Source organism: Lihuaxuella thermophila (assembly GCF_900110165.1).
In the GTDB taxonomy this organism is placed as follows: Bacteria; Bacillota; Bacilli; order Thermoactinomycetales; family Thermoactinomycetaceae; genus Lihuaxuella; species Lihuaxuella thermophila.
Genome location: NZ_FOCQ01000005.1, coordinates 57,672 through 115,342, shown reverse-complemented (window position 1 = coordinate 115,342; position 57,671 = coordinate 57,672). Strand labels below are relative to the sequence as shown.

Here is a 57,671-nt window from a genome sequence, read left to right as displayed (position 1 = left end):
GATCATTTAAGATGATCAGCGCGCTGGCCCGTTCCAAACCGCGCCGTCTGGGATTGTCGTGTTTGCTCCCCACCCATTTGATGCCGGAGATGCCGGGGTGGCCGATATGTGCCGGCATGGCAATTATCCGGTCGGCAATATGCCCGTCCTTCCCTCGGGAACGCAAATAAGGTTTAAGGGGCTGAACAAAGTTTCCCTCCGCATGAAGCTCAAAAGCCCGATGAATCGCATTCACATACAGGTCAGAATGTCCCCCGCCCAACTCCAGGATATCTTTTTTGGACAGATAAAGAATTTCCGGTTTTTCCACATTGGTCAGCATGATTTCTCTCTCCTTTATTACGGTAATCGGTTCACCCATGCTTCGTCATAAACCATGTCAAGATACCGGTCCCCCCGGTCGGGAAAAATGGTGCAAATGCGGTACGGCCGGGGCAATGTCGGAATCAATTTTTGGATTGCGGCGATCACCGACCCCGATGATCCGCCGGCAAAGATTCCTTCATGATATAAAAGATCCCGGCAGCCTTGCACAGATTCCCGATCGTTCACATAGACCACTTCGTCGATTTCGTCTTTTGCCAATATTTCGGGAACACGGCTGGAACCAATTCCCGGCAGCTCCCTTCGCTGCGGTTTTGCTCCGAAAATAACCGAGCCTACGGCATCAACAGCAATCACTTTTAAGTTGGGAAACTTTTCTCTTAACCTTCTCGCACATCCTAAAATACTTCCGGTCGTGCTGACAGCTGCGACCAAACAATCCGGCGGCTCAGTGAGCTGTTCTGCCAGTTCTTTGCCTGTCCCGTGATAATGAGCCTGCCAGTTGCGGTCATTGGCATATTGGTTCATCCATACGGCATTGGGAATGGTATGTAACAATTCTTGCACACGCTTAATCCGTGTTTTTAAGTAGCCACCCTGATCATCGGCTTCGGTGACCATCTCAATATGTGCGCCTAACTGTTTGAGGATTCTAAGATTGGATGGAGCTGTTTTCGGATCAACGACACATGTAAACTTTAATCCATACACCCGCGCGACCATCGCCATGGCCACACCCAAATTGCCCGAGCTGCTTTCAATCAGATGTGAGTCCGCGGTAATCGTTCCCTCGCGCAATCCTTGCTCAATCATGTATCGGGCGGGCCGGTCTTTCATACTGCCACCCGGATTCATATACTCCAGTTTGGCAATGACTTCAATCCCTCTCTCCCGAAACAATCGCTGCAAGGAAACCACAGGAGTATTGCCCACACAATGAATGATTGATGACGGCAAGGCTTGTTTCTCCTGGTTTTGCTTTTCCACTGAGAGAGCCAAATGGTTCACCTTCTCCCAAATGATAATCATTTTCATTTGTGATTGTAAATGAAAATCATTATCATGTCAAACACAAATTTATGCTGCTGCATTTTTATTTTTACATGGTTGGCAATCGCCATCAGACTGCCCCGCCAATCCCGGAAAATAAGTAAACCCGGCTTCCTTGCCGGAAACCGGGTTCGGTATGTAAATAAAAAAGACGCCTTCAAGCGTCTGCGTCTGAATACACAAGCTTTTGCGGAAAGCAAACAATAAGCCGAGTTCTGTACTCCGAGTGGTACAAGCGACGGCTTGTTCGCCTCCCACCCATTGGAGTGGCAATCATCTGTCTAGGCCATGTATTGCTACATGGCTCAAGCGACCTACCCGAGATCACTGCGGGCCACAGTTGCACACCATATGCGTGCGGATCTCCTTTTAGGTCTTGCTCCGGGTGGGGTTTACCTAGCCAGCATGTCTCCATGCTGCTGGTGCGCTCTTACCGCACCGTTGCACCCTTGCCTGTGAGGCATGAGCCTCCATCGGCGGTCTACATTTCTGTGGCACTAGCCTTAGGGTCGCCCCCACCGGCCGTTAGCCGGCACCCTGCCCTATGGAGCTCGGACTTTCCTCCCGTGGGACCTTTCGGTACACCACCGGCGATTGCCTTGTTTACTTTCCTGCTCAACAGACATCATTTTATCAAATGAAGGAATAGAAATCAATAGGAAGATATTGGGAAGTGACCATTGTCCTTCATGCCGAATTCTATGGCTTTGCCCACTTCCATGCTCTGCAGAGATTCCCCGGAATTCCTTGAAGATGGGAGGGATGCGCTCATAGAAAACGGAAGGGATTAGTGTTGACTTTGGATGCCAAAATCGGAACGCGGTCGCCCAATTGTTGCTTCAGGACCTGACAGACGCGCTCCACGACCAGGTGTTCCACATGATGCCCGGGATCGATCAAACACAGCCCATACGCCAAGGCATCTTGGGCAACATGGTAGTCGATGTCTCCGGTGATGTATACATCCGCTCCCATGCGTTTGGCATCCAGGAAATAGCGTCCGCCGGAACCACCCAAAACGGCTGCGGTTTGCACGATTCGGTCGGGATCGCCGACGATGCGCAATCCCTCAACCTGATACACTTGTTTCACCAGCTGGGCAAATGTTTTGAACGGCATCGGCTGAGGCAGTTTTCCAATCCGTCCAAACCCGACGGGTTTTCCTTTCAGGTCCAGTGGATAGATGTCGTAAGCCACTTCTTCATACGGATGGGCAGCCAACATGGCATCGATGACGCGTTCCTGGATTCGTTCCGGGAGGATGGTTTCAAGCCGAATTTCCTTTACTTTCTCCAGTTGACCTTGCTTGCCGATATATGGATTGGTTCCTTCTTCGGGCAAAAAGGTCCCGGTTCCCTCGAGATTAAAGGTACAATGGCTGTAATTTCCGATCCAGCCCGCTCCTGCTCCGCCCAGGGCTTTCAACACCTGTTCGTGATGATCTTCGGGCACAAACACGACCAGTTTTTTCAGTTTTTCTTCCCCATACGTAATCAGCACCCGGGGATCTTGCAACTGCAATTTTTCCGCCAGGACATCATTTACTCCGTCATCGGCCGCGTCCAAATTGGTATGAGCGATATAGACGTTGAGATCGTGCCGGAGCATTTTCTGAAACAGCCTGCCGGCCGGCTGGTCGGTACGAAGTGCTTGGAGCGGCTGATAAATGACCGCATGGTGGGCAACGATCCAGTTTGCTCCTACGCGAATCGCTTCATCTACCACTTCTTCGTTCACATCCAGGGTGACGAGAATCCCCCGCACTTCAGACTTTGGATTTCCCACTTGCAAACCGATCCGGTCTTTCTCAACGGCCCAGGCAGGGGGGGCATATGTATCCATACAGCGAATCAATTCGGTTCCTTTCAGAGACATGCCATCACCTTCTCCCATTCTTTTATTTCTTTTTCCACTTCAAGTTTTCTTGACCGCGCTTCTTCAGATACCGCACGTTCCAGCTGCTTGAGGATTTTTTGCTTTCCTTTCCATTCTTCCAGGAGCTTTTTCTTTAAAAGAGGATGCTTTTTTTGCCACAAGACGGGCCCGATTTGTAAGAGCATCTTAATGTCCAGAGTCCCGTCGCGATAGGCAGAGTCCCCGTTTCCCGGTTCGGCCACGATGATTTCGTATAAGATCTCCGCGTCTTCGACAATGGTTTCATCGATGATTTGAAAGCGGTGATTCATGAGCCACTCCCGAACCCGGCTTGCGCCGATATTTGGCTGCAACACCAGCCGTTTTACCGATTCCAACCGATCTCTTCCTTCATCCAGGATGCGAGTAATGAGCGAACCGCCCATTCCGGCAATCACCACCACATCCACTTCATTCGGTTTGATCACGGATAAGCCGTTCCCCAACCGTACGTCAATCAGGGACGAAAAACCCATCTGCTTTACGCGGTCGCGCGCATTTTCATAAGGACCCCTGTTGACTTCTCCAACGATCCCCTTGTGCAAACGCCCCTGTTTGGCCACGTGTAGAAGTAAGAAGGCGTGATCTCCGCCAATGTCCGCCACCCGCATGTGATCGGGAATATAACCGGCAATCGTTTGTAATCGTTGTGAGATTTGCCACGTCTCCTGATGATTCATCCTGGTCGAATCGCCCTTTCATTATTCTGCGCTTTTTCATTATATCATCAACTCCGGCAACGATTGTATTTAAGTAAGTTTGTCCAGGAAAAGCCCTATCCTGATTTCAAATATTGAAGCGTTGAGAGTGAACCGCCCATCAATGCCGGAAATTCGGCCGATAATCAACCGGATATAGAAAAAGCCGGTCAAGTTTTATTTACCGGCTCTTCCGCTTTTTATTTTGGTTACTTAAAGTACAGCCATTCTTGAAAGAAAGGAGTCAAGTCCCTGCCGGCAACCTGGCTGGCCACCTGGATAAAATCCCGTGTAGTCGCTGTCCGGTATTGAAACTTCTCGTAATAGGCGCGCAGAATGGCAATCACTTTGTCTTTGCCGATTTGATCCATCAAGTTATACATCATCGCCGCCGGACGGATATAGACCATTAATCCGTAAACCGAATCGGGGTATTGATACAGCGAATCCGCCGAGGTCACTCCGGCTGCTTTGTGGATTTCGTTGCTTCGTATGGTTGCCCGCTGCAACAGATCTGTTTCATTTTCCTTCATTTTTTCCTGCATGTAAAGAAACTCGGAAAAAGTGGTCAATCCTTCATCCAACCACGGCTCCTTCACCTGGTTATTTCCAACGACCCCGTACCACCATTGGTGGGCCAGCTCATGCACGACGACATTGACGGCCGGGCTTTGTCCTTTCCTTGTCGGAATGCGGGGAATCGAGGTCACCAGTCCGGGATATTCCATGCCGGCGATGCCGTAGCCGGTTTCGCCGAGCACCACATCCACTTCTTTGTATGGATACTTTCCAAATTTTTCTCCGTAGAAGTTCATCCCCGAAACCGCCGCGCTGTGGAGTGCCGGAGCCACATCCTCCATCCCGGCCAGATACCAGAGATTAACTTCCGTCTCTCCTGCCTTGCCGCGAATAGCTTTGTAATCTTTGGTCAAGACAGCCGCGAAATCACGCACGTTTTCCTGTTTAATCGTAACCGGAGACCGGTATTCCTGCTCTCTGTCATCACCGGTAGTAATGACACGATATCCTCGCGGGATGCGAAAAGTGACTTCAAAGTCCGACATCTGAGTGTAAAAAGGATCGCCGATCGTCGTATAAGGCTCGATATGCCAGCCGTCTCGGTCCTTCACAGCCAACATCGGATACCATTGCGCGAGAAAGGCCGTGTTTTTATAAGTATTGAGCCTTGTCCCCCCCTGAGGCAGACGCAGGCGGTAATCCATCTCGATCCGTGCCGACTTGCCGATGGGAAGAGGAGCGGGCAAAGGAACTTTCATGATCGTTTCCCGAATGGTTTCCTTGACCGGAGTTCCGTTTACTTTTACATTGGAAATCTCAATAAACCCCGGCCGGGTTGGTTTTGACTCTTTTCCAAACTTCCAATCGCGAAAGACATTGGGATACAGATGAAAATAAACTTCTGTCTGCGGTTCGGTTCTCGTCTCCTGCAACGTGACAGCCATGTGCCCGGTCACTTCATTTTTATGATTGTCATAGGATGCATCGATTTGATATAACGGGCGGTCTGTCATCACCTGAGCGGGAGGCTCTTGCTGCGACCCGGGGGAACTTTTGCTCTTCTCTTCTGCAGAGAGATTGGAGAGAGTGCTTACCATCGCCATCGCTACGAGCACAAAACTGATGCTAAAAGAAAAAAAGCGACGCTTCATCTGCCGATTCACCCCTTAAGGCTGGAATCTGTTCTTACATAGGATGACCCAACCGGAGTGAAATTATGACAGAATCCACGTCTGTCCGATTCTTACAGGTTTCCGCGGCGTGCCTGTTCGCGTTCGATCGCTTCAAACAGCGCTTTAAAGTTTCCTTCGCCAAACCCTCTGGCACCTTTGCGCTGGATGATTTCAAAGAACAACGTGGGCCGGTCGACGATCGGTTTGGTGAAGATTTGGAGCAGATATCCTTCGTCATCACGGTCAACCAGAATGCTCAGGCGTTTCAAATCTTCCATGTGCTCTTCGATCTCGCCTACTCTTGCTGTCAACTCGTCATAGTACGTTTCCGGTGTATAGAGGAATTCGACACCATTTTTTCTTAATGATTCCACCGTTTTCACGATGTCTTCAGTGATCAGGGCGACGTGTTGAACCCCGGCGCCATGATAAAATTCAAGATACTCCTGGATTTGCGACTTTCTCTTTCCTTCGGCGGGTTCATTGATCGGGAATTTGATGCGCCCCGTTCCGTTCTGCATCACCTTGGACATCAAGGCAGAGTACTCGGTGCTGATGTCCTCGTCATCAAAATGGATCATTTGCTTAAATCCCATCACTTTTTCATAATAGGTTACCCATTCCTCCATCTTCTCCACATTGCCCACCACATGGTCAATTCCCACCAGGCCCGTGGACTCGACGGGAATCTCTATTTCGCATGGGACAAAACCCGGCGCGAACAGACCATGATAGTTTTTCCGTTCAATCAGGGTGTGAACCGTATCCCCGTAAGTGCCGATCACCGCTTTTTTAATCACACCATGATCATCTTTGATTTCATGGGGTTCTTTGATCACGATCGCGCCTCTTGAAAGCGCTTCCGAAAATGCTTTTTCAACATCCTCGACTCTGAGAGCGATATCTTTGACTCCGTCTCCATGCTTTTTCACAAATTCGGCAATTTCATGATCGGGAGAATATGCACCGCTGATGACAAACCGGACTTGCCCCTGCTCAACCAGATAGGAAACTTTTTCGCGGCTGCCCGTCTCCAAACCGCAGTAGGCAACGGGACGAAACCCGAACGTACGGCAAAAGAAATACATCGCTTGTTTTGCGTTGCCAGTATAAAATTCCAGATAATCGACATCCAAAATAGGCAAAAAATCTTCCTGAAGTCCTTCAGAGAGGAAAGATTCCTTAAGCATGCGATTTCCTCCTCAATTAAAATTGTTCCTTACTTTCAGATTAACGGTAAAAAAAGCAATGGCGCAAGCATTCACAGTACTGCGCCATCGCTTTGCTGTAATGAAAGGCTGCGGAATTCTTCGGGAATCATGGAATAAACACAAGTATTCTCCAACCGGTTATCCACTGCCAGGCAACTGTTGCGCAGCGTTCCTTCCAACCGGTATCCCAGGCGTTCCGCAACTTTCCTGCTTCTTACATTTCTCTGGTCACAACGGATTTCCACGCGATTCGCCTTTAAGATTTCAAAGGCAAACACGGTAAGCCCGCGCACGGATTCAGTTATGTAGCCTCTCCCCGTATAGCTTTTGCGGCACCAATAACCGATTTCAAACTTCGGAATCCTCCAGTCAATCCGGTGCAATCCGCTGCTGCCGATAAAAACTTTCTTCTCTTTCTCGAATAGATGGAAGCGCAAATCCGTTCTCTCCAGAAATTTGCAATGAGCTTGTCTTACACTCGCTTCCGTCTCTTCTCTGGTTGGCGGATGTTGTGCCCACGGCATCCACGGTTGCAAACTTTCCAATGATTCCATGATGGCTTCATACACTTGTTCTCCATCCCCAGGCAAAGGCAGGCGTATGAGCAACCGTTCCGTTTCAAAGGAATGAGGAAAATTGATCAAGATCGGTGGTACCGGATCCATCTTGCGATTCCCCACTTCTGTTAAAAATCGTTTCTATACCAGATTTTACTGGATCCCGGCAAAAAAACAAACCGAATCTGGACAAGATTCGGTTAAGAATAAATATTTTTTTGGAGGGATCGCCAAAATTTTCCGATTTATGCAACCCCGGCGATGTGGAATGTTGCCGGGCAAATCCTTTACCTGTCTGGTGAAAATTCCTTCACATATTGTTCCCTCAGTTTATATTTCTGAATTTTACCGCTGGCTGTCATCGGATACTCCTCAACAAAAATAACCTGAACAGGAATTTTATACTTGGCAATTTTCCCGACACAATAGTTAATCACATCTTCGGCGGACAGTTCCTCTCCTTCTTTTTTCCGGACAAAGGCAACCGGGATTTCTCCGTACTTTTCGTCGGGGACGCCAACAATCTGAACATCCAATACCTTGGGATGAGTATAGATAAATTCCTCAATCTCACGGGGATAAATGTTTTCTCCGCCCCGTATGATCATATCCTTCAGCCGCCCGGTAATGCGGAAATATCCCTGTTCGTCGCAAACGGCAAGGTCTCCGGTATGCAGCCACCCTTCCTCGTCGATCACTTCCCTGGTCGCTTCCGGCATCTTATAATACCCTTTCATGACATGGTAGCCGCGTGTACAAAGTTCCCCCTGCACTCCCGGCGGAACCGTTTCCCCCGTTTTGGGGTCAATGATTTTCACTTCCGTGTGAGGCAGCTTCCGGCCAACCGTGGATACCCGGATCTCTATCGGATCGTTCGTTCTCGTCTGAGTGATCACCGGCGAGGATTCCGTCTGGCCGTATGCGATCGTCAATTCCCGGATTCCCATCTGCTGGGTGACTTTCCGCATCACTTCAATCGGGCAATTGGATCCGGCCATAATGCCTGTACGGAGTGAACTGAAATCGGTATGGGCAAAGTCGGGGTGGTTCAGCTCGGAAATAAACATGGTCGGCACGCCGTGCAGTCCGGTGCATTTTTCCTGCTCTACCGCCTTGAGCACGGTACCGGCATCAAACATGGTGAGCGGGACCATCGTTGCACCCACACTCACACATGCCAACGTGCCCAGCACACATCCAAAGCAGTGAAAAAACGGAACGGGAATGCAGAGCCGATCCGCAGAGGTCAGTTTCATGCACTCGGCGATGTTGCGGGCATTATTGACGATGTTATGGTGAGTGAGCATCACGCCTTTGGGAAAGCCGGTTGTTCCCGAAGTGTACTGCATGTTGATCACATCATCCGGCGAAAGGGAGCCTTGCCGCTTCCGGAGTTCCTCATCCGAGACTTCTTGGCCCATCTCGATGATGTCTTTCCACAAAAACATTCCGGGATAGCGCCGCTCACCCAGCAGGATCACATTTTTCAAGCGGGGGAGCCGTTTTGAATTCAGATGCCCGGGGGAACAGGTTTCAAGCTCCGGGCAGATCTCCATCAGCATGTCAACGAAACTGACTCCACGTACCTGCTCCATCAGGATGAGCGTTTCCGTATCCGATTGGCGGAGTAAATATTCCAATTCGCGTGTCCGGTAATTGGTATTGACGGTGATGAGAACGGCCCCCATTTTCCCCGTTGCAAATTGAGTGATCAACCACTCGGGCTGATTGGTCGCCCAGATGGAGAGATGATGACCTTTTTTGAGGCCCAGCTTCATGAGACCTTTGGCCGCCTGGTTGCAAAGCGCCTGAAATTCCCGGTAAGTCCAGCGCAAGCCAAGCTCCGGATAAACAACCGCTTCTTCCTGTCCTACCTGTTCCGCTTGATGGTCCAACAGGTCTCCCACCGTCATACTGATCAGCTCTGCCACCCGTGATCACTCCTCTTCCTTGAAAATTAACACCCGATTTCTCTGGCAATAATATTTCTCTGAATCTCGGAGGTCCCTTCTCCGATTTCCGTCAGTTTTGCGTCACGGAAAAAGCGTTCCACTTTGTAATCATGCATATATCCCCAGCCGCCGTGTATCTGAACGGCTTGATTACATACATTCATCGCCACTTCAGAAGCATACAGTTTGCAAATCGATGCTTCCTTGGTGAATTTTCTGCCCTGATCCTTTAACCAGGCGGCTTTATAAACATAAGTTCTGGCCAGTTCAATTTGCATGTGCATATCGGCCAGCTTATGCTGAATCGCCTGAAATTTGGAAATGGATTGTCCAAACTGTACGCGCTCTTTGGCATATTTGAGCGCCAATTCATACGCTCCCTGGGCGATTCCCACTGCCATGGCTCCGATCCCGATCCGTCCGCCGTCCAGCGTGATCAGAAACTGTCTAAACCCTTTCCCGATCTCACCCAGAATTTCCTGATCGGTCACACGCACATTTTCCAAAATCAGTTCCGTGGTATTGGAGCTGTGCAGGCCCATTTTGACGTAATTATCGATGACCCGGAATCCCGGTGCATCCGTGGGTACGATAAAAGCGGTAATTTCCCTGACATTTCCCATGTTTCCGGTAGCCGCAGTCAAGGCGAGAAATTTTGCGTAACTGGCATTGGTGATAAAGCATTTGGAGCCGTTGATCACCCATCCGTCCCCATCTTTGACCGCCCTTGTTTTCGTCCCGCCCGCATCCGATCCGGCATTTGGTTCGGTCAGGCCAAACGAGCCAAGCGTTTTTCCTTCACATAAAGGAACTAAATATTTTTGCTTCTGTTCCTCTGTGCCAAACAGATATAAGGGGGCACAACCCAGGGAAATGTGGGCTGAATAGGTAATTCCCGTTGAAGCGCAAACGCGGCTGAGCTCTTCCACAGCGATCGCAAAGCTGATCGTATCGGCTCCGCCGCCCCCGTATTCTTCCGGAAAGGGAAGCCCCATCAAGTTTAATTCAGCCATCTTGTCGAAAATTTCTTTCGGAAACCGCTTGGTCCGGTCCCGTTCGTCGGCACCGGGTGCCACTTCTCCCTCGGCGAAATCGCGCATGAGTTTGCGGATCATGGTTTGTTCCTGTGTCAAGTCGAAATTCACCGGCCCCACTCCTTATCTATCTGTATTTTGGTAGCGCTTTCAATACCATTATAGGTGGAATCGCGCTTTTCCTTCAAGAATTTTTAGAAATCCCTATCATATTCGACATTACGGGCTTAAAGCTCATTTGCATTCGGCTGGGAAAAGGGATAAAATTGAATCAACAAAAGACAAAAAAATAAAAAAAGCACCTCAGATGAGGTGCCAAAAAGATAAAAGGGTTTATTCGAGAAAGTCTTTCAAGCGTTTGCTGCGACTGGGATGACGAAGCTTCCTGAGCGCTTTCGCCTCGATCTGGCGAATGCGTTCACGGGTGACGCCAAACACTTTACCTACTTCTTCCAAGGTCCGCGTACGTCCGTCATCTAATCCAAAGCGGAGGCGAAGAACATTTTCTTCACGCTCTGACAGGGTATCCAGCACATCTTTCAGTTGTTCCTTCAAGAGTTCATAAGCGGCTGCTTCGGCAGGTGCCTGTGCATCATCATCCGGAATGAAATCACCGAGATGCGAATCGTCCTCTTCTCCAATCGGGGTTTCAAGGGAGACCGGCTCTTGGGCGATCTTCATGATCTCCCGCACTTTTTCCGGGCTGAGACCCATCTCTTCGGCGATCTCTTCAGGAGACGGTTCGCGTCCCAATTCTTGCAGGAGCTGTCTGGATACGCGAATCAACTTGTTGATCGTTTCCACCATGTGCACAGGGATGCGGATCGTACGCGCCTGGTCAGCGATCGCGCGGGTGATCGCCTGCCGAATCCACCAGGTTGCATAGGTACTGAATTTGTACCCTTTCCGGTAGTCAAATTTCTCGACGGCCTTGATCAGACCCATGTTCCCCTCTTGAATCAGATCCAAAAACAGCATTCCGCGCCCTACATACCTTTTGGCGATGCTGACGACCAGCCGCAAGTTAGCTTCCGCCAGCCTGCGTTTGGCCTCTTCATCCCCCTGCTCGATCCTCTTTGCCAACTCCACTTCTTCTTCCGCGGACAAAAGCGGAACCCGGCCGATCTCTTTTAAGTACATGCGAACAGGGTCATTGATTTTGACGCCTGGCGGAACGGACAGGTCATCATCCAAGTACGGGTCTTCCATCTCCACATCCGGATCTTCCCGGTCGTTGAAATCGTCGTCCGAATCGTTGATGACTTCGATTCCTTGCTCGGTGAGCTGTTCAAAGAATTCATCCACCTGTTGCGGGTCCTGGTCAAAAGCGGCCATTTTTTCCATGATGGTCTTATATGTCAAGACACCCTGCTTTTTACCCAACTCCATTAATTGATCTTTGACTTGCTCCAAGGTGAGGTCCAACTCGGTATCAACATTTTGTTCGTTCGCCAACGTACTTCCTCCTTTCTGATGAACTCGTCAATTCATCCGCAATTGTAACTGTTTCCTCAGCTCAGTGATCTCGAGTGACAGCTGGGCGGCTTTTACGGGTTCATCAGCTCGCGATAATTGTTCAACCAATCTTTCCTTCTCCTCGATTTCCTTCAGGAGCGGATAATTGCGGATATGCCGGACATAATCGTTTAAAGCCTCCTGTGAAACTTCGTCCGGTAAGTCCAGCATGGCCAATTCACTGGCTTTCTGTATTAAGGCTTGATCCGGGAGATGACCGATAAAGCGGCCCACATCTTCCGGATTTCCTTGTTCGTAATAGGCATATAGGTAGGCAGCCAGAGCCGCATAAATCTCGGTATGAAAATCAGCGCCCAATACTCTTTTTACCCATTCCGTGATGCTTTTGTCACGCATCATGTGGGCGACTAAGAGCATTTCCGATCTTTCCGTGACGGAAAGAAGCCGTGATCCTCCGATCATTTGTTTGCCAGTCTCACGGTAGTACCCATTATTCCACTTGCTCTCTCCTTTATCCCTGCCCGCCTCTCTCTTCTTCAGCGCTTTCCGCTTCCGAAGCTCCTCTTTCAAGGAATCCAGAGACAGGTGGAACTCTTCGGCAAGCCGGCGCAAATAATGATCCTGTTCGATGGCGAGGGGCAGATCGGAAATCACGTCGACCGCTTTGGCCAGGTACTTGATTCGCTCATCCTCATCCCGCAAATTAAAGCTTTTTTTTAGACTTTCCAGTTTAAAAGAAGTTAATGACAATGAACCGGCAAGGATCTCTTCTTTAAATGCGTCTCCCCCATGTCGCCGGATGTAATCGTCCGGGTCCATTCCGACCGGCATTTGCGCCACTTTGACGGTGCAATCATGATTGCGCAAGATTTCAAGCCCGCGAAGCGCCGCTGACTGTCCTGCGCTGTCCGCATCGTAGCAAATAATGACGGTTTCTGCATTTCGTCTGATCACCCTCGCTTGATCATCAGTGAACGAAGTACCCAATGTGGCAATCCCGGTACGGATCCCAGCCTGCCATGCAGCAATCACGTCCATATAGCCTTCAAACAGAACGGCTTGCTGCTCTTTGCGAATATGGGAGCGTGCCCGATGAAGGTTAAATAAATGATTCCCTTTATGAAACAAAGGAGTTTCGGGGCTGTTTAAATATTTCGGGTGTCCATCTCCGATGATTCTCCCGCCAAAAGCAATAACCCCGCCTTGTGAATCGTGAATGGGGAACATAATTCTGTTTCGAAAACGGTCATAATATTTTTTTTGTGCGGGGGAGTCACGAGTAGCGATCAGACCAGCCTTTTCAAGTACTTCTTCTTTAAAGCCTCGTTGTTTGAGAAATGAGAGAAGAAACTGATTTGAAGGAGGAGCAAAGCCCAATTGAAATTCTTCGACGGTCTCCATCGAAACTTGACGCTGTTTCAGATATTCTCTGGCATGGCGTCCATATTCGGTATGAACCAAGAGATGGTGGTACAATTTAGAAGCCAGCTTCAGGGCCTCTCGCATCTGCCGGCGCTCTTCCTCTTCTCTGCCATCACTGACGGGCCCTGTCTCAGGAATGTGAATCCCGGCCTGCTCTGCCAGATGCCTGACGGCTTCGATAAATGTGTATTGCTCGATTTCCATCACGAATTTGATGATGTCGCCACCAGCTCCGCACCCGAAGCAGTGAAAGATCTGCTTTTCCGGGGAAACCGAAAAGGAGGGGGTTCTCTCTGAATGAAACGGGCACAAGCCGAAGTAATTTCTTCCGCTTTTCTTCAATTGAACATATTGTTGTACAACATCCAAGATATCAAAGTGTCTGCGTACGCGGTCGATGATTTCGTCAGGGATTCGTCCTCCCATGCAAACCACTGCTTTCTGTCCTGATACCCGTATCCTTGATCCCGAAAACTATTAACCGGAACAACTTTTATCTATTCGCCATGATTCATCAAAGTCCTTCAGATCATATATTTTTTTATACTGGAAATGATTTCATATGATCTGATAAACTTATTCCCTATCCTCCTATTCTACATAAAAAAATGTTCTCCTTCTGTTAACCTTTTTTTACAAAATTGGACCGGCCAGAATGTTTGTTCGAAAAAGGTTTGTGCAAGCGTGCAAGAAATGCTTGTCGGGGGCTTCACTCATTGGACTGGAGGTTGCAAATGAAGTTCTTCCTTTTAGGTGATCCCCGTCTGCCAACTGACATTCATTGCCGACACTTCCTCCTCTTGACAAATCCTTCATTTTCTATCTTAGAATCATTTTAATAAAAAAATACCCGACTTTTGTCGGGGAAATGATTTTAATTTTTTTATGACTATTTCTGCTCTTTCTATTTTTGCTCCTGTCTGCCCCTGATCACTGCCTGTGCCGCCGCCAGACGGGCCAGCGGGACTCTGAAAGGCGAGCAGCTGACATAATTGAGTCCTGCTTCATGGCAAAACTGGATCGAGCGTTTTTCTCCGCCGTGTTCGCCGCAGATTCCCGTTTTTAATCCCGGTTTGGTCATTCTGCCTTGTTCCACCCCGAGGCGGATCAACTGGCCGACCCCGTTGGGATCCAGGGTGATAAAGGGATTATCCGGCAAAATTTTGTGTTCCACATATGCGTGTAAAAACTTCCCTTCTGCATCATCACGGCTGTAGCCGAACGTGGTCTGGGTTAAGTCGTTGGTTCCGAAGGAGAAGAAATCCGCTTCTTCTGCAATTTCACGGGCAGTAAGCGCAGCGCGCGGAACCTCGATCATGGTGCCCACCGTATAGGAAACGGTTTTTCCTGTCCGGCGTTCAATCTCTTGGGCGACCCGGTCGACCAACTCCCGCATTTGTTTTAATTCATTCACATGGCCCACCAACGGGATCATGATCTCCGGCTCCACCCGGATTCCTTCCTCGATGCACTCCAGCGCGGCGAGGAAGATGGCTTCGACTTGCATCTCATAAATCTCCGGATAAGTTAAGCCCAAACGGCAACCGCGATGACCCAGCATCGGGTTAAACTCATGGAGAGCCCGGACCTTGCGGAGGAGTGCCTCTTTCTGGATCAATTCCGTCCGGTCTGTTTTTTCATCCATCTGCATTCTGGTCAGCTCCACCAAGAGAGCTTCCATATTGGGCAGAAACTCATGCAGCGGCGGGTCCAGAAGGCGGATCGTCACCGGCAATCCTGCCATCGCTTTAAAAATCCCGACAAAATCCTCTTTTTGCATCGGCAACAATTTGGCCAGGGCTTCTGCCCGTTCTTCCCTTGTTTCTGCCAGAATCATCTGCTGAACGATGGGAATACGGCTCGCTTCCATAAACATATGCTCGGTCCGGCAGAGCCCGATTCCTTCCGCTCCCAGCTCTCTGGCTTTGTTTGAATCTTCCGGGTTGTCAGCGTTTGCACGAACCTGCAAGGTACGTACTTCGTCCGCCCAAGAGAGAAGCTGCTTAAACTCCGGCGACAATTCAGGGTCGATCAGCGGGACTTCTCCCTGGATCACCTGCCCGGTGCTTCCGTCAATCGCGATCATGTCGCCCTCTTTTAGAATCAAATCCCCAACCGACATCTCTTTCTTGCGCAGATCAATTTTCAACTGTTCGCATCCGCAGATACAAGCTTTCCCCATTCCACGGGCCACCACGGCTGCATGGCTGGTCATTCCGCCACGGCTGGTCAAAACTCCCTGCGCGGCCAAAATGCCATGGATATCCTCTGGAGTCGTTTCCGGACGAACCAAAATCACACGGGCTCCTTCATTGGCCAGTTTTTCCGCATCGTCGGCATTAAAGACGATGTGCCCGGTAGCCGCACCCGGAGAAGCCGGCAAACCTTTCGCGATCACGTTCAACTTCGCATGCGGGTCCAAACGGCGGTGCAGCATTTGGCTTAACTGGTCGGGATCGACGCGCATCAAAGCTTCGTCCCTGGTGATAATCCCTTCTTCCACCATATTGACAGCGATCTTGACTGCCGCTCCTGCTGTCCTCTTGCCGGCCCGGGTTTGCAAAATGTACAATTTCCCGCGCTCCACCGTAAACTCAATGTCTTGCATATCTTTGTAATGCTGTTCCAGTTGGTTGGAGATAGAGGCAAATTGCTCATAAATTGCGGGCATCTGCTCTCTCAGTTCGCTAATCGGTCTGGGGGTGCGAACACCTGCCACCACATCTTCTCCTTGGGCGTTGATCAGGAATTCCCCATAGATTTCCTTATCTCCGGTAGACGGGTTTCTCGTGAAGGCTACCCCCGTGCCGGAATCTTCTCCCATATTGCCGAAAACCATGAGCTGCACATTCACCGCAGTGCCGAGGTTATCGGGGATCTTATGGATTTTGCGGTAAATTTTGGCGCGTTGGTTATTCCATGACTGGAACACGGCAATAATCGCCCGTTTGAGCTGTTCCTCGGGATCTTGGGGAAATTCGGCTTTCGTTTTTTCCCGGATGAGCGCTTGAAAATGTCCGATCACCCATTTCCAATCTTCTGCACCCATCTCGGTATCCTGTTTGACTCCGATCTCCTCTTTGCGCTGTTGGATGATGTGTTCAAAGCGGTAATGGTCCACACCCAATACCACATCACCAAACATCTGGATAAAGCGGCGGTAACAATCGTATGCAAACCGCGGATTGCCGGTCAGCTGAGACAGCCCTTCAACGGTTTCATCGTTCAACCCCAGATTGAGGATCGTGTCCATCATTCCCGGCATGGAAAAAACAGCACCGGAACGGACGGAAACCAAAAGGGGATTGCCCGGGTCACCCAGCCGTTTTCCCGTTTGGCTCTCCAACTGGCGCACAGCGTCCCGCACCTGATTCAACGTTTCATCTGTCAGGGTTTCATTTGCCGCAAAAAAAGCGGAACATGCTTCTGTCGTAATGGTAAATCCCGGCGGAACCGGAAGACCCGCCCGGGTCATTTCCGCCAGGTTGGCTCCTTTGCCGCCGAGCAGGTTTTTCATATCCGCGCTGCCTTCATGAAAAAGATAAACCAATTTGTTGGACACGTTTATTTTCCTCCTTTTTTCAGCATGTCCAGGATAATGTTCGCTGTTTCTTCGACTGCTTTATTGGAAACATCGATAAGGGGGCACCCCACTTTGCGGATCACTTTCTCCGCATATTCCAGCTCCTCCAAAATCCGTTCCATGTTGGCGTAGTTGGCTCCTGATGCCAGACCCAGCGACTTGAGCCGCTCCCGGCGGATATTGTTCAACTGATGGGGATCGATGGTGAGCCCGATACACCGGTTTGACGGAATCAAAAACAGCTCATCCGGGGGCTCTACTTCCGGAACCAACGGAACATTGGCCACTTTTAACCGCTTGTGAGCCAAATACATGGACAGCGGCGTTTTCGAAGTACGCGAAACCCCGATCAAAACAACATCCGCGCTTAAGAGTCCGCGCGGGTCTCTGCCGTCGTCATATTTCACGGCAAACTCGATCGCTTCCACTTTGCGGAAGTATTCATCATCCAACTTGTGGATCAAACCGGGTTCCCTGCGCGGCTGGCGCTGAAACAGTTTGGCAAGGCCGTCGATCATCGGACCCATAATATCGACGACAGGCACTTGTTTGCGGCCTGCTTCTTCAATCAACAGCTGGGTCAGCTCAGGCACTACCAGCGTAAAAGCGATCAAGGCATTCTCTTCTTTGGCGGCTTGAACCGTTTCCAGGATCGTCCCCCGGTCTGTGACGTACGGAACTCGCCGAATGTCGATACTATTGCTGCTAAACTGGCTGGAAGCCGCCCGAACGACAAATTCGGCCGTTTCTCCTACGGAATCAGAAACGACATAAACTACGGGTTGATGCTCTTTCGCGGATATAGGTCCTCTCCTCCTCTTATACCTTGATATGTTGTCCAAGTTCGACAAATGCTTTGACAATCGTTGTTTTGCTGATGCGGCCAATCACCTCGAAATCGTCGGGTCTGTCCGGGAAAGGCCTGACAACCGGCAGCGAATCGACTTGATGCCTCATCATCGAAAGAGCCGCATGATATAAGGTGTCTTCCGGGCGGCACATGACGATATTGGGCATCCGGGTCATAATCACCCCAACCGGAACGGCGGAGAGATCCTGTTTCCCCATCGCCGCCTGCAACAAATCTTTCCTTGAAATTACCCCGGACAGCTGGCCTTCTTTTTTGATCACATAAAGAGAACCAACATCTTCCAAAAACATGGTGCAGATGGCATCATACACGGATGTCTCTTCTTTCACCACGATCGGCAAAGATTTATAATCTTTCACGTATAGATTCCGAACATGCTCCCCCAATAGCTGATTCGCCGATTTTCCCGAGTAAAAATAACCTACCCGTGGGCGGGCGTCCAGAAATCCGGCCATGGTCAAGATGGCAAGATCCGGGCGCAGAGTTGCCCGTGTCAAATTCAGCTTTTCCGCGATTTGTTCGCCCGTGATCGGCCCCTCTGCTTTTACGATCTCAAGAATTTTTTCTTGACGCTTGGAAAGCTCGATGGTGCCGCACCTCCCAGAAATGTGCTATACTTTTATTCACATTGCCCTATTTAGTATATACTATATCGTTAACACTTTACCACGGCAACATTTTTTGTTAAAGTTTTTTGTGCCACCGGAACAGTTGGGAACTTCTGTGCAGACACCGTTTTCCGGCGGCCACGAGGCCAGAAGCCCAGCTGCCGCAACCATGTCTTCCCAGTATGGTTTGATCCTTTGCCATCCATGCTTTATTAAGCAAGAATGTTCGGGGGAAGACTGTTATTATAACGTCTTTTTCTATAAAATTAAAAGATAGACTGTATAATGGAGGAAATGTGATGCTATTTTCAAATCCCATTTCAGCGACTCTTTCCCTTGATCTCCACCGTCTGCATCAAGTGCGAGACACGGGGATTACACGCGTGGAGCTCCAACTGCCGGAAGATCATTACACTGCGGAAGAGATAAAAGAAATCATTGATCTTACAGGCATCACTCCCGTCGCTTTTCGGATGCCCAAGCGGTTGGGGATGGGTACGCCCTCTTTCTCGGTGGATGAGTGGAAATACTGGTTGGAGACGGTGGATTCCGTTCTTCTGTCCGACCAACGGCAGGTGGTTTGCCATGGGGCGACCGTCCCGTTGGGAGCCATTTTTGAATATCTGGATCAGCGACCGACTGACTTTAACGCCCTGCACGATTTTAAAACGCAGTATGTGGAACGGGTGATTTCACAAATCCAACAATTGGAGGGCACGCTAAAAGAACTGGGCATCCAGCTGTTGATTGAAAACTCTCCGATGGGCAGCGATTCCTATTTTGAACCGGGCCAATCCGCCATCTACCCGGCTCTCCGGACCCCTCGCCATCTGCTGCAGATCATCGAGGCAACGGATGCCAAACTCTGCTTGGATACTGCCCATGCGCGCATTACTTCCAATGTGTTGACTTACATGCACCGTTCTCGCAGCATGTTTGCCGGGGCCACCGAAAAGGAAATACTGAGCTCCACCAAATCCTGGATCGACTTCTATACTCAGGTGAAACCCCATGTTTCACTGATCCGCCTTTCATATGCCGTAAGCTGGGGAGATACCCCTGAGACGGCCCACATTCCATTCCCGGCCTCTGCTTATGGGGAACTCCTCACCTTTGCGGAGCAAGTGGACAATGAAGTCTGCATCACACTTGCCGCGGGACAGACTCACGAACAACTCACCCAGATGCTGAACACCCTTCGCGATTTAAAAAGAAGCTGAAAAAGAAAAGGAAGCTTGGGAATTAGAACCAGCTTCCTTTCTTTATACCACCCCATGATTTCTTATCTTTCTGAAAATGGAGGCGGACGGAAAAGTGAAAAATAAAGTGTTGGCAGCTTTTTCAATACTGGCCAAAGATTACGAGAAGAATGTGGATAATGAGAGTGGTTATAATGCCTATTACGAGCGTCCGGCCATGATGAAACTTTTGCCAAGCAATATGAGCGGATTGAATGTTCTGGATGCGGGGTGCGCCACAAGCTGGTATACGGAGCAATTCGTAAAGCTGGGTGCCAATGTTACAGCTGTTGATCTAAGCCCGGAAATGGTGCAAGCAGCCAAAAGAAGAGTCGGTGAGAAAGCAAGTATATTTGTTCAAGATTTAAGTGAACCGCTTCCATTTCGTGATGAGACGTTCCACCTGATTGTAAGCTCACTCACTCTGCACTACATGGATGACTGGTCATCTGCTTTCCGGGAGTTCCATCGTGTCATGAAACGCGGCGGGCAACTCGTATTCTCGGTACATCACCCATTTATGGACTATACCATGTTTCAAAGACCGGACTACTTCGCACAGGAATGGTTGGTGGATGAATGGAAAAAAAAGGAGTCCGGTTCTGTAAAGGTATCTTTCTATCGAAGACCTCTGCATGAAATCATTAACGCAACAACGGAACACTTCACACTTGACCGCATTGTTGAGCCCCAACCCGTTGGAGAATTCCTGGAAAAATTACCCATGAAATCCGAATCGTATGACTACTTGATGAAAAATCCGCATTTCTTGATCGTTCAAGCGCACAAATAGCTACTAGTATCATCAACGGCCTCTGGTTTGCGCTCGATTTTTAAAGAAAAGGAGGCGGCAATGAACAGCCTCCTTTTTTCATTTGTAACATCTACGTAACATCGTAACCTATTTGAAATAAAAATAAAATATTTTATTAAAATTGTGGATAACCTGTGTTTTATGTGGATAATCACTTTTGGAACAAAAATAATATACACCAAAACGATATAATTTTAGATTTTCATAGAGAAAAACCATTTATACAAAAAATTACACTCCGGCGATCATCAATGAACGCTAAACCTCCCCTGTTTCCTTCCGGCAGACAGAAAGCAGTTCCCGTTTAAAATCCTCATACATCAAAAACGCTTCTTCCAATATTTCTTTCAATTCATGGTAATTGCGGAATCCGGGTAACCTTACACTTTCGTCTCTGCCATCCAATAAGTTCTTTAACATCCCCCACGGATCACCGATCAGTAACTCCCCATCCTTCCATGTTCCCCATATGAACTCCAGAAAACCATGTTTGAGGGATATATTAAATTCAAATTTACATGGGGGTGATTCCTCCACAATATGAAAGAAGTTTTCCCTCTTGTCGAAACGAGCATGGTAACCCAATTCTTTAAATATGCGCAAGACCTCATGATTGTCAACATTCATAAAACTCTCATCAAGATCACAATAATACTTGGCAGATAAGCTTTTGTACCTGTGAATAAAATCAATCTTCTCTAATGCCGCCTTGGTTTCCGGTGGTAAATGCATTGATTATTCCTCCCTGAACCTGATTTCAATCCCATACTTATTTTTAGCCAAATCAATATAATCTTGTATTTCACTAAAGTTTCGATTCGATGCAGGGATTTCAAGTATTTGTTTTCCTTTCAGCTCTTGACCGTCAATTCTTCTGTATTTATTTGATCGGATCTTGGTGCCGGGTTTGTATTTATTTTTTAACTCTTTTAAGTATGCTTCAAATGTAGCCATGTCGATCATGTCCAGGTCTGTCGCTTTCCTCGACACAATTTCTCCTTTTATTGGATCATACGAATCCAAACGTTTACCATTACTGAGGTGAACTTCATTATAAGGATACCATCCTTCTATTTCAGCTTTTTTATTAAATCGATTCCCTCTGGCCATCGGGGAATCCTTCAACCAGTAATCCCTTGCCTCCTTCCATTCTAACCGGTCTCTTGGAGTTTTTCCTTCCTTCGCTTTACGTTCCAGATACTTCTGATAATAGGATTCTAATGTTGGGTCTTTAAACTTTCCATCGGAAGAAAGTAAACCATTGCCATCCTCATGCTTACCAACGGGACAAGAGTCATTTCCTTTCTTTTTCCCGCAAGCGGGCTTAATGAAGAGTTTCTTGCCGATCTCCAGCCCTTTGTCAACCAGTTTGACGGCTTTCGTATGCGGAATCGGAACAGCTTCGACTCCTCGGATCACACGTTCGAGGATGGACAACTCTTCCCCGGATTCAGGGTCAACACCATTCCAGAAAGCCTTCGCATCGTTGATACCGATAACATCTTCAAGTAGCTGCTGACCGGTGCCTAACGGATCATTCCAAACTCCCTTTATTTCATTCCAAGTTCGGTCCCAGGTATCTTTGAGATATTGAACTGGCTCAGAAGTCAATTGGTTCCAGGTATTTTTGATATCCTCCCATCCAAACACTTCTGACCAGTATTCCCCGGGGTTATCCCACATCTTGTTCCAATCATCTACAACTCTGTCCCATGCCTTGCCGGGGCCATTCCAGCCGCCAAAAACATAATCCAGTCCTTTTTCCCAAAGGTTCCTGTTATCTTTCTGATCATTAACAGGAACGGAATGGCCAGAATTTACGTTATGACTCGTATTTACATTTCGCTTTGCACTTCCATTCGGATGAAAACCCGGACTATTGTTTTCAGGCACATCCCCCGTTTGAGGGGAATGACCCCCTTCAGGGACTTTCCCTTCGATCGCGTTTCTTACTGAAGTTTCAAGCGATGTTTTTATCTCATCACTATTGATGGCCAGTATTAAAATAATAGCTAACAACACACCGGCTCCAATAATAAGGACATACTCAAGGGTAGATGATCCCCGCTTAGAAACAAGAAAATCCTTAAATGGATGCCACACAATATCTCTCCCTTTTTCTTTTTTCTACAATACGGTGGCGAGTATAAACAGAAACAACACCAGCAACAGAGGAATGAGAATAACCGAGAGAAAACCCTTCCATGCGGAAAAATCGTGTACTTCCGCAATGGCATTTGAAAAAACATAGATATACCAGAAAGTCATCGCAAAATCGAGGATACTGAGTAGAAGAAAGGAAACCATCAGGAACGGACTTGCATCCATGATGGGTGTTTCACTGGTGAACAGCTCTCCCCGAAACATGATGAGTTGGAAAAATAACACGATCCACTTGGAGATGTAGGGAAGCGTTGCCCATGTAGTTGCAATTCTTGTTTCTTCCCAGGTTCCGGTTCCGCCCAAGATTCGTGCGGTTCCGTAGCTAATCCCTGACAGGAATACCCAGGCAGTCATCCCGAAAAGAGGACCCAACAGGAGAGATAAGATGAAGATCGTAAAAGAAGAAAAGTCATCGCCTAAGTTTCGATTGGATGCTTGCTCAACAAATAACGTAATCCCGAACAAAATAACCAGCCAAATCGTGAATTTTCTGCTATGCTGATCTATTGCCTGCCGAATGGCGGATTTGGGGTGTCGCCACATAGATATAAAGATTTCTCTAATGCTCTCCATCATCCGATCCCACCTGCTTGATTTTTCCTTCGATCCAATCCATGCGAACCATACCAAAATCCCGGCTATCATAGCTTTGCGCCACGTCGTCTCCCAAAACAAAAATGTTTCCTGCTGGTACACGAACAGGCTTGTAATCCTTTATCTTCTGGTTTTTCTTAACATATGGCTCATTGACGGCTTGTTCATTGACAAACACGCGATTTTGCTTGATTTCAACGATGTCGTTGGGTAAACCGATTACTCTTTTGATAAAAGTGATCTGTTCATCCGGGTGGTAAAAAACCACGATGTCTCCTCGTTCAAGCGAATTCACATTCTTTTGAACGAGATAAATTTCATGCTCCTGTAGTGCCGGCGACATACTGTTTCCGTATACCTCATAAAATCCAAAAAACGATTGGAAAACAACATAAAGAATCATCAGCACTAAAACAGAGCAGACGATGATCAAAGGAATCTTTTTAGAAGTAGATCGGTTCATAAACGCCTCCTTTGCTAAAAAAACACATTCAACCAAATGGAATTATTTACTTATTGACAAGAACATTATATACTAATGAGCTATGAAACGGTGGAATTTTTCCAATTTAATTACAAAAAGAAGCCGAAGATTGAAGAATCAATGGTATATAATCGAAATATAAATTGTTGTATTTTTGTGTAATATCACAAAAAGTAAGTGAGATTCCGAGACCAAAATAACGGTCCGAACGGAACTGTAAACATGTAGAGAAGGGTGAAAAATCTTTATGAACATCGTGGATTACAATAGTAAAGCATGGGATCGAAATGTAGAGAAAAAAAACAGATGGACGATACCTGTTGATCGTGAGGCGATTCAAAAAGCGAAGAACGGTAAATGGGAGATTTATGTTACACCGACAAAACCCGTTCCGAAAGAGTGGTTTCCTCCATTAAAAGGCTTAAAAGTCCTTTGCTTAGCTTCAGGAGGAGGACAACAAGGACCTGTGTTAGCGGCTGCGGGAGCAGAAGTCACCGTTTTTGATAATTCAGTGGAACAGCTCAAGCAAGATCGTTTTGTCGCAGAAAGAGAAGGGCTTGTGATCCGGACGGTCAAAGGAGATATGAGAGATTTACGAATTTTCGATAATGAAACTTTTGATCTCATCATCCACCCTGTTTCCAATCTCTTTGTTGATGATGTTTTACCCGTATGGAAAGAATCTTCGCGCGTCTTAAAGAAAGGCGGATCCTTGATCAGTGGTTTCATGAATCCTGTCTTTTATCTTTTTGACTGGGAATTGGAGGAACAGGGGAAATTGGAAGTAAGATACCCGATTCCATATTCAGATTTGGCGCATCTAACCGAAAAGCAAATCGAGCATCAGCTGAATCATTGCATTCCCTTGGAATTTGGTCATAGCTTGGAGGATCAAATAAAAGGACAAATCGAATCAGGATTTGTGATTACCGGTTTTTATGAAGATGATTTCGGAGGAAAAAGGCTGTTGGACAAATACATTCATACATTCATCGCAACGAAAGCATTCAAGCCGTTTCACACAACATTTGCCGCACCCGGTGATTCACTTAAAAAGGAAGTCTGACCGCTCCGTGGCAGTCAAACTTCCTTTTCAAATAACCGGCTGACCGGGTTGCCCGCCTTATCTTTACCTGATTGATCCATCCGCCACAATGACTTTTGAGTCGTCGGATACCATAAAAAAGCATCATCAATCATGGTAGAAGCGGATCGCTGAAAATTTAATCATGGATGCTCCATTCAACTTACCGTCTGCTTGTTTCTCAGCTGCAACATAATGGCCTTCAATAAAAAAGCGTGTGGCCCAACAGGCACACACGCTTTTTAAGACGTTTCAGGAGGGAAAGACGATCAACTCAAAGGATGCATAATGTTTAACCAGACGGGTGATTTCCTTTAACAGGGCGAGACGGTTGTTGCGGACTTGCGGATCTTCCACCATCACCATCACTTGATCGAAGAAGGAATGAATGGCAGGAACCATATGGGCCAGCGCATGGTACATGGAAAGCGGATCCTCGTTGGCGCTGGCCCGGTCAAACAGGGCGGTTGCCTCTTGCAAAGCCTGAGCCAGGGAGCGTTCTGCCGGTTCTGTCAGCCGCTCTTTGTTGAGGACCGGATCGTCTGCTTTGGCGGCCAGGTTGGCTGCCCGGGTGAAGCCTTCCACTTCCTTCTTAAAGGATTCTCTCTCCAATTGATCCATCAGCACACGCGCTTTTTTCAAGAGGAAAGACGGATGGGCAATGCCGGAAGCGAGCACGGCATCGATCACGTCATAGCGGATCTCTTCTTCTTGCAGAACGGTTTTCAACCGCAAAGCAAAGAACTGCTCCAGGCCCTTTTCCACTTCGTCTCTCGGTACTTTTAACAGACCTGCTTCTTCCAGCTGATTGAGCGCCAGCTGCCACAAACCGGACAGTGAGACGTTCGACGACTCTTCCCGGAGTAAAATTTGCACAATCCCCGCGGCTCTGCGGCGAAGACCATACGGGTCCTGGGAACCGGTCGGCTGGATGCCGATCCCGAAGCTGGAAGCGATGGTGTCCATTTTATCCGCCAGGGAGAGAAGCGTGCCAATCGGGTTTTGCGGTACATCATCTCCGGCAAAACGAGGCAGGTGATGTTCATAGACCGCTTCGGCCACTTCGGCGGATTCCCCGGCATGGAGGGCATATTCCCGACCCATCGTTCCTTCCAGTTCGGGAAACTCCCCGACCATTTGCGTAGACAGGTCAAATTTGCAAATGGCCGCTGCTCTCTCGAGCTTTTTCATCATTTCTTCATCCAAGCCCAGTTGATGTCCCAGGGCCAGGGCGATCCTTTGAATCCGGCGCACCCGGTCACCCACGGAGCCCAACTCTTCTTGGTACACGATCTGGTCCAGTTTCTTGACCGCCGTTTCGATCGGCAGCTTTAGATCTTCCTCATAGAAGAAACGGGCATCCGCCAAACGGGCGCGCAGGACTTTTTCATTTCCCTTGGCTACATAGGCAAGCCCTTCCTCGTTTCCATTGCGGACGGTGACGAAGAACGGCAGCAATTTTCCGTCCTTGGACTCGACCGGGAAGTAACGCTGATGTTCCCGCATCGTGGTGATCAGCACCTCTTTGGGCAATGAGAGAAATTCCTCTTCAAAAGTACCGCTGAGCGCGGTCGGATATTCCACCAGATGGGTCACTTCGGCCAGCAAGCCCAGGTCTACCGGGATCACCCAGCCGTTTTTCTCCTCCAGTTGCCGCAGTTGGCTTGAAATGAGCTTCCGCCGCTCTTCAACATCCACGATCACATACTGTTCTTTGAGCTGTTTCACATAATGCGCAGGAGAAGAAATCACTGTTTCCGTTCCGAGAAAACGATGTCCCCGGGTCTTGTTGCCGGCCGTTACACCCGCCCATTCCACCGGCACAACCTCTTCGCCAAACAGGCAAACCAGCCAGCGAACCGGACGGATAAAACGGGTACGGCCGGACCCCCAGCGCATCGTTTTGGGAAAATGGAGCGCCTCCAACACTTCAGGCAGGCCTTTTCTCAGTTGATCGACGGTTTTTTCGCCCTGCTGGTGAATGCGGGCAAATACATATGTTTCCCCTTTAAACTCTTTTAACACCAGCTGTTCAACAGAAACTCCCTGTTTGCGGGCAAACCCCTCTGCCGCTTTGCTCCATCCGCCCTCCGGGGTTCGGGCGATGCGCGCCGCCGGCCCTTTCACTTCCTCGCTCAAATCTTCCTGTCGTTCGGCAACACCGCTCACCAGCACGGTTAAACGGCGCGGAGTGGCATAGAGTTGATACGATTGGAAAGAGATCCGGTGTGACGACAACCATTCAGCCAGCTTCCCGCCCAACTGGATCGCCGCACTGTCTACAAAACGGGCGGGAATCTCTTCACAGCCGATTTCCAGCAGCAGGTCTTTTCTATTCATCGTTGTCCCCTCCTTGCTTCAGCAACGGATGCCCCAGTTTTTCCCGCTCTTCCACATAAGCCTTGGCAATTTTCCGCGCCAGGCTGCGCACCCGTCCAATGTAGCCGGTCCGTTCGGTCACGCTGATCGCTCCTCTCGCATCGAGGAGGTTAAACGTGTGAGAACATTTCAAAGTATAATCATATGCCGGAAAAACCAGATTTTCTTTCAGAGCTCTTTCCGCTTCTCGTTCATAAGCATCAAACAAGCGGAACAGCAAGTCGACATCGGAGAGTTCGAAGGTATATTTGGAATGCTCGTATTCGGATTGCAAGAAAACATCTCCGTACTTCACATCATCCACCCAGATCAAGTCAAACACATTTTCCTTATCCTGAATATAGGAAGCGAGGCGCTCCAAACCGTAGGTGAGCTCCACGGATACCGGATCCACTTCCAGGCTCCCCACTTGTTGGAAATAGGTGAATTGGGTCACCTCCATCCCATCCAGCCAGACTTCCCAGCCCAATCCGGCTGCGCCAAACGTGGGGTTTTCCCAGTTGTCTTCCACAAAGCGGATATCGTGCTTCAGCGGATCAATGCCGAGAGCGCGCAGGCTGTCGAGGTAAATTTCCTGAATATTGTCAGGAGAGGGTTTTAAGATGACTTGGAATTGATGATGCTGGTACAATCGGTTCGGGTTTTCTCCATACCTGCCGTCAGCCGGCCGGCGGGAAGGCTCCACATAGGCGACTTTCCACGGCTCAGGACCCAGTGCCCTGAGAAATGTCATGGGGTTGAGGGTTCCGGCTCCTTTTTCCACATCATAAGGCTGGACTAAAATGCATCCCTGGTTGGACCAGAACTCCTGCAACTTCCAAATCATCTGTTGCAAATTCATGCAAGACGACACCTCCGGTCTATTTTTCTTAAGGGTTGAACCAAGCAAAAAACCTCCCATTCCTATGACAGAATACACTTCGGTCATAGGGACGAGAGGTCAGTTCCCGCGGTTCCACCCTATTTGGTCAACATCAAGTCGACCCTCTTCATTCTTCCGTGTTCAATTGTGGGCGCTCAAGAAAATGCCATTTCACCAAGAGCCGTGACCGGGCTTCCACCATCCCCGATTCGCTTGACACGGGATTTCTCGGCTACTCTTTTCTCTCATCACGCATTCCGATTGGATCGTAATAACACATATAGCAAAGAAAAAAACGTTTGTCAACTGCTTGATCCCCAACTTTGCCGGATTTGTTTCAGCAAGGTGAGTGATTTCAGTTTAAACGGAAAATATTCCTCCATAAACGCATGGACGATTCTCTCCAACTGTTCTTTGGTCTCCGGCTTCACCTTCACTTCCCCGAGCTGCTCCAAGGGGATCCGTTCCAGCAAGGGCAAGATGCGTGCCGTCGCTTCGGTGAGCGGAAGTGATTCGGGGTCTTGATTCTGGCAGTCCGCACATAAAAATCCGCCCTGACGAATGCTAAAGCGGACAGGACGGTGTTGTTGACGGCAGTTTGCACAGTGGTGGAGTACCGGTTGATACCCCGCGATCCGCATGATCCGAAGTTCCACCATCCTCGTTAAAATATCGGGATCGGTACCGCTTTCCAGCTTTTTTAAGGCCAGGGTCAAAAAACGGTACAAGCCGGGGCAGGGTTCTTTTTCCTCCGTACACTTGTCGATCAGGTCCAGCCAGTAAGCACCGTAAGCAGTCAGCAACAGATCCGAACGGATCAGGTGATGAGAATGAATCAGGTCTGCCTGAGAGAGGGTGGGCATTCCGCTGCCGCCGGTGAAATAGACAAAATGCGCCTCTGTAAAAGGTTCTGTCACGGCTCCGAAACGGCTCTTCGGTTTTTTGGAACCGCGGGCCATGACCGCGATTTTGCCTTGGTATTCGCTAAAGATCAGAATGACCTGGTGACTCTCCCCATAATCTCTCGCTCTCAGGACGATCCCTTCTACTTTCTGCAGCATAAGAGCGCCTTCCTTAACCGATTTCTTCCTCTTCCCCCTCTTGGTCCGGGCTCTCGCCTCTTCCCTGAATCGCCTCGAACTCTTTGTATAAGAGATAGGCATCGATACTGCCAGTTACCGTAAAGCAACTCCAGGCGAAATTGCGCAACCAGCATCATCCTTTCAGCTGAACGCTTTGTTCAAACTTAGGATGACCCGCCGACCAGAGGAGTATGAGATGGAAAAATTAACATCATTACCATGTTATGATTATCGGCATCATTCTTCGTTGCGGTAACCAAATTGCCTGAGCAGCATTTCTTCGTTCCGCCAGTCTTTCTTCACCTTCACCCACAAATCCAGAAAAATGCGGGTTCCGAGAAGCCGTTCCATCTCTTCACGGGCCCGTTGTCCCACTTCTTTTAACAGGGCCCCTTTTTTCCCGATCAAAATGCCTTTCTGGGAAGGCCTTTCTGTATAAATCGTGGCTCTGATATCGAGGAGATCCTGGCCTTCCCGCATTTTCATCTCCTCGATCACTACGGCCACTGAATGAGGTATTTCCTCTCTGGTCAACTGCAACACTTTTTCCCTGATCAACTCTCCGACGATAAAATGTTCCGGATGGTCAGTCACTTGATCCGGCGGATAGTATCTCGGCCCTTCAGGCAATTCCTTGATGATGAGTTGAATCAGTGTCGAGGTGTTGTTGCCCTGAAGCGCGGAGATGGGGACGACTTCCTTAAACGAATACAGTTTGCGATAATGGTCGATCAGCGGCAACAGATCGTCCGGATGAACCTGATCGATTTTGTTGACAACCAGAAAGACAGGTGTCTTCACACCTTTTAAATTTTCGATGATAAAGCGGTCACCCGGGCCGAAACCTTGCTCGGCATCCACTAAAAAGAGGATCAAGTCCACTTCATCGAGGGCATCCTTCGCCGTTTTCACCAGCCACTCTCCCAGTTTGGAATGGGGTTTGTGAATTCCGGGGGTATCCAGAAAAATGATCTGCCCGCGTTCATCCGTGTAGACGGCCCGGATTTTATTGCGGGTTGTCTGCGGCTTGTCCGAGATAATCGCTACCTTTTGCCCCACGATGTGATTCATCAAAGTCGATTTGCCCACATTGGGCCGTCCAATCAGCGCAACAAATCCTGAACGGTAATCACTCGGCATGTAAATCCCCCCTGTTGAAAGCCATCGGCAGCAATTCAGCTACCGTGGTTTCCGTTATGTCACCGTGCAAATTGGCTAACCAGACTTTCATCTCCGGAGGGCATAGTTCGGCGAGGACTTGTCGGCAGGCCCCGCAAGGGGAAACAGGGCCCGGGGTATCGGCAACGACCGCGATTCCTTGAAATCCTCCCAGAAGCCCGTCGGAAACCGCTTTAAACAAGGCAGTCCGTTCAGCGCAATTGCTTAATCCGTAGGAGGCATTTTCCACATTGCATCCTTGGATGATTTGTCCCTCCCGGGTAAGCAGCGCCGCCCCTACCGGAAAGTTCGAATAGGGAACATAAGCTTTCTCCCTGGCTTGTATGGCTGCTTCTATCAGTTTCTTCATCCCATCTTCTCCTTCTATGTCATGTAGTGTCCCTATTATATTGATCATCCCCGATGATTACAATAATTGCACTCCGATGAATGCGACGGATGTTCCCAGCACCATTCCCAGGAAAATAGACAGCCGGTTTGGCTGCAGGCGCAGGCGAGAGCCGACAATCAAAGCGGTTAGGAAATAGACGAGGAGAGTGAGAATCAGACTTCCGATCACAGCCACGATCAGTGTCGCCACGCAAAAGGCGATGGAGGTGGTCATGCTCGGTTCCCAATCGCTTTTGCCCATCCGGTGTAACCAACCTTTAATCATTAGGGTAAAGAAGAAATCAAACGCGATGATCGCGGCGAACCCGATATCGGCCGGATCGGCAGATTCCCCGATCAGCCCTTGAAAGAGCGTATTCAGATAAGGATAAAAAACGCTGATTCCCACGATGACCGCAAGTCCGGCGGTCAGCAAAACGGCACCAGCTGCAACATCTTTCGCCACTTTGGCCAACGGATGGTATTCTTCGGTCACCATATCCACAACGGCTTCGACGGCGGTATTGATCAATTCGGCAAACAACACCAGAATAATCGTGACAAACAGCAGAAGTACCTCCGTTTTACTCATCGGGAGGTACAAGCTTAAAAGCAGCACGCCCAACGCGGCCAGGAAGTGAATGCGCATATTGCGTTGGGTGACTACCGTAAATTTTAATCCTTCCAGCGCATAACGAAAGCTTTTTAATACTTTGGTCACCCACATCGTAGACCGCCTCCTACCTTTGGAGACCAATCCGGCCCAAAATCTCCTCCTGCCTTTGAAACATCTCCTCTTCTTCTTCTTTCGTCTCGTGATCATATCCCAACAGATGCAAAAATCCGTGAACCGCCAGGAAGCCCAACTCCCGCTCCAAAGAGTGACCGTATTCGCTTGCCTGTTCTTTAGCTTTCGGCAGAGAGATGACAATATCCCCCAGTGAAACCGCTTCTTCTTCCTCTGCAATGACCCATTCTTCCTCCGGATCCCAGAGAGGAAAAGAAAGGACATCAGTGGGCCGATCCACCTTCCGGTATTCCTTATTCATCTGCCGGATGGCTCCATTGTCCACAATCGTCACAGAAACCTCCACCGGCGGAAGCTGTTCCGCCTCCACCGCCGCTCGCAGAGCCTTCCCAATCCACTCGATCGCTTTTTTATCTTCTTCGGTTGCTTCAGTTTCAATTGCCAGATCCAATTGTAAACTCATCCGTGTTTGACTCCTTTGATTGTTTCCGGTTCTTCGGGATATTCAATACGTGAATGGAAAATTCCTTGCAAGGTTTCACAGATGGATTTGGATATCAGATCCAACTCCTTCAACGTCAAATCACATTCATTAAATTGGCCATCTTCAAGGCGGTCGCGAATGATTTTGCGAACCAAATTCTCAATGCGCGACGGGGTGGGACGGGAAAGAGACCGAATGGCCGCTTCCTTAAACTGCGCTTTCGGTCCCGGATAACGATAATTCTCCTCCAACACCTGGGCACCGTCCTTTTGTTGCTTCAACGCTTTATAGTAAAAATATTTGAGCAATGTGGTGCCGTGATGCTGGGAGGCAATATCCTGAATCGGCTTGGGAATCCGGTGCTGCCTTAAGAGCTCCACACCGTCGCGCGTATGGGAAATGATGATCGTCTTGCTGAGATTGGGTGATATCTTGTCATGGGGGTTTTCCCGGTACAACTGGTTTTCAATAAAGAATTGCGGCCTCTTCGTCTTCCCCACATCATGATAATAAGCTCCCACTCTTGCCAGGAGTCCGTCTGCACCGATCGCCTCAGCAGCAGCTTCAGCCAAGTTTCCGACAATAATGGAATGATGATAAGTTCCGGGTGCTTCGATCAGCAGTTTTCTCAGGAGCGGATGATTTGGATTGCTTAGCTCCAACAGCCTCAGCGGCGACAAAATGCCAAAGACGGTTTCAAAATAGGGAAGAGTGCCAATGGTGAGAACCGCTGAGAAAATCCCGCTCAAAACGCCGAAGATGACAGATTGCAGCAGCGCCTGGCTGGTTCCATCCGCCGGCACCATAAAATACATGCTGACGATGGGAATCACGCTGGCTGTGGATGCGATCAGGCCCGCCCGCAGAATGGCGCTTCGCTTGCGCACACCCGCCAAAGCAAACGCACTGGCCGCCCCGTTGACCAATGAGACGATTCCGTAACGAAAGTCGAACAGCAGCTGATGATCAGCATTGTAAAAGACACTGGAGGAAATCGACAGCAAAACCACACAGCCAAGTGCCAACTCGATATCCAGGAGCAGGGTGATTAACATGGCGCCGAGCCCAACCGGGGCCAAATACCCGATCGTGTTCCATTCCAGATTCTGCCCAAACGCAAGCAACTTCATGCCTGACAACGTCAGAAGCAAAATGGAGAACAACAGGATCAGATTTTTATTATCCGTATAAACGTTGGAATGGAAGCGGCGAACATAAAAGAACAACATCACCAGAAGGAAGCCGGTCAGGACGGCCAGCCCCAGATAGGGCAAGAGATGCGTGTTTTTCCGTAACAGACCCAGCTCTTCCAGCTTTCGATATTGGTCTTTGGTAACGACTTCCCCTGCCGATACGATGATTTGCCCTTTATTGATCGGGATGGTTTTGACCGCGTCACGCGCCGCTTCCCTCAGCTGTTCTGTCTTTTCTTCGTCCACCATTTCATTGGGAATGATACTTTGTTTCGCCAGTTCCCGTACAATGGACCGCGAACGGCTGTCGAGGGCGTCGTTATCCAGCAGGCTGGTCACCAGCACCCGGTCCACCGAATCCCGTTTTTCGCTCAGTTCCTGCGGACGGACCCCTTCTTGCAAAATGTCATAAACAATCCCTCTGGTTTTCAGGCGAATATCCGTCAATTTCTCCGGGGAAGTGCGTGCCAGATTTACATAAAAATGTTCCGTAAAGTTCCCGGGGATGGCTTCTTTTAAAATCGCCTTAATTTTGGCAACCTTGTCTTCTTCATTTAAATCCGCAGCGGTCACAATTTTTCTGACATCCGCAAAAAAATGATCGATCCTGTCTATTTGTTTACTGGTCAGGGTGTCATTTTTGGTGTACTGGGTCTCCACCGCGTTGGCTGCCTGTTTTTTAGCTTCCTCTGTCGCAAATTCGTCCGCTTTTGTCACTGGTGAAACGATCGTAGCCGGGCTGATGGAGCCCACTTTCACATCATATTGCTCCGGGAGCACATGTTTCATCAACAATAAATAGAACGCGATCCCAAAGATCGCGTACAGGAGAATTTGGATGCGGGCGCTTGTCTTCCAATCTTTTGGTATCAGTTTTTCCAACCAAATGGACGACGGTTCTCTCTTATCTTTCATCTTGAACCGGCTCCTTGTCTTAATCCTTACGAACTGCATCATGTTCATAGGCCTCAATGATTTTTTGCACCAGGGTGTGACGAACCACATCTTCTTGACCCAGATAGACAAAGCGAATCTCCGGGATGGAGGTCAGGATGCGCTCGGCTTCTTTTAATCCGGACTGTTTCCCCCTCGGCAAGTCAATCTGTGTCACGTCCCCCGTGATCACCATTTTTGAACCGAAGCCGAGACGGGTTAAAAACATCTTCATCTGTTCAGGAGTTGTATTCTGGGCTTCATCCAGGATGACAAACGAATCTTCCAGCGTTCGCCCCCGCATGTAGGCAAGCGGAGCCACTTCAATCAGACCCCGTTCCATCATTTTGGCCACTTGCTCCGTTCCCAGCATCAAATAAAGGCTGTCATAGAGCGGTCGGAGATAAGGATCTACTTTCTCTTGCAAATCACCGGGCAAAAAGCCCAAATTTTCACCAGCTTCCACAGCCGGGCGAGTTAGAACGATCTTTTTGACACGGTGCGCTTTTAAGGCAGTTACAGCCATCACAACGGCCAAGAATGTCTTACCCGTGCCCGCCGGCCCGATCCCGAAAACGATGTCCGACTTTTTGATGGCTGTCACGTAATGGCGCTGCCCCAATGTTTTCACGCGAACCGGTTTCCCTCTCTGTGTGACACCGATTTCCTCGAGAAACAGGTCCAACAGCTCACCGGCTTGGCCGCGCGCTGCCAGGCGATGGGCGTAAACCACATCCCGCTCGGTCAATTGGATTCCCTTGCGGATCAACGATAACAGCGTATGAAACAAATTGCCGAGCACGGAGCATTCTTCGGCCGAACCGGAAATGGTCACTTCCTCTCCGCGTGCGATGATTTTGGCTGAAGTGTTGGCCTCAATCTGTTTCAGAAAAGCATCATGGGGACCAAACAAGCTGAGTGCTTCCGCCGGATCGCGCAAACCAATTTTAATCGTGTTCTCGTGTGATTGCAATGCTCATTCTCCTTGTAAAATCGGTTGTGGAACCGCTATGTTTTCAATGACATCAAAGTGTACTTTCAAATAAACTTTACCATTCTCCAGGCGTTGGTGCAAAACTTTTTCCTCAAGAATGCGCCCGTCAGCACCAAGCTTTTGAAGCAGCTCTTCCTTTGCCTGCCTTTTTCCCAAATGGACTGCCTCTTCTTCGGTCAACTTTTGATTGACCCACTCCATCTCCAAAAATTCCTGTTCCACCAAACCGAACGGCAACGACCGATTGCCCACCTGCACCGGCTGTACCCTTTGAATGGTTTCATACTGCTTGTACGGGAGTTCGCGAAATGGATTCCACAAAATCTTTTTTCCTATATAAGGAAGGGTTATTTTTTGCCGATAGCCCGTATATACTTTTCTTTTTTGCCGGACAGGGACCGTTACTTCCGATTCATACCAGACTTCCCCCATCACTTTCCCCTTGGCTCCCACAACCGTACCTGTATCCGGATCCCCGTAAATGCCGGACACGAGGACTTGTCCTTGACGGACGACATCATTGACTTCCACCAGCGGATTGCCTCGTTCTACGCGCATATCATAAATCAGCGCGTTTTTGGAAGCGACCAGGTGAACCGGTCCATACGAAGGCAACTCTTTCGGCGGCGGCTCAATTTGCTTTTTCTCGACAACCGTGACGGTCACCCGGGTTCCTTCCACCCGGACCCCGACCCAGGAAGCCTGCGGCAACTGGGTTAGCAAATGGTGTTGAACCAGTTCCCGGTCGGGAAGATCTCTCTTTAGTTGTCCAACATAAATACCTTCTTTTTTCAGCAGGGAGCGGATCTGGGCTTCCGGGATTCGTTCCGTGCCTTCGATTTCAACTTTCCAAATGAATGAACTGAAAAGAAAAATGAGAAAAAAGAACAGAATCATGCCGATATAAAAAGATTTGCGTCGTTTTACCCGCTTGATCAAAAAAGGCAAACCTGCTTTGTTGATGATTCGTAAACGAATTTTTTGCTTGCGCATCAGCGACGTGAAGAGAAAAAAATCAGGAAGCAAAATGGTGATCCGGATCGTGCGCTCGTCCACCCAGTAGATATTCTCCACATAAATTCCTTCCTGAACCGCCATGTTCAGCACGGAAGCCAATTGGGGTCCGGAACATTGCAGATCTATTTTTCCCTTAACGATATTTGGCCATTGTATCCCCAGCAACCTCGTTCTCCCCTTATTTGATAACTTTAAGTTCGTGTATGTTTCCTTCGACCAAAACCACTTCCGGGTAGATGGCTTTTATCTTTAAACTTTCTCCTATGATCGCTAAACAACCCTGGTTAATTCTCAGTTTCAACTCACGGCTGCTGAAATGTTCCACTCCCTGGTGGTTTTCAACCTGCAACCGAAAAGGACCGATCATTTCGATCCGGGGAACGTCACTGGTCACGTCAGGCGGCAAATCAAACCATTCAGAAGCCCATTTGCGCATCTGTCCCCGTCATCCTCCCGTGAAATGCCCTCATCTCCTTTGTAACTTTTATGCGGAATACGGCTCAATTATGAAAAAGCAATAGAAATAGCGGTATAGAATGATCTATACCGCCAGGAGTTGATCAACCGTTACGATTTGATTTCGTTTTGAGATTGAGCAACCAGCCGTTTGGTGATCTCGCCGCCCACCGATCCGTTTCCGCGTGCAGTCGTATCAGAGCCCAGTTTTACCCCAAATTCAGCAGCGATTTCTTCTTTAAATTGGTTGAGCACCGCAGCTGCTCCGGGTACAAGCAGTCTGTTGGTATTTGCGCGACGGGGCATGGTTTTCACCTCCTTGTGGTTTAGTATGAAACGTCAAAACAGATCTATCATCCACATATGTTTCCATGTCAGTTTAAGGAATTTTGCCCAAAGAAAAAAGAACACCCGAAGGTGTCCTTTACCGGAAAACATTCGCTCTGTAAGGCTTTTTAGCACGGGGAGGACCCAAAATTTCTTTCATGATCATCCCCTGGCGGAGTTGTTGTCGACTCAGCTTCCCTTTTTTGTTCATCGAAGTTTGGGGAATGTGCGACGATGGCCGGCTTTCGGTGTGAATGTCTGCAGACAGCATCGAAGGCGATGGGGGTTCGAAAGCAGAGGCCATATCATCCGGTTCCTCTGCCAACTCCTCCTCCCATCCATCCGGTTCCATTTCCCTATTTTCGGTGACAAGAGCCGTCCCCGCGAACTTTTTCTTTTTCGCTTCTTGCATCCGGTTGATCAACCATCCCGCCATTGCAATCAAAATGGCGATCATGAAACTTTCCATCTGAAGCACCTCCTCTCAGAGTGTGCCATCCGTTCCGCCAGCGCTTATTTTTCATCACCCGGGGGTTCTCCGAGGGAGCGGCGCATCCGTGTATCGGCTTCCATATTTTGCAACATATAATAATCCATTACACCCATGTTGCCGGAACGAAGTGCTTCCGAAAGAGCGAGCGGGATCTGCGCCTCCGCTTCCACCACTTTGGCCCGCATCTCTTCCACACGGGCGCGCATCTCCTGCTCCAACGCTACCGCCATCGCCCGGCGCTCTTCCGCTTTCGCCTGGGCAATTCGCTTATCCGCTTCCGCCTGATCCGTCTGAAGTTTGGCGCCAATGTTTTTACCGATGTCGATATCGGCAATGTCAATGGACAAGATTTCAAAAGCGGTTCCCGCATCCAATCCCTTGGCCAACACCGTGTTGGAAATCATATCGGGATTCTCCAAAACTTCCTTATGGCTGCTGGCCGAACCGTTGGTCGTGACGATCCCCTCGCCGACGCGGGCGATAATGGTCTCCTCTCCCGCACCGCCGACCAAACGGTCTATGTTGGCACGCACGGTGACCCGGGCTCTCACTTTGACCTCGATTCCGTCTTTGGCTACCGCTGATACCATCGGTGTTTCGATCACCTTCGGATTTACGCTCATCTGCACGGCTTCCAGCACGTCGCGCCCCGCCAGATCAATGGCGGCTGCCCGTTCAAACACCAAATCGATGTCGGCGCGCTGGGCCGCAATCAGGGCATCGACAACGCGGTCCACATTGCCGCCAGCCAAGTAGTGGGTCTCCAACCGGGTAATATCCACATCCAATCCGGCTTTTCGCGCTTTAATTAAAGGATTGACGATTCTTGCGGGGACAATGCGTCGGAGGCGCATTCCGATGAGCGTGGTCAAGCCGACATACACTCCCGAGGCCATGGCACTGATCCACAGCATCACCGGAACAAACGTGAACAAAATGGACAACGCGATGACACCCAGCACGACTACGACGACAATCCCCCATACCCCTGCATCCATTTTTTCGATCCCCCGCATTTTGATATTTTTTATAAAACTTTATTTTTATTATACTTTATTTACTCATTCCTCTTCCATTTTTCTGACAACCACCCGCGTACCCTCTACTTGAATCACCTTCACCTTGCATCCGCTCGGAATGATGTTTCCTTCGCTTACAACATCTTCCCTCCTGTCGCCAAACTTGGCATAGCCGGACGGACGGAGAGGAGTCATCGTTATTCCGACCTGTCCGAGCAAGTCCTTGCGGTTTTCTGAAGAAGTATAACCCTGTTCATTTTTTTGTGCAGCTTGAAGGACCAGTGGACTGGCCGGCCTCTTGCCAAAAAACTTGATCAACACCCATAGAACCGCAATCGCCAAGACAAACCCGATCACGACCGCCATCGTGCCCACCTGCCAGCTGGGAGCCGCTCCGACGACCGCCGCCACAACACCGACAATTCCCAATATGCCCAAAATGCCAAAACTGGGGACAAAGATCTCGAGAATCAATAAAATCAGCCCGGAAACAAAAAGGGCGGGTGTCCCCCACCCGGACGAACCGGCCAGATAATGGCCGAAAAAGTAAAGGGCAAAAGAACCCAATCCGATGATTCCTGGTGCGCCAAAACCAGGTGAAATCATTTCGATCGCAAGCCCGATGATTCCGACAGCGATGAGAATGCTTACAACATACGGATCGGTAACGAGGCTGACAAAAACATCCACACCGCTTCCCTCCCTGTCTCTGTTCAAAAAAAACAGCGTGTATAAAAACACGCCGTCAGCTTAATGTTTCCTGAACCAGACGATTGACGAGCCTGCCATCCGCTCTCCCCTTCACTTTGGGCATGATGGCCCCCATCACTTTGCCCATGTCCGCCTTCGAGGAAGCACCCACTTCCTGTATCACTTGCCGAACCAGAGAGCGGAGTTCCTCTTCAGACAGTTGTTCAGGCAGGTAGGTTTCAAGAATCTCGATTTCTTCCCGTTCTTTTTGAGCAAGGTCTTCCCGCCCTGCTTTTTCATATTCACTTAAACTGTCTCTACGTTGTTTGATTTCTCGCCCGATCACTTCCAGCACTTCATCATCGTTCAGCGGGCGCTTTTTGTCGATTTCCACTTTTTTGATGGAAGCACGCAACATGCGAATCGTGGATAACTTGGTCTTCTCCTTGTTTTTCAGGGCAGACTTCATATCCTGATCCAGTTGTTCCAAGAGACTCACTCGTGTGACACCTCACTACCGACGCTTTTTACGGGCGGCTTCCGATTTTTTCTTGCGACGAACACTCGGTTTTTCGTAACGCTCGCGCTTGCGCCATTCAGAAAGAACGCCGTCTTTGGCACAGGAACGCTTGAAACGACGCAGAGCGCTATCCAGCGATTCATTTTTCCGGACGCGTGTTTCGACCATATGATTCCCTCCCTCCACGGGTCAGCTAGGCCGCTGGGCTGGCAGCCTAAACTAAAAGGAAAAAGACCCACACATTTACGCAAGCAGCGGCCTTATCCCCTGAGGAGATGGTCAGCACGCACAACACCTGCATAAAAAATAAATTGAATCAGACCAACGACGCCCGAGAGCATAACGCTCCTTTGTTCAGACTTTCGCCTGAACACCCGTTGGGACAATACAGTCAAATTTTATTATATCGCACGTTACATGGGAGTGTCAAAAAATTAACCTGGAGGCCAGGTCAGCTGGCGTCCTCCGAGCAGATGGAAATGAATGTGGAAAACCGTCTGGCCTCCCTCTTCTCCCACATTGTTGACCACGCGGAAGCCTTTCTCGGCCAATCCCAGCTGTCGGGCAATTTTCTGTGCCGCATGAAGAATTTTCCCGGCCAGCGGTTGATCCTCTTCTGTGAGTTCAAGCAAGGAAGAGATATGTTTCTTGGGAATGATCAGCACGTGAACCGGAGCAACGGGGTTAATGTCGCGAAATGCAAGCAAATCCTCATCTTCATACACTTTTTCGGACGGAATTTTGCCCTCCACAATTTGGCAAAAGATGCAATTGTCCATGATTTCACTCCTCCTGTCCTTGATTCACATTATAGCAAATATTGAACAGCGAAAAACGTATGGCTCTTCACCCGCAAATCTTTAGCGGCATATACTGTATCACGATTTCCGCAAAGAGGTGAACCCATTGACCAGGAAGCCCTCTACAGGTGATACGAAGCTCAGGGATCTGATCCGCAGAATCGTCAAAGAAGAGTTGGCAAAGATGGCCGCGCAGCATCCGGAAAGAAATTGGTTGATGAATCCTGAACATTCAGAGTCGAGATCGGGAAACCATAGCGACAAAAGAACGAAATCGGAGCTCCATCCGGAGTACGCCGAATGGGAAGACGGGCCCTGGGCGGTATTTGGTCCTCCCGAACCGGATCCGTCCCATCTTTCCCGTTACAAACAGCAAAAACCTCCGGCATTGCCTGATTGGTCAGCCCCTTATCATCCGGATTTCAACCATTTTGAAGCACCGCCGTACACGCCCAAAAGCCGCAGAAAAAGATGATCACCGCTCCGGCCTCGATGAAAACAGAGGCCTTTTTTTGTAACGTGTGTATGGTTGTAAAATCATCCCCGCACTTGTAGCTGTCGGGACTGCCCCCCCCCCGGATTGGCCTTCCGGGGAAGGTGACTTGTCATGCCCAGGCTTGAGAAACATCGGCCCGTCGCATCGGTTGCGGTCTGCGTTATATTTTCTTCTGCGGTCATGCCGCCGCCTCCTCCCCCATATACTGATATGGACAAGGGAGGGCTAACGGGATGAAGGAAATCATTATTCCCTTTGCAACGGGTTTAACCATTTTTATGTTCGGCTTGCAATTGATGCGATCGGGCTTGGAAAACATGGCGGGAGAAAGGTTGCGCCATGCCTTGCTCCAATTCACCCGCACCCCGCTGCGCAGTTTCATCACCGGAATTGTATCCACGGCTTTTTTGCAGAGCAGCAGCGCGGTCACCGTGCTTACGATCGGGTTCGTAAACGCCGGCATTCTCACATTTGCCCAGACGATCGGGATCATTTTGGGAACCAATATCGGAACGACTGTGACTACACAAATCCTCGCTTTAAATATCGAGGACTTTGCCGTTCCATTCATCATTTTGGGTGCAGTGACCTACATTTTGCCGTTCAAAGGCTTGTCCCGGTTGGGGCTGGTGATCGGCGGATTCGGCTGTATCTTTCTCGGCATGGAAACCATGCAGTGGATCACCTATCCTTTGAAAGAACGGGGCTGGATTCACTGGCTGATGGAAAACGGGGGTCATCCGATCCTGACAGGGATTGCCGCAGGAATGCTGCTTACCGCTTTGATCCACAGCAGCAGTGCCTGCATCGCCATCACCATGGGTTTTTACGCATCAGGACTATTATCTCTTCCCTTTGCCATCGCCGTCGTGTTTGGGAGCAACATCGGAACTTGCGTCACCGCCTTGCTCGCATCACTCGGAACCAACCTGGCCTCGAAGCGAGTCGCTCTCTCCCATCTCATTCTAAACGCCGCCGGTGTTTTGGCTTTTGCGCCGCTCATTCCATTGATCAGCCAAGCAGCCCCCTATTTATCGGAGAATCCGGCCACACAGATCGCCCATATCCAGACATTGTTCAATCTCATTTGCTCGCTGGCCGTCTTGCCCTTCTCCGATGCTTTTGCCAAAGGGATTACTTGGCTCACCCCAAATAAAACCGTCCCGGTGAAGTGGAACGGGTTTCCGCGCAATCTCTAATACGTGCCCGTTCCTGTCCCGCCGGTCACAATTGCTACGCTGGCGCTGGCTCCAATCCGGTCAGCACCTGCTTCGATCATCTGCTGTGCCGTTTTCAGATCGCGGATTCCGCCGGAGGCTTTCACTCCCAGTTCCGGTCCGACTGTTTTTCTCATCAACTCCACCGCTTCCACCGTCGCTCCTCCCCGGCCAAACCCGGTCGAAGTCTTCACAAAACGGGCGCCGGCTCGCTTGGCTTGTTCGCATGCCTGTACAATCTCCTCATCCGTCAAAAGTCCTGTTTCCAGGATGACCTTGACCGTCAGCCCCTGAGCTGCTTCCACAACCGCTTGAATATCCTCTTGAACCGTCTGCAGGTCCCCCGATTTGAGAGCGCCGATATTCATCACCATGTCGATCTCCGTCGCCCCGTTTTGAATGGCGTCACGGGTCTCAAAAACTTTCACTTCCTTGGTTGTTGCCCCGAGCGGGAAACCGACCACCGTACATACTTTGACATCAGTTCCTGCCAAATGAGCGGCTGCTTCTTTCACCCAATAAGGATTTACACAGACAGAAGCGAATCCGTGTCTCTTGGCCTCTTCGCATAAAACGGCAATCTGCTCCCGGGTCGCTTCGGGTTTTAAGAGCGTATGATCGATCATCGCCGCAATCTGTTTGACATCCATATTTGATCTTCCTTTCACGATTTTCTCCATTCGCGCCAAGGCGAGGTTCATAATTCTCTCATTATTGCCGTATCCTTTTTCTTTTTGAAGTTGGAGGGCCTCCTCGGCCGTATACCAGCCCAGCCCTTCAATCTCTTCAAGCTGCGGAACTTCTTTCCCACTCCGTGCCTCCACCAAATAGTAAACGACTTCTTTATCCACCAGTCCCCGCTCCGGGTCCGTATATTGATATTTCACATGATCGATCTTGTCGATCATGTGCCCGTCAATCCCGGTTTCTTCTTTAATTTCTCTCAGGGCGGTCTGTTCATCCGTCTCTCCGGGCTCTTTTTTCCCCTTGGGCAGCGTCCACTTCCCGTAGCGATCGGCAATGAGCAAAATCTCAGCCCGGTCATTACGGATCCGGTAGACGACCCCGCCTGCCGATTTTTCTTTCATCTGACACATCCTTTTTCACCTTTTTTTGCGTAGTGATCATAGCACAAGTTGGATGCGGGAAACAAGATCATCTTCACAAAAACGGATTCGCTTCCCGGTCAGCAGCCGGGTACGGTTTATCCGGGGAATTTCCGGCATGAAAATGGGCAGACTAACCTCATCATCAAAAAAGTCCGGAGTGCCTATGAAACATTTGGATTGTGACTTCTCACCGCTTAAGCAACAGATCAAAGAATATTTATCGTGTCTCACTTCAGACATCCATCAGCTCAGGCAAACGTTGGACAATGAAACGACCTGCCTGCTTCGCCAATTCGCTGAACTAAAAAATAAGTTGATCCAGATTGAAGCATTGGCCTCTTCCTTTTACCTGCAATGTTATTTATCCACCCATACCAATAAATATTTGGAGCTGGCCAAAAGCATCCGCCACCTGTCTGAGCGTAAACACGGGGCACTGATCATCGTGGAACGGCAAGATGCTTTAGATCCTCTGGTCGGGCACGGGACGCCCGTCCATGCTACCTTTACCAGTTCACTTCTGGAGTCGATCTTTTTTCCCGGAAGTCCGTTGCATGACGGAGCCGTGCTCATCCGCGGTGACATCATTATATCTGCAGCCCATATTCTGCCTCTTTCCGGCAAAAAGAGCGAACAAAAATTGGGAACCCGGCATCGGGCTGCCCTTGGGTTGTCCGAACGGAGTGACGCGCTGGTCATTGTAGTTTCCGAAGAAACCGGAAATGCCTCCTTTGCATTTAAAGGGAAGTTGTATCCGCTGTATGCGAGCGGGCTGCCATCCTAAGCGTATCCGGATCGGAAAGCAAACCGCCGAACGTCCGGTAACGGATTGGAAAGAGGCTGAACCCTTCTCCCGATCTCGGTTTCGCCTTTTCAAATGGAGAGAGGCCAAAATAGAACGCCAGATGAAATCTTCCGTGTATGAATGTTTCGCCTACACCGTAACATCCGCGGCCTATACAGAGTGAGGGCATCGTGTCATCCTCCGTTACTTGATAAATCGATCATCACTTTTACATATTTGAAACAGTTTCCAGCGCTGTTTTCCATGTATAATATGGCTAGTTGCAAACCGCATAGGATTCGGGAGGAAAATATCTTGGTTTTTAAGAAATTTATGGCAAAATTGGGCAAAGGCGCGGCTCAAGTGGATTTGGTTTTAGATCAAGAAGAATATACGCTGGGAGAGCAAGTGAGCGGAGAATTGGTCATTCAAGGAGGAACGGTGCCACAAGAGATCAACGGGATCGACATCGATTTTATGATGAGCGTGCACACGGAGAAACAGGAGCAAACGGTGTTGATCCATCGTTTTCCGTTCCCCGGTTCCTTTCAAATTCAACCGGGAGAGAGAAAAACACTTCCTTTTTCCTACGAGTTGCCCAAGAATCTGCTGCTCTCCGGCTACTCGGTTTCGTATTATTTCGTGACCCATCTGGATATCGCCGGAGCGGTGGACAGTACGGACAGGGATCCGGTTCTCATCATGCCCCCCCAGCGTTTGCAAAATATCTTTACCGCATTGGAACAACTGGGCTTCCGTGAAAAATACGGTTCCCGTTCCTTTGACGGTTATATGCAGGAATTTGAATTCAGCCCGACTTCCTTTCTCAAAGAGGAAGCCAAAGAACTCGGATTTGTGGCAGGAATGGAAGAAGAAGGAATCCGCCTGTTGCTGGAAATGGATTTATATTCGTTTACGGGTGAACAGGAACTGAAACGGGAAGTTTGGATCGAAAATCGCGTGCTGGATGATCCGGGACAACTCGTCCCTTTCCTCCGGCAAGTGCTTACGGAAATGGTTGAGCATCCCCACAGCTATGTACATGATAAACAGCGTTTCTATCATCATTTCCGCCACAAACTCTCCGGCATAACCGGAGCGGTTGGCGCATTTGCCGCCGGATTGATCGCCGCGGAAGCATTTCAGGACATCGTGGAAGACGGATTTGCAGCCGATTTTGGAGAAGGGGAAGAAAGCGATGATGTCGGGTTATTCGATGGCTTGTTCGGCGGAGAAGAAGATTTATGATGATGGTTCCATGAAGGAAAAAGCCGCTCAGTTCGCTGGAGCGGCTTTTTTTAGGCAATTTTAACGGGTAAGAAGAAATCCCGGAACACTGTTATCGTCGGGTCAACGTTTGTAATAAGACCTTTCCGTTCCCCTTCTCCCAACCACAGATCCGGGATAAAGATTTTTTTCCGCTATTTCGTTGACCATCTTCCAGCGGATTCCCTGTTCCCGGCTGTCGGGGTTCACAGCGATATGCAAGATTTTTCATCTTTATGGATCGCAAGGCCAGGACTACCAAGTACTCCGTTTTCTGTCTCGAACAAATAGAGCGAACGCTCTTTTCCCGTCCGGTAAGATAAGATGATCCGGCTCAGTTGATTCTCGTCGGGTTGAAAGAGTGCATGGGCAAGCAACCTTCTCACCAGCTCCATGACAGCGGGGGAATCATGAGGACTCAGTGGACGGATCATGGTTGATTTTTTCGGCATACCCACATTACTTTTTGCAGGAAAATGGTTTGATTATCTACCCATTTATCCTGTTTTGCCTGTTCGAACAGCGCATAAATCATCTCACGGTCGGAAGGAGGGGTTTTGGCCCGGTCCAGCCATTCGGGAATATCCATCGGCGTCGTCCACGTGCGATAGCAGGATACCTCGGAGAAGCCCGCTTCCGTAAAAAGCCGGTGCCAACGGTTCAATGTGAGGGATTCGTGGTGGGAGGGATCGCGCAGCTTTTCAATCTGATTGAGCAGCCTGGCACTGTCGGCATCATCCGGAACAATATTATCGATCAGGATGAGCAGGCCGTCATGATGAAGAACCCGGTACATCTCTTGTACCGCTTTTTTGACATTCGGAAAATGATGTGCGGCGATGCGGCAAGTGACTAGGTCGAAATAGCTGTCGATAAAGGGAAGGGCTTCCGCATCCCCCAGCACAAATGTGAGATTACGAATCTTCCGCCTTTTTGCTTCATCTGAAGCGAGTTTCACCATCTTGGGTGTTACATCCAACGCCACCACGTGTTTGATGCATCCGCTTAACAGAAATGCAGTATGACCCGCACCGGTTGCAATATCCAGCGCTTTTTCCCCGGGAGATCGCATGGCTAACTCCCTGATCCATTCCAAATCCTGCCCTTTTGCATGAACCTGGCTTGTAAGGTATGCCTCCCCTGATCGATCAAACTGTTGAACCACTTTGCTCTTTTCGCCCAATTCCGATCCCTCCTTGTTTCGCCTGATGAAACATAGTTTCATATCACATTTCCATTATAAACGATGTTTACGAAAAATACCACAAGCAAAAAAGCTGTTCACTTGTCTGCTCAGGACAAGCGAACAGCTTCGAGCATTAAACGGCAGCCGGACGGGGGGTGTCTTCAACAACACGGACAAAGGTGCCGTGACAGTATTCGGAACCGGCTTTGTCGATGCGGACCCTGCACACTTTGCCGACCCATTCTTCTTGGGCAGGGAAGACGACTTGAAGGTAGTTGTCGGAATATCCCATGTACAAGCCGCTCTTCGGATCTTCTTTGTACGGGCGTTCCGGAATCACTTCCAGCACATCGCCGACGAATTTTTGCGCGTACCGGAGAGACAGGCGGTTGGAGAGTTCGATCAGGCGTTTCACCCGTTCGTGTTTGACCTCTTCCGGCACTTGGTCCGGCATGCGCGCAGCCGGCGTTCCGGTCCGTTTGGAATACGGGAATACGTGCAATTGATACATTCCCAGCTCTTCGATAAACCGGTAGCCGTTTTCAAATTGCTCGTCGGTTTCGCCCGGGAATCCGACGATGACATCGGTGGTAATGGCCACATCGGGCATCGCTTCATGCAGGCGCATGATTTTCTCCTTGTACTCTGCCACCGTATATTTGCGGCGCATCCGTTTCAGAACCGCGTCATCCCCTGCTTGGAGGGGAATATGCAGGTGGCGGCACATTTTTTCGGAGGCGTTCAGCACTTCGATCACGCGCTCATCGATCTGGCTGGCTTCGATGGAGCTGATGCGGATGCGTTTCAGACCTTCGATTTTGTCCAGGTCCCAGAGGAGATCGGCAAGTTTGTAGTTTTCAAAGTCCTCGCCGTAACCTCCGGTGTGAATTCCGGTAAGAACGATCTCTTTGTAACCGGCTTCCACCAGCTGGCGGGCTTGTTTGAGGACGCTCTCCGGTTTCCGGCTGCGGGAGAGCCCCTTCGCCCAAGGGATGATGCAGAAGGTGCAGAAGTTGTTGCAGCCCTCCTGGATTTTAAGCGATGCGCGGGTACGGTCGGAGAAGGTCGGAACGTCCAGTTCCTCAAATTCGCGCTGCTTCATGATGTTGCCAACCGCATTGATCGGCTGGCGTTCACGGCGGAAACGTTCCACGTATTCAATCAGCTTGTCGCGTCCCTGCGTGCCGATCACGATATCGACTCCCGGAATCGCAGCCACTTCAGACGGGGAAGTTTGCGCATAACAACCGGTTACACAAATCACCGCATCGGGATTTTTGCGGATCGCGCGGCGGATCACCTGACGGCTCTTTTTATCCCCCGTGTTGGTTACCGTACAGGTGTTGATCAGATAGACATCCGCTTTCTCTTCGAAGTCCACCCGCTGATAACCCGCTTTTTTAAACAGTTGCCACATGGCTTCCGTCTCATAGGCGTTTACTTTGCAACCCAACGTGTGGAAAGCAACGGTGTTCATTCCGTTTCACCTCCCAGATCATTTCGTTGAAATAATATACAGGATAAAGCGGCCAAGGAAGCTGTTTCCGTACGTAAAATCCGCATCCCCAAAGTAACGGGGACCGCCCCTGCCGCTTCGGCTTCGGCCACCTCTGTCTCCGTAAATCCGCCTTCAGGGCCGATAATGAGCAGAATCTCTTCAGAAGCGGCTTCCGCCAAGCTTTTGGCAAGGGGTTGGCCTCCCTTTTCGTAAGCGATCCAGGCGGTTTTTGCGGACTTTATTTCTTCGAGCAGTTCTTTCCAACTGACGGGGCGGGCGACTTCCGGAATGATGCCCCGATGAGACTGCTCGGCGGCTTCCTTGACTATCCGCTCCCAGCGTTCGTGTTTCTTATCGGTCTTGCGGCTATCTATTTTAACAACGGTACGTTCGGAAGTAAAGGGAAGAAAACGGACAGCACCGATCTCTGTCCCTTTTTGTAAGATCCACTCCAGTTTATCCCCTTTAGGCAGGGACTGTGCAATCGTCACTTGTGTCTTGGGTTCCCCTTTGGAAGGGGAAATCTGAATCACCCGGCAACGGATGGCTGCCGGGGTCAATTCTTCGATCTCTGCAAGATAGTCCCTGCCTTGACCGTCACAACAGACCAGCTGATCGCCCGGACGGCTTCGCATCACGTTTTTGATATGATGCACATCATCGCCGGTGATCAGAATCCGTTCATCATTCACTTGGTCTGGCGAGATAAAATATCGTTGCATCGGACACTCCTATCAGTTTACCATTTTTTTGCGGCAATGGCTACCCAGCGTTCTTCGTCAATGGTTTCCAATACCTCGAGTCCGAATTGCTCCAGGGCAGCAGCTACCTGCTCCGCTTTTTCTTCGATAATTCCCGAAGCGATGAAGATGCCGCCGGGAGTAAGCACCCGGGGCAGTTCATGGGCGAAGAGCAGGATGATCTCCGCCAGAATGTTGGCCACCACACATTCCGCTCTCTCCGCCACTCCTTTCAGCAGATCTCCTTCACGGGCGGTAACTACTTCTTGCACTCCGTTTTGTTTTACATTGTTTTCTGTGCTCACCACCGCCAGCGGGTCCAGATCGACGGCCAGCACTTGTTTGGCTCCTAATTTGGCCGCTGCGATGCTGAGGATTCCGCTGCCGCACCCGACATCGATGACGCGCATGCCGGGAGCCATATATTTTTCCATCAGACGCATGCTGAGCTTCGTGGTCGGATGGGTTCCCGTACCAAACGCCATCCCCGGGTCCAGCTCGATGATCTTCTCCTGATCGGATTCGGCGGTGTATTCTTCCCAGGTCGGCTTAACGGTTAAACGCTCCGTAACTTTGACGGGCTTATAATATTTCTTCCATTCGTTGGCCCAGGATTCTTCATCCACCACCTTTGTTTCGACGACTGCCGGTTCCGGGTCGATGCCGTACGTTTTCAATTGCTGCATCTCTGTTTGGAGCCGTGCGACAAGTGCCTTCGGATCCTCCAGTTTCAACTCGGACAGGTAACCTTTCACCCGGACCCCTTGCTCGGGATAGTCCTCTTTGGAAAGTTCGATGATCTCTCCATAAGAGGTTTCCCATTTTCGTCCGAGCACTTCCGGATCCTCGATCACCACCCCGTCCGCCCCCAGCTCCTGAAGCAGATGGCTGACCGCTTCAACCGCTTCATGGCTTGTATGAATATTGACTTCGATCCAGTTCAACACGGATCCCCCTTTTAAATAGAGAAAAACGGGCTGATTTGCCCGTTCAGTGGTGAAGGCCATTTTTCTGACTCAAGGCAATGACGAAACCACCCGGCGGAAAAACGGCCTTCCCGACAAATTAGTCACCTCGAAATGCTTTTTTCATTTTATCAAAGAAATTATTGCTTTGCTCATGGATGTACTCACCGCACAGGCGGTTAAATTCACGCAACGCTTGTTTTTGTTCTTCCGTTAACTTGGTCGGAGTCACCACGCGCACTTTGACGCGCAAATCCCCTTGCCCGTATCCGCGCAAGCGGGGAACTCCTTTTCCGGGCATGCGGAACTCCGTACCTGTTTGCGTACCGGCCGGGATCTTCAGACGGGCACGGCCGTTTAAAGTGGGAACGATCACTTCGTCACCCAATGCTGCCTGGGCAAATGTGATCGGCAATTCGCAGGTAAGGTCATCCCCATCCCGCTTGAAGAAGTCATGCGACTTGACCAGGATTGTGATGTAAAGATCTCCCGGGGGTCCGCCGTTGATGCCCGGCTCCCCTTCCCCGCTGACGCGAAGCTGTGCCCCTTCGTGAATACCGGCAGGGATTTTGACATTGATCTTCTTCTTCCGCTTTACTTTACCTGAGCCGGTGCAGGTGGTGCATTTCTCGCGGATCATCTTGCCCGTTCCTCCGCAAGCGTGGCAAACCCTGCGGTTGACGATGCGGCCAAACGGTGTGTTTTGGACCACTTCCGCCTGCCCGCTTCCCTGGCAGACCGAACATACTTCCGGAAACGTTCCGGGCTTGGCACCTGTACCCCGGCACGTATCACATGTTTCTGTACGCGGAATGACCACATCTACGTTTTTTCCAAAAACGGCATCTTTAAACTCGATCGTGAGACGGTATTCCAGGTCGGCCCCCTGGCGAGGCGCATTCGGGTTGCTGCGGCGCCCGCCCCCGAAGAACATATCGAAAATGTCACCAAAGCCGAAGTCCTGGGCTCCAAATCCGCTGCCTGTTCCGCCAAAGCCGCCAAATCCACCCGTTGGATCGGTATGGCCAAACTGATCATATTGCGCTTTCTTTTGCGGGTCGCTCAAAACCTCATAAGCTTCTTTTACCTCTTTGAACTTTTGTTCAGCGTCGGGTTCTTTGTTTACGTCCGGGTGGTATTTACGGGCCAGCTTCCGGTACGCTCTCCGGATTTCATCGTCCGAAGCGTCACGGTTTACGCCCAATACCTCATAATAATCCCGTTTGCTCATCCGACCACCTCCTCTTGCTGTCAACCTGGCGCTTTCTTTTATAAGATTCCACCACAAAAAATGGAAAGCCAGGCCGAGGCAGAGCCTCGACGTTGACTTTCCTGCCGAGGAGATTCTCTATCTCGTCTCCTCTTATTTATCTTCTTTTACTTCTTCAAATTCAGCATCTACGACATTGTCATCTTTTTTGGTTTCGGACGTTTCGGCATTTTGAGCCGCTTGAGCCTCTTGCTGCATTTTTTCATACAGCTTCACAGACAGCTGTTGAACCACTTGTTCCAGCTCTTCGGACGCTTTTTTGATCGCTTCGATGTCGTTACCTTCCAGTTCTTTTTTCAGCTTGTCTTTGGCCTCGTTTGCTTTTTCAACATCTGCGGCGTCCACTTTATCTCCCAGATCTTTGATGGTTTTTTCCGTGGTAAAGATCAGCTGGTCTGCTTTATTGCGGATTTCCACCTGTTCTTTGCGCTTTTTGTCTTCTTCCGCATGCAGTTCGGCCTCACGGATCATTCTTTCGATCTCCTCATCGCTCAAGCCGCTGGAGGATTGGATCGTAATGGCCTGGCTTTTGCCGGTGGCCTTATCTTTCGCGGATACGTTGACGATTCCGTTGGCGTCGATTTTAAAGGTGACTTCGATTTGCGGAATGCCGCGCGGAGCCGGCGGAATATCGTGCAATTGGAAGCGGCCCAGGGTTTTGTTGTCCGCTGCCATCGGACGTTCTCCTTGCAGGACGTGGATATCCACCGTTGTCTGGTTGTCCGCGGCGGTGGAGAAGATCTGGGATTTTTCAGTCGGGATGGTGGTGTTGCGCTCGATCAGTTTGGTAAAGACTCCACCCAGCGTCTCAATTCCGAGAGACAGCGGAGTGACATCCAGGAGCACCACATCTTTGACATCCCCGGACAGAACACCGCCTTGAATGGCTGCACCCATCGCCACGACTTCATCCGGGTTTACGCCTTTGCTCGGCTCTTTGCCGATGAGCTTTTTGATCGCTTCCTGCACAGCCGGAATACGGGTAGAACCTCCGACCAGCACCACTTTATCAATTTCGCTCGGGCTGAGACCGGCATCTTTCAAGGCCTGGCGGGTCGGCCCCATGGTGCGCTCAATCAGGTGCGAGCTCAATTCTTCAAATTTAGCCCGGGTCAAGGTGACTTCCAGGTGTTTGGGACCTGTGGCATCCGCAGTCAAGAACGGCAGGGAAATCGTGGTGGTAAGTACGCCGGACAAGTCTTTTTTCGCTTTTTCCGCTGCATCTTTGAGACGCTGCATCGCCATTTTGTCGTGACGCAGATCGATGCCGTTTTCCTTTTTGAATTCTTCGATCAGATAATCGATGATGACTTGGTCAAAGTCGTCGCCGCCCAGTTGGTTATCCCCGCTGGTGGCGCGGACTTCGAATACGCCGTCACCCAATTCGAGAATGGATACGTCGAAGGTACCTCCACCCAGGTCGAAGACGAGAATGGTTTGATCCTCATCTTTATCCAAACCGTAAGCAAGTGCCGCCGCAGTCGGTTCGTTGATGATTCTGAGAACTTCGAGACCCGCGATTTTGCCGGCATCTTTGGTGGCCTGACGCTGGCTGTCATTAAAATATGCAGGTACGGTGATAACGGCTTGCGTCACCTTTTCGCCGAGGTAGGCTTCGGCATCCGCTTTCAGTTTCTGCAGGATCATTGCCGAAATTTCTTGGGGGGTGTATTCCTTATCGTCAATCTTTACTTTATGGCTGGTACCCATGTAACGCTTGATGGAGATGATCGTCTTTTCCGGATTGGTGATCGCTTGCCGCTTGGCCGCTTCACCTACGAGCCGCTCACCGGTTTTGGAAAAACCGACGACGGAAGGAGTGGTGCGGCCGCCTTCAGCATTGGGAATGACGACTGCCTCGTTTCCTTCCATATAGGCTACACAGGAGTTTGTGGTTCCTAAGTCAATCCCGATTACTTTTCCCATTCGTCTCGTTACCTCCTACATCCAGTTCACAATAGATCGTATAGTAAATGGCAAAATGGTGACAAAAATACGGGAAGGTGCGTATGGAATCCGCCCAGATCAGCTGCTGATTTTAACCATGGACGGGCGAATGACGCGGTCCAAATAGCGATAACCGGCCTGCAGCTCTTCCACTACCATGCCGGGCTCATGTTCTTCGCTGTCCACTTGCATGACCGCATGATGCTGATGCGGATCAAAGGGTTTGCCTTCCGCTTCGATCAAGGTAAGACCAGCTTGTGAAAGCACATTCAGAAACTGGCGATACACCATCTCAATGCCCTCTTGCAAAGCCTGGGCATCATGATTCTGGTCGGCAGCTTCCAATGCGCGCTCAAAGTTGTCCAGAACAGGTAACAAGGCTTCCAATAGAGGGACGACAGCATACTTGACAGCATCCTCTTTTTCTTTGCGCGCCCGGCGGCGGAAATTTTCCAAATCAGCCAGGGCGCGAAGATATTGCTGTCGATTCTCCTCCGCTTGTTTTTGCCATTGGTCGGCAAGCCGCTTGTATTCAGCCGCTTGCTGTACCCATTCTTGCGTGGAAGGGGCTTCATCAACGTCGGAGTGTTCCGGCTCCGCTTCTTCCATATGCAAGGAGTGTGGATCCTGCTGCTCCTCGTTCCCAGGCACCGGATTCATCTCCCCGCTGGATGAAGTTTGGCCCCTCATTTGCCGGAGCTCTTGGTTTTCAGTATCCATCATCGGATCCTCCCATGTTTAGAAGACAGGTTCTTCCTTCATTTTCACTATTGTATGAATGCGTAAAATGGCCGTGCTGACTTCTCCTGCTGCTTTCAGTGCGTGATATTTGACCAAAAGAGGGTCCACCACACCCATCTCAATCATATCCACAATCGTACCCCGGTCGCAATCGATTCCAAGCGAATCGGATTGGCGTTTGAGTTGGAGGGCTTTCACCTGTTCAATTTTTTCAAGCGGATTAAATCCGGCATTGGCCACTACTTGAGCCATCGGGCGCTGCAACGCTTCGGCCACGGCTGAAACCCCAAACCGTTCCATGCCTTGAACCGTATCCCGGAATTGTTCCACGTCACGGGCCAGGGATAACTCGACGGCTCCGCCTCCAGGGACATATCCTCCGCGGACGGCTGCCTGTACTGCCGATGCGGTGTCCTTGCAGATTCGTTCGCGCTCTTCCACCACTTCTTCGGTAGAGGCCCCCACCAGAATCGTGGCAAACGGCTTGCCGCGTCCTCCGCTGATGCGGATCTTTTCCAGGATTTCCTCATCTTCCGCTTCCCGGCAGAAGCCGAGCACGGATTCCAATTCCTCCAACGATTTGAACAAGCCGCTTCGCTTGATTGGACGCGCACCGGTGTGTTCCGCTACTTTGTTCAGATCCGAGCGGGTGACTCGCTGAACAACCATGGTTCCCGCATCGGTCAACACCTCTTCCGCATGGGGATCCACCCCCCTTGACGTGACGATGAGACCGACATTGAGATGAATCAGATGTTCCAGAGCCACATAAAATTCTTCACGCAATCTTTCCTGTTTGGCAAAGCCTGCATCCGTCCCGCGCGCCTCTTCATCGACGGATTCAGGTTCCAACGCATCAGCAAGAACCAAGACCCTCGCATCTTTTTTAAACGAGGGCATCTGCGAATTCATCCGCGATTTATTGATCAAAATGCCGGAAAACACATTGCTTTCTGCCCGGGGATGGGCGACGACCGCACTGGAGAGCTTAAAATGTTTCTCCAACAACTTTTCCCGGCCGACCAGATGAGCTGCTTCGATCACCGCCAAGGTGATATCCTCGTTTTCACGGCTGGCCGTATAAGCGATTCGCTGCAGCCATTCATCATCCAATTCCCAGATGGGCCGGGCTTTCTCTTTCATTTTGTTCAAAGCGAAGCGGACACCTCGTTGAATTCCCGCAATCACTTTGACTACCGGCACCCCGCGGCTGACCTGTTTCGCGCCTTCATCCACCAACGCGGCTGCCAACAACGTGGCGGTCGTTGTCCCATCGCCCATCTCTTCCTGCTGGGCTTTTGCCACCCCCACGATCATGCGGGCCGCCGGGTGTTTTACTTCCATTCGATCGAGAATCGTTACTCCATCGTTGGTGACGATCACTTCATTATTCTCATTCACCAACATCGTATCCAGCCCTTTGGGGCCAAGCGTCGATTCAACAGCTGCTGCCACAGCCTTGACTGCATTGGTATTGCTGATGAGTGCGGAAAGATGACTCTCCCCTTTGTCTGAGCTCAAGTGATCTTTGTCAGGCACCCGGTACCCTTCCTTTCTCTACATAGGGATAGGGGTTCGCCTGAACCCCTAATACGCATAGTCCCGCGCACGGCGATCAAACCGCCCTATTTTCTATTTATATCAAAAATTTATTCTCCGTCATAAAGGGTGCTCAGTCGTTTGGAAAAGTCTTTAGCCAGGAAATCGATCAGGCTGATCACTCTTCCGTAATCCATCCGCGTCGGCCCGAGTACTCCAATCGTTCCAACGGGTTCGCCATGAATCGTATAGGAAGCTGTAATAATACTGCAATCGTTGATCTCTTCCAATCTGATTTCCTGTCCGATGCGCACTTGCACTCCGCTGGATTCCGGCCTCAAGAGTTGAATGATCGTCTCGTTCTTTTCCATGAGATCGAGCAGGGATTTCATTTTTTCCACATCTCTGAACTCCGGCTGCTCCAACATCCGCGTCGCCCCGCTGGTATAGACGCGCTGCGTGTCTTGCTCCGTCTGCAAAATTTGATCGACGAGCTCGGTCAGCTTTTCATAGTGATCCACATATCTCATCAGCTCGTCGGACAGTTCGCGGGCCACCACTTCTTTCATTTTCGAAATCGGAACCCCTGTCAGGCGGTGGTTCAACAGGTTGACCAGCTTTTCAATGGTTGACAGAGAGACCCCTTCCGGAAATGTCACCCGGTGCTGATGCACATGCCCGGTATCCGTAACCAGAATGGATACCGCTGAGCGATCAAACAGGGGAACGATTTGGAGATGTTTTAAATTGTTTTCGGAGATGGTGGGTCCCAGGATCATCGTCATATAGTTGGTCATCTTTGAAAGAATGGAAGTGGTGTGCTGGATCGCCTGTTCAACACGATCGATCCTCATGGAATAGTGCTTGTGCAAAGCGAGCAAATCTTCTTTGGTCCACATATACGGAGTCAACAGATGGTCCACATAAAAACGATATCCTTTTTGCGAAGGTATTCGTCCGGCAGATGTGTGCGGCTGCTCCAAAAATCCCATCTCTTCTAAATCAGCCATCTCATTGCGGATTGTGGCCGCGCTGTAACCAACTCCCTTTTTCTTGGAGACAGTACGGGAACCTACCGGCTCAGCTGATATGATGTAATCATCAATGATCGCCAAGAGGATCTGTTTTTGCCGCTCGGTTAACATCTGCCTCCCCTCCTTGTTAGCACTCCACTACCTCGAGTGCTAAAAATACTATAATTAAATTACCAAACGGCCGAATTGATGTCAATCATTCCCGTTATAAAACCTGTTCTCCGAGAAATGAAGCAAAAACTTCGTTGCCAAAGATCAGCCCTTTCTCCGTCAATGTGATGCGGTCTCCCTGTTGCTGAAGCAGCCCTTTTTCCGTCAAACGCGCCAGGATCGGGCCAAAGGCGTGTTCCACCGTCATCCCGTACCTTGAAGCAAAGCGGGAACGGCTGACTCCCTCCATCATCCGGAGACCGAGGATCATGAAGTTTTCGATCTCTTCCTGGCGGCTCACCGGATATACCTCAGCCACCGGACGGATTCCGCTTTGAACCTGATCGATATACTGCCGGATTCCTTTTATATTCGCATGTCTGGTGCGATTCATATATCCGTGGGCCCCGGCTCCCAAACCGTAAAATTCTTCGTTGCGCCAGTAAGTGGAATTGTGGCGGCTCTCGCGCCCCGGCTTGGCAAAGTTGCTCACTTCATATTGGCGGTACCCGTGCTGTTCCAGAAAGGAACGTGTCAATTGATACATTTCCAACTCCTCATCTTCCGATGGCAGAGGCAATTCTTTTCTTTCATATAGATAATGAAACAGCGTTCCTTCTTCCACTTTCAAACTGTAGCATGAAAAATGATCAGGGTTCAGCAGAACGGCCTGCTCCAGTGTTTCTTCCATATCGCTTACCGTTTGAGTGGGCAAACCAAACATCAAATCCAGGGACAAGTTGTCAAAACCCGCTTCCCGCGCCAGATACACGCTTTTCTTGATCTCTTCCGTCCCATGCACTCTGCCGATCCGCCGGAGCAAATCCGGGCGGAAAGTTTGCGCTCCAAAACTGAGGCGGTTGACCCCGCCCTCGCGCATCGCCTTGAGCAAATCCGGGCCGGTCGTGCCGGGGTTGGCTTCGACGGTAAACTCCAAATCGGCCGCCCAGCGGGGAAAACGCTCACGAATGCTCTCTAAAAGACGTCTCATTTGGTCCGGAGTGAGAATGGTCGGTGTCCCCCCTCCGATAAAAACGGCCTCGATCTCTTCAGGAGGAACTTCTTTTACGGTCAGCTCCATCTCCCGGTCAAGCGCTTCCAAATAATCATCGACAGGCTGCCCGGTTACGACATAGGCGGTAAAATCGCAATAATGGCATTTGTGGGTACAAAAAGGGATGTGAATATAAACAGCTTTTGGCGGCATCCCGTCACCTCCCGCTGGCAAAAAGCCGCAAGCGGCATGAACACCACTTACGGCTTTTCCGGTTATTTGTTTTCATCCATTTGCAACACAGCCATAAACGCTTCTTGCGGCACTTCGACACTTCCAACCGCCTTCATCCGCTTTTTCCCTTCTTTTTGCTTCTCCAAAAGCTTCCGTTTCCTTGAGATGTCCCCACCGTAACATTTGGC

The 57,671-nt window shown here is 49.8% G+C and carries 56 protein-coding genes, 1 other RNA gene and 1 pseudogene (2 of these 58 cut by a window edge); 7 read left to right on the top strand and 51 right to left on the bottom strand.

Annotation, left to right across the window (positions count from 1 at the left end; all coding sequences use genetic code 11):
- The 15 genes from sbnB to ccpN form a co-directional block, all read right to left on the bottom strand.
- On the bottom strand, positions 1 to 322 hold the 5' portion of the coding sequence (gene sbnB / locus BMW55_RS06970) for a 2,3-diaminopropionate biosynthesis protein SbnB (protein WP_089966726.1). It extends 701 nt beyond the left edge of the window; 322 of the gene's 1,023 nt are visible here — the first part of the coding sequence; the start codon lies at positions 320 to 322; its stop codon lies beyond the left edge, outside the window.
- 17 nt (positions 323 to 339) lie between these two features.
- On the bottom strand, positions 340 to 1,353 hold the full coding sequence (sbnA, locus tag BMW55_RS06965; protein WP_089966987.1) for a 2,3-diaminopropionate biosynthesis protein SbnA: 1,014 nt from the start codon (positions 1,351 to 1,353) through the stop codon (positions 340 to 342).
- 210 nt (positions 1,354 to 1,563) lie between these two features.
- An RNA gene (gene rnpB, locus BMW55_RS06955) (RNase P RNA component class A) lies at positions 1,564 to 1,984 on the bottom strand.
- A 158-nt stretch (positions 1,985 to 2,142) separates the two neighbouring features.
- Positions 2,143 to 3,249 (bottom strand): Nif3-like dinuclear metal center hexameric protein, encoded by a 1,107-nt coding sequence (locus BMW55_RS06950; RefSeq protein WP_089966722.1) that lies wholly within the window; start codon positions 3,247 to 3,249, stop codon positions 2,143 to 2,145.
- Positions 3,240 to 3,968: a tRNA (adenine(22)-N(1))-methyltransferase gene (locus BMW55_RS06945; RefSeq protein ID WP_089966721.1), complete on the bottom strand. Its 729-nt coding sequence runs from the start codon at positions 3,966 to 3,968 to the stop codon at positions 3,240 to 3,242. The genes BMW55_RS06950 and BMW55_RS06945 overlap by 10 nt, the downstream gene beginning before the upstream one ends.
- 227 nt (positions 3,969 to 4,195) lie before the next feature.
- Entirely contained in the window at positions 4,196 to 5,656 is a 1,461-nt protein-coding gene (locus tag BMW55_RS06940) for a M1 family metallopeptidase (RefSeq protein WP_089966719.1), read from the bottom strand.
- A 92-nt stretch (positions 5,657 to 5,748) separates the two neighbouring features.
- A complete protein-coding gene (gene hppD, locus BMW55_RS06935; protein WP_089966718.1) occupies positions 5,749 to 6,867 on the bottom strand; it encodes a 4-hydroxyphenylpyruvate dioxygenase in 1,119 nt (372 codons plus the stop codon).
- 71 nt (positions 6,868 to 6,938) lie between these two features.
- Entirely contained in the window at positions 6,939 to 7,553 is a 615-nt protein-coding gene (locus BMW55_RS06930; RefSeq protein WP_089966716.1) for a GNAT family N-acetyltransferase, read from the bottom strand.
- 179 nt (positions 7,554 to 7,732) lie between these two features.
- Complete coding sequence (locus BMW55_RS06925; RefSeq protein ID WP_089966985.1) at positions 7,733 to 9,367, bottom strand: AMP-binding protein; 1,635 nt, start codon at positions 9,365 to 9,367, stop codon at positions 7,733 to 7,735.
- A gap of 35 nt (positions 9,368 to 9,402) precedes the next feature.
- Positions 9,403 to 10,542 (bottom strand): acyl-CoA dehydrogenase, encoded by a 1,140-nt coding sequence (locus BMW55_RS06920; protein WP_089966714.1) that lies wholly within the window; start codon positions 10,540 to 10,542, stop codon positions 9,403 to 9,405.
- A 222-nt stretch (positions 10,543 to 10,764) separates the two neighbouring features.
- Positions 10,765 to 11,820, bottom strand: coding sequence for an RNA polymerase sigma factor RpoD (gene rpoD / locus BMW55_RS06915; RefSeq protein WP_425283827.1), 1,056 nt, complete (start codon positions 11,818 to 11,820; stop codon positions 10,765 to 10,767).
- A 93-nt stretch (positions 11,821 to 11,913) separates the two neighbouring features.
- A complete protein-coding gene (gene dnaG / locus BMW55_RS06910) occupies positions 11,914 to 13,755 on the bottom strand; it encodes a DNA primase (protein WP_089966712.1) in 1,842 nt (613 codons plus the stop codon).
- 478 nt (positions 13,756 to 14,233) lie between these two features.
- Positions 14,234 to 16,846 (bottom strand): pyruvate, phosphate dikinase, encoded by a 2,613-nt coding sequence (gene ppdK, locus BMW55_RS06905; RefSeq protein ID WP_244527483.1) that lies wholly within the window; start codon positions 16,844 to 16,846, stop codon positions 14,234 to 14,236.
- Between the two features lie 47 nt (positions 16,847 to 16,893).
- Positions 16,894 to 17,745 carry a pyruvate, water dikinase regulatory protein gene (locus BMW55_RS06900; RefSeq protein WP_244527482.1) on the bottom strand — a complete coding sequence of 284 codons (852 nt, stop codon included), beginning with the start codon at positions 17,743 to 17,745 and terminating at the stop codon, positions 16,894 to 16,896.
- Entirely contained in the window at positions 17,732 to 18,391 is a 660-nt protein-coding gene (gene ccpN / locus BMW55_RS06895; RefSeq protein ID WP_089966709.1) for a transcriptional regulator CcpN, read from the bottom strand. Before ccpN ends, BMW55_RS06900 begins: the two co-directional genes overlap by 14 nt.
- 299 nt (positions 18,392 to 18,690) lie before the next feature.
- On the opposite strand from ccpN, the gene BMW55_RS06890 reads away from it, so the two are divergent.
- Both BMW55_RS06890 and BMW55_RS06885 read left to right on the top strand, forming a co-directional pair.
- A complete protein-coding gene (locus BMW55_RS06890) occupies positions 18,691 to 19,611 on the top strand; it encodes a sugar phosphate isomerase/epimerase family protein (RefSeq protein WP_089966707.1) in 921 nt (306 codons plus the stop codon).
- A 94-nt stretch (positions 19,612 to 19,705) separates the two neighbouring features.
- The gene (locus BMW55_RS06885) at positions 19,706 to 20,422 is read left to right on the top strand and encodes a class I SAM-dependent methyltransferase (protein ID WP_089966705.1); all 717 of its coding nucleotides are present in this window, start codon (positions 19,706 to 19,708) and stop codon (positions 20,420 to 20,422) included.
- A gap of 279 nt (positions 20,423 to 20,701) precedes the next feature.
- Here BMW55_RS06885 and BMW55_RS06880 read toward each other — a convergent pair whose 3' ends face one another.
- The 4 genes from BMW55_RS06880 to lepB are packed head-to-tail and all read right to left on the bottom strand — an operon-like array spanning position 20,702 to position 23,663.
- Positions 20,702 to 21,175 (bottom strand): hypothetical protein, encoded by a 474-nt coding sequence (locus tag BMW55_RS06880; protein WP_089966704.1) that lies wholly within the window; start codon positions 21,173 to 21,175, stop codon positions 20,702 to 20,704.
- Between the two features lie 3 nt (positions 21,176 to 21,178).
- A complete protein-coding gene (locus BMW55_RS06875; RefSeq protein ID WP_089966702.1) occupies positions 21,179 to 22,546 on the bottom strand; it encodes a pre-toxin TG domain-containing protein in 1,368 nt (455 codons plus the stop codon).
- A 24-nt stretch (positions 22,547 to 22,570) separates the two neighbouring features.
- Positions 22,571 to 23,179, bottom strand: coding sequence for a Yip1 family protein (locus BMW55_RS06870; protein ID WP_170839788.1), 609 nt, complete (start codon positions 23,177 to 23,179; stop codon positions 22,571 to 22,573).
- On the bottom strand, positions 23,166 to 23,663 hold the full coding sequence (gene lepB, locus BMW55_RS06865; RefSeq protein ID WP_089966699.1) for a signal peptidase I: 498 nt from the start codon (positions 23,661 to 23,663) through the stop codon (positions 23,166 to 23,168). Before lepB ends, BMW55_RS06870 begins: the two co-directional genes overlap by 14 nt.
- Before the next feature lie 268 nt (positions 23,664 to 23,931).
- On the opposite strand from lepB, the gene BMW55_RS06860 reads away from it, so the two are divergent.
- Positions 23,932 to 24,750 (top strand): class I SAM-dependent methyltransferase, encoded by an 819-nt coding sequence (locus tag BMW55_RS06860; protein ID WP_089966697.1) that lies wholly within the window; start codon positions 23,932 to 23,934, stop codon positions 24,748 to 24,750.
- Positions 24,751 to 25,020: 270 nt separating this feature from the next.
- Here the strand turns inward: BMW55_RS06860 and glyS are convergent, their stop codons facing one another.
- The 19 genes from glyS to BMW55_RS06765 form a co-directional block, all read right to left on the bottom strand.
- Positions 25,021 to 27,108 (bottom strand): glycine--tRNA ligase subunit beta, encoded by a 2,088-nt coding sequence (gene glyS, locus BMW55_RS06855; RefSeq protein WP_089966696.1) that lies wholly within the window; start codon positions 27,106 to 27,108, stop codon positions 25,021 to 25,023.
- Positions 27,101 to 27,988, bottom strand: coding sequence for a glycine--tRNA ligase subunit alpha (gene glyQ / locus BMW55_RS06850; protein WP_089966694.1), 888 nt, complete (start codon positions 27,986 to 27,988; stop codon positions 27,101 to 27,103). The genes glyS and glyQ overlap by 8 nt, the downstream gene beginning before the upstream one ends.
- Before the next feature lie 323 nt (positions 27,989 to 28,311).
- Positions 28,312 to 29,070 carry a DNA repair protein RecO gene (recO, locus tag BMW55_RS06845; RefSeq protein WP_170839787.1) on the bottom strand — a complete coding sequence of 253 codons (759 nt, stop codon included), beginning with the start codon at positions 29,068 to 29,070 and terminating at the stop codon, positions 28,312 to 28,314.
- Positions 29,071 to 29,083: 13 nt separating this feature from the next.
- Positions 29,084 to 29,218 carry a YqzL family protein gene (locus tag BMW55_RS06840; RefSeq protein WP_089966691.1) on the bottom strand — a complete coding sequence of 45 codons (135 nt, stop codon included), beginning with the start codon at positions 29,216 to 29,218 and terminating at the stop codon, positions 29,084 to 29,086.
- A 110-nt stretch (positions 29,219 to 29,328) separates the two neighbouring features.
- The gene (gene era, locus BMW55_RS06835) at positions 29,329 to 30,231 is read right to left on the bottom strand and encodes a GTPase Era (RefSeq protein WP_089966689.1); all 903 of its coding nucleotides are present in this window, start codon (positions 30,229 to 30,231) and stop codon (positions 29,329 to 29,331) included.
- Positions 30,221 to 30,619: a cytidine deaminase gene (locus tag BMW55_RS06830; RefSeq protein ID WP_089966688.1), complete on the bottom strand. Its 399-nt coding sequence runs from the start codon at positions 30,617 to 30,619 to the stop codon at positions 30,221 to 30,223. The genes era and BMW55_RS06830 overlap by 11 nt, the downstream gene beginning before the upstream one ends.
- A 57-nt stretch (positions 30,620 to 30,676) precedes the next feature.
- Positions 30,677 to 31,366, bottom strand: a complete 690-nt coding sequence (locus BMW55_RS06825) for a diacylglycerol kinase family protein (protein ID WP_170839786.1) — start codon at positions 31,364 to 31,366, stop codon at positions 30,677 to 30,679.
- A 13-nt stretch (positions 31,367 to 31,379) separates the two neighbouring features.
- Positions 31,380 to 31,850 carry an rRNA maturation RNase YbeY gene (gene ybeY, locus BMW55_RS06820; protein WP_089966685.1) on the bottom strand — a complete coding sequence of 157 codons (471 nt, stop codon included), beginning with the start codon at positions 31,848 to 31,850 and terminating at the stop codon, positions 31,380 to 31,382.
- Entirely contained in the window at positions 31,847 to 33,979 is a 2,133-nt protein-coding gene (locus BMW55_RS06815) for an HD family phosphohydrolase (RefSeq protein WP_170839785.1), read from the bottom strand. Before BMW55_RS06815 ends, ybeY begins: the two co-directional genes overlap by 4 nt.
- A gap of 19 nt (positions 33,980 to 33,998) precedes the next feature.
- Positions 33,999 to 34,970 carry a PhoH family protein gene (locus tag BMW55_RS06810; RefSeq protein ID WP_089966681.1) on the bottom strand — a complete coding sequence of 324 codons (972 nt, stop codon included), beginning with the start codon at positions 34,968 to 34,970 and terminating at the stop codon, positions 33,999 to 34,001.
- Positions 34,971 to 34,973: 3 nt separating this feature from the next.
- On the bottom strand, positions 34,974 to 36,173 hold the full coding sequence (gene yqfD, locus BMW55_RS06805; RefSeq protein WP_089966679.1) for a sporulation protein YqfD: 1,200 nt from the start codon (positions 36,171 to 36,173) through the stop codon (positions 34,974 to 34,976).
- A gap of 13 nt (positions 36,174 to 36,186) precedes the next feature.
- Positions 36,187 to 36,444: a sporulation protein YqfC gene (gene yqfC, locus BMW55_RS06800; protein ID WP_089966677.1), complete on the bottom strand. Its 258-nt coding sequence runs from the start codon at positions 36,442 to 36,444 to the stop codon at positions 36,187 to 36,189.
- A 131-nt stretch (positions 36,445 to 36,575) separates the two neighbouring features.
- On the bottom strand, positions 36,576 to 36,770 hold the full coding sequence (locus BMW55_RS06795) for an alpha/beta-type small acid-soluble spore protein (protein WP_089966675.1): 195 nt from the start codon (positions 36,768 to 36,770) through the stop codon (positions 36,576 to 36,578).
- A gap of 118 nt (positions 36,771 to 36,888) precedes the next feature.
- Positions 36,889 to 37,260, bottom strand: coding sequence for a hypothetical protein (locus BMW55_RS06790; protein WP_089966673.1), 372 nt, complete (start codon positions 37,258 to 37,260; stop codon positions 36,889 to 36,891).
- Positions 37,261 to 37,304: 44 nt separating this feature from the next.
- Positions 37,305 to 38,282, bottom strand: a complete 978-nt coding sequence (gene floA, locus BMW55_RS06785) for a flotillin-like protein FloA (protein WP_089966670.1) — start codon at positions 38,280 to 38,282, stop codon at positions 37,305 to 37,307.
- A gap of 63 nt (positions 38,283 to 38,345) precedes the next feature.
- Positions 38,346 to 38,993, bottom strand: coding sequence for an NfeD family protein (locus tag BMW55_RS06780; protein ID WP_089966667.1), 648 nt, complete (start codon positions 38,991 to 38,993; stop codon positions 38,346 to 38,348).
- 55 nt (positions 38,994 to 39,048) lie between these two features.
- On the bottom strand, positions 39,049 to 39,492 hold the full coding sequence (locus BMW55_RS06775) for a GatB/YqeY domain-containing protein (protein ID WP_089966665.1): 444 nt from the start codon (positions 39,490 to 39,492) through the stop codon (positions 39,049 to 39,051).
- Positions 39,493 to 39,507: 15 nt separating this feature from the next.
- On the bottom strand, positions 39,508 to 39,681 hold the full coding sequence (gene rpsU / locus BMW55_RS06770; protein ID WP_089966663.1) for a 30S ribosomal protein S21: 174 nt from the start codon (positions 39,679 to 39,681) through the stop codon (positions 39,508 to 39,510).
- Positions 39,682 to 39,947: 266 nt separating this feature from the next.
- Positions 39,948 to 40,292, bottom strand: a complete 345-nt coding sequence (locus BMW55_RS06765; protein WP_089966661.1) for a histidine triad nucleotide-binding protein — start codon at positions 40,290 to 40,292, stop codon at positions 39,948 to 39,950.
- Between the two features lie 127 nt (positions 40,293 to 40,419).
- Between BMW55_RS06765 and BMW55_RS06760 the strand changes: the two genes are divergently transcribed.
- Entirely contained in the window at positions 40,420 to 40,788 is a 369-nt protein-coding gene (locus BMW55_RS06760; RefSeq protein WP_089966659.1) for a hypothetical protein, read from the top strand.
- 254 nt (positions 40,789 to 41,042) lie between these two features.
- The gene (locus BMW55_RS06755; protein WP_089966657.1) at positions 41,043 to 42,008 is read left to right on the top strand and encodes a Na/Pi cotransporter family protein; all 966 of its coding nucleotides are present in this window, start codon (positions 41,043 to 41,045) and stop codon (positions 42,006 to 42,008) included.
- On the opposite strand, the gene deoC is transcribed toward BMW55_RS06755, so the two are convergent.
- Both deoC and BMW55_RS19650 read right to left on the bottom strand, forming a co-directional pair.
- Entirely contained in the window at positions 42,005 to 42,676 is a 672-nt protein-coding gene (deoC, locus tag BMW55_RS19655) for a deoxyribose-phosphate aldolase (RefSeq protein ID WP_244527481.1), read from the bottom strand. The two genes, BMW55_RS06755 and deoC, sit on opposite strands and share 4 nt — an antisense overlap.
- 90 nt (positions 42,677 to 42,766) lie before the next feature.
- A pseudogene (locus BMW55_RS19650) lies at positions 42,767 to 43,114 on the bottom strand (NUDIX hydrolase); the annotation flags it as partial.
- Positions 43,115 to 43,298: 184 nt separating this feature from the next.
- On the opposite strand from BMW55_RS19650, the gene cdaS reads away from it, so the two are divergent.
- A complete protein-coding gene (gene cdaS, locus BMW55_RS06745; RefSeq protein WP_089966654.1) occupies positions 43,299 to 43,919 on the top strand; it encodes a sporulation-specific diadenylate cyclase CdaS in 621 nt (206 codons plus the stop codon).
- A gap of 315 nt (positions 43,920 to 44,234) precedes the next feature.
- Positions 44,235 to 45,167 (top strand): sporulation protein, encoded by a 933-nt coding sequence (locus tag BMW55_RS06740; RefSeq protein ID WP_170839783.1) that lies wholly within the window; start codon positions 44,235 to 44,237, stop codon positions 45,165 to 45,167.
- 448 nt (positions 45,168 to 45,615) lie between these two features.
- Here the strand turns inward: BMW55_RS06740 and BMW55_RS06730 are convergent, their stop codons facing one another.
- The 11 genes from BMW55_RS06730 to lepA all read right to left on the bottom strand — a co-directional run.
- On the bottom strand, positions 45,616 to 46,368 hold the full coding sequence (locus tag BMW55_RS06730; RefSeq protein WP_170839782.1) for a class I SAM-dependent methyltransferase: 753 nt from the start codon (positions 46,366 to 46,368) through the stop codon (positions 45,616 to 45,618).
- A gap of 136 nt (positions 46,369 to 46,504) precedes the next feature.
- Entirely contained in the window at positions 46,505 to 47,848 is a 1,344-nt protein-coding gene (gene mtaB, locus BMW55_RS06725) for a tRNA (N(6)-L-threonylcarbamoyladenosine(37)-C(2))-methylthiotransferase MtaB (RefSeq protein WP_089966646.1), read from the bottom strand.
- Positions 47,845 to 48,591 carry a 16S rRNA (uracil(1498)-N(3))-methyltransferase gene (locus BMW55_RS06720; protein ID WP_089966644.1) on the bottom strand — a complete coding sequence of 249 codons (747 nt, stop codon included), beginning with the start codon at positions 48,589 to 48,591 and terminating at the stop codon, positions 47,845 to 47,847. The genes mtaB and BMW55_RS06720 overlap by 4 nt, the downstream gene beginning before the upstream one ends.
- A gap of 17 nt (positions 48,592 to 48,608) precedes the next feature.
- Positions 48,609 to 49,553 (bottom strand): 50S ribosomal protein L11 methyltransferase, encoded by a 945-nt coding sequence (prmA, locus tag BMW55_RS06715; RefSeq protein WP_089966981.1) that lies wholly within the window; start codon positions 49,551 to 49,553, stop codon positions 48,609 to 48,611.
- Between the two features lie 121 nt (positions 49,554 to 49,674).
- Positions 49,675 to 50,805 carry a molecular chaperone DnaJ gene (gene dnaJ / locus BMW55_RS06710; RefSeq protein ID WP_089966642.1) on the bottom strand — a complete coding sequence of 377 codons (1,131 nt, stop codon included), beginning with the start codon at positions 50,803 to 50,805 and terminating at the stop codon, positions 49,675 to 49,677.
- A 132-nt stretch (positions 50,806 to 50,937) separates the two neighbouring features.
- Positions 50,938 to 52,770, bottom strand: coding sequence for a molecular chaperone DnaK (gene dnaK, locus BMW55_RS06705; protein ID WP_089966640.1), 1,833 nt, complete (start codon positions 52,768 to 52,770; stop codon positions 50,938 to 50,940).
- A gap of 99 nt (positions 52,771 to 52,869) precedes the next feature.
- On the bottom strand, positions 52,870 to 53,511 hold the full coding sequence (gene grpE / locus BMW55_RS06700) for a nucleotide exchange factor GrpE (RefSeq protein WP_244527470.1): 642 nt from the start codon (positions 53,509 to 53,511) through the stop codon (positions 52,870 to 52,872).
- Positions 53,512 to 53,529: 18 nt separating this feature from the next.
- The gene (locus tag BMW55_RS06695) at positions 53,530 to 55,071 is read right to left on the bottom strand and encodes a TCP-1/cpn60 chaperonin family protein (protein WP_089966636.1); all 1,542 of its coding nucleotides are present in this window, start codon (positions 55,069 to 55,071) and stop codon (positions 53,530 to 53,532) included.
- A 110-nt stretch (positions 55,072 to 55,181) separates the two neighbouring features.
- A complete protein-coding gene (gene hrcA / locus BMW55_RS06690; protein WP_089966634.1) occupies positions 55,182 to 56,216 on the bottom strand; it encodes a heat-inducible transcriptional repressor HrcA in 1,035 nt (344 codons plus the stop codon).
- 94 nt (positions 56,217 to 56,310) lie between these two features.
- Positions 56,311 to 57,462: a radical SAM family heme chaperone HemW gene (gene hemW, locus BMW55_RS06685; protein WP_089966632.1), complete on the bottom strand. Its 1,152-nt coding sequence runs from the start codon at positions 57,460 to 57,462 to the stop codon at positions 56,311 to 56,313.
- 62 nt (positions 57,463 to 57,524) lie between these two features.
- Positions 57,525 to 57,671 carry the final stretch of a translation elongation factor 4 gene (gene lepA, locus BMW55_RS06680; protein ID WP_089966630.1) on the bottom strand. It continues 1,671 nt past the right edge of the window, so the window shows 147 of its 1,818 coding nt (coding positions 1,672-1,818); its start codon lies beyond the right edge, outside the window; its stop codon occupies positions 57,525 to 57,527.

Excerpts from the sequence above, each read along its gene's own strand:
- BMW55_RS06795 (WP_089966675.1), bottom strand. The coding sequence starts at position 36,770 with ATGCCCCGTCGCGCAAATACCAACAGACTGCTTGTACCCGGAGCAGCT.
- sbnA (WP_089966987.1), bottom strand. The coding sequence starts at position 1,353 with ATGATTATCATTTGGGAGAAGGTGAACCATTTGGCTCTCTCAGTGGAA.
- rpoD (WP_425283827.1), bottom strand. The coding sequence starts at position 11,820 with ATGGAGTTGGGTAAAAAGCAGGGTGTCTTGACATATAAGACCATCATG.
- BMW55_RS06945 (WP_089966721.1), bottom strand. The coding sequence starts at position 3,968 with ATGAATCATCAGGAGACGTGGCAAATCTCACAACGATTACAAACGATT.
- rpsU (WP_089966663.1), bottom strand. The coding sequence starts at position 39,681 with ATGGTCGAAACACGCGTCCGGAAAAATGAATCGCTGGATAGCGCTCTG.
- BMW55_RS06860 (WP_089966697.1), top strand. The coding sequence starts at position 23,932 with ATGAACATCGTGGATTACAATAGTAAAGCATGGGATCGAAATGTAGAG.
- BMW55_RS06825 (WP_170839786.1), bottom strand. The coding sequence starts at position 31,366 with ATGTGGGTGACCAAAGTATTAAAAAGCTTTCGTTATGCGCTGGAAGGA.
- recO (WP_170839787.1), bottom strand. The coding sequence starts at position 29,070 with ATGCTGCAGAAAGTAGAAGGGATCGTCCTGAGAGCGAGAGATTATGGG.
- hrcA (WP_089966634.1), bottom strand. The coding sequence starts at position 56,216 with ATGTTAACCGAGCGGCAAAAACAGATCCTCTTGGCGATCATTGATGAT.
- BMW55_RS06790 (WP_089966673.1), bottom strand. The coding sequence starts at position 37,260 with ATGGAAAGTTTCATGATCGCCATTTTGATTGCAATGGCGGGATGGTTG.
- BMW55_RS06950 (WP_089966722.1), bottom strand. The coding sequence starts at position 3,249 with ATGTCTCTGAAAGGAACCGAATTGATTCGCTGTATGGATACATATGCC.
- BMW55_RS06940 (WP_089966719.1), bottom strand. The coding sequence starts at position 5,656 with ATGAAGCGTCGCTTTTTTTCTTTTAGCATCAGTTTTGTGCTCGTAGCG.
- ppdK (WP_244527483.1), bottom strand. The coding sequence starts at position 16,846 with ATGAAAAACCTGCTCGGCGGCAAAGGAGCCAACCTGGCGGAAATGACC.
- ybeY (WP_089966685.1), bottom strand. The coding sequence starts at position 31,850 with ATGAGTTTACAATTGGATCTGGCAATTGAAACTGAAGCAACCGAAGAA.
- BMW55_RS06815 (WP_170839785.1), bottom strand. The coding sequence starts at position 33,979 with ATGAAAGATAAGAGAGAACCGTCGTCCATTTGGTTGGAAAAACTGATA.
- BMW55_RS06890 (WP_089966707.1), top strand. The coding sequence starts at position 18,691 with ATGCTATTTTCAAATCCCATTTCAGCGACTCTTTCCCTTGATCTCCAC.
- hppD (WP_089966718.1), bottom strand. The coding sequence starts at position 6,867 with ATGCTTAAGGAATCTTTCCTCTCTGAAGGACTTCAGGAAGATTTTTTG.
- BMW55_RS06755 (WP_089966657.1), top strand. The coding sequence starts at position 41,043 with ATGAAGGAAATCATTATTCCCTTTGCAACGGGTTTAACCATTTTTATG.
- dnaG (WP_089966712.1), bottom strand. The coding sequence starts at position 13,755 with ATGGGAGGACGAATCCCTGACGAAATCATCGACCGCGTACGCAGACAC.
- floA (WP_089966670.1), bottom strand. The coding sequence starts at position 38,282 with ATGGATGCAGGGGTATGGGGGATTGTCGTCGTAGTCGTGCTGGGTGTC.
- glyS (WP_089966696.1), bottom strand. The coding sequence starts at position 27,108 with ATGAATAGAAAAGACCTGCTGCTGGAAATCGGCTGTGAAGAGATTCCC.
- grpE (WP_244527470.1), bottom strand. The coding sequence starts at position 53,511 with ATGGATACTGAAAACCAAGAGCTCCGGCAAATGAGGGGCCAAACTTCA.
- mtaB (WP_089966646.1), bottom strand. The coding sequence starts at position 47,848 with ATGAACACCGTTGCTTTCCACACGTTGGGTTGCAAAGTAAACGCCTAT.
- dnaK (WP_089966640.1), bottom strand. The coding sequence starts at position 52,770 with ATGGGAAAAGTAATCGGGATTGACTTAGGAACCACAAACTCCTGTGTA.
- deoC (WP_244527481.1), bottom strand. The coding sequence starts at position 42,676 with ATGGATGTCAAACAGATTGCGGCGATGATCGATCATACGCTCTTAAAA.
- yqfC (WP_089966677.1), bottom strand. The coding sequence starts at position 36,444 with ATGCGCAAATGGGCTTCTGAATGGTTTGATTTGCCGCCTGACGTGACC.
- BMW55_RS06720 (WP_089966644.1), bottom strand. The coding sequence starts at position 48,591 with ATGCAACGATATTTTATCTCGCCAGACCAAGTGAATGATGAACGGATT.
- BMW55_RS06765 (WP_089966661.1), bottom strand. The coding sequence starts at position 40,292 with ATGGACAATTGCATCTTTTGCCAAATTGTGGAGGGCAAAATTCCGTCC.
- BMW55_RS06830 (WP_089966688.1), bottom strand. The coding sequence starts at position 30,619 with ATGAAGAAACTGATAGAAGCAGCCATACAAGCCAGGGAGAAAGCTTAT.
- dnaJ (WP_089966642.1), bottom strand. The coding sequence starts at position 50,805 with ATGAGCAAACGGGATTATTATGAGGTATTGGGCGTAAACCGTGACGCT.
- BMW55_RS06930 (WP_089966716.1), bottom strand. The coding sequence starts at position 7,553 with ATGGATCCGGTACCACCGATCTTGATCAATTTTCCTCATTCCTTTGAA.
- cdaS (WP_089966654.1), top strand. The coding sequence starts at position 43,299 with ATGAAACATTTGGATTGTGACTTCTCACCGCTTAAGCAACAGATCAAA.
- BMW55_RS06870 (WP_170839788.1), bottom strand. The coding sequence starts at position 23,179 with ATGGAGAGCATTAGAGAAATCTTTATATCTATGTGGCGACACCCCAAA.
- hemW (WP_089966632.1), bottom strand. The coding sequence starts at position 57,462 with ATGCCGCCAAAAGCTGTTTATATTCACATCCCTTTTTGTACCCACAAA.
- era (WP_089966689.1), bottom strand. The coding sequence starts at position 30,231 with ATGCCGAGTGATTACCGTTCAGGATTTGTTGCGCTGATTGGACGGCCC.
- lepB (WP_089966699.1), bottom strand. The coding sequence starts at position 23,663 with ATGAACCGATCTACTTCTAAAAAGATTCCTTTGATCATCGTCTGCTCT.
- BMW55_RS06880 (WP_089966704.1), bottom strand. The coding sequence starts at position 21,175 with ATGCATTTACCACCGGAAACCAAGGCGGCATTAGAGAAGATTGATTTT.
- glyQ (WP_089966694.1), bottom strand. The coding sequence starts at position 27,988 with ATGAATTTGCAACAGATGATTTGGAAGTTGCAGGAGTTCTGGTCCAAC.